We start from the raw sequence: 45,490 nt of genomic DNA on the forward strand, positions 1-45,490 counted from the left end.
GCCAGGAAGATCGGCAGCGGCATCAGGGTCGGCGTCTCGTCGGAGGCGTAGCCGAACATCAGGCCCTGGTCACCGGCGCCCTGACGGTCCAGCTCGTCCTCGTCGCCCTCGACCCGGGACTCGTACGCCGTGTCGACGCCCTGGGCGATGTCCGCGGACTGCGCCCCGATGGACACCGAGACGCCGCAGGAGGCGCCGTCGAAGCCCTTCTTGGAGGAGTCGTAGCCGATCTCGAGGATCTTGTCGCGCACCAGCTGGGGGATCGGCGCGTAGGCCTTGGTGGTGACCTCGCCGGCCACGTGGACCAGACCGGTCGTGATCAGGGTCTCGACGGCGACCCGGGAGGCCGGGTCCTCACGCAGCAGGGCATCGAGGATGGTGTCGCTGATCTGGTCAGCGATCTTGTCGGGGTGACCCTCGGTCACAGACTCCGAGGTGAACAGGCGACGGGACACAACGCTCCCTGGGGTTGCAGCGGCTGCTGGCTGATCATTGGCGGACGCGACAGGAGCTGCGCCCGGCGTCGTCCGAGAACAGTTTATCGGTCGTGCCCCGCCACCGGCCCACCCGTCTCGCCTCTCGGGAGCGCTGTGACCTGCGGCACGGGCATTCTGCCGAATGCCCGCCGCCCTTGGCCAGGGGACGCGGACCCCAATCCGGCCGGGCCCGGCGTGATCGCGGGCGTGCCGGGCGGTCAGCTCAGGCGCTGTGCCACCAGGTCCCACACGATGTCGGCCAGTGCCTCCTTCGGGCCATGGGCCACAGGCGTTTCACTGCCGTCGGCCCCCAGCACGACGGCCTCGTTCTCCTCGGAGCCGAACGTCCTGCGCTCCCCCACCTCGTTCACCACGAGCAGGTCGCAGCCTTTGCGCCGCAGCTTCGACCGGCCGTTCGCCAGGACGTCGTCGGTCTCGGCGGCAAAGCCGACAACCACCTGGTTGGGGCGCGCCCGGTCGGCGGACATCTCCGCGAGGATGTCCGGATTTCGCACCAGGACGACGGGGGCGGGCTCCTCGCCGTCCTTCTTCTTGATCTTGCCGGCCGCGTAGGTCTGCGGCCGGAAGTCGGCGACCGCGGCGGCCATGACGACCGCGTCGGCGTCGGCCGCGGCCTTGAGGACCGCCTCGCGCAGCTGTACGGCGGTGCCGACCGGAACCACGTCGACCCCCGCGGGGTCGGGCAGACCGGTGTTGGCCGCGATCAGGGTGACGCGGGCGCCGCGGGCGGCGGCGGTGCGGGCCAGGGCGTACCCCTGCTTGCCGGAGGAGCGGTTGCCGAGGAAGCGGACCGGGTCGAGGGGCTCTCGGGTGCCGCCGGCGCTGATCACTACGTGCCGCCCGGCCAGATCGGGCTCCCGCACGCCTCTGGCCAGAACCCGGCGGCAGACCTCGAAGATCTCGGCCGGGTCGGGAAGCCGGCCCTTGCCGGTGTCGACGCCGGTGAGCCGCCCGACGGCCGGCTCGATCACGAGGGCGCCCCGGCGGCGCAGTGTCGCCACGTTCTCCTGGGTGGCCGGGTGTTCCCACATCTCGGTGTGCATCGCGGGGGCGAAGACGACCGGACAGCGGGCGGTGAGAAGCGTGTTGGTGAGGAGGTCGTCGGCGAGGCCGTGGGCGGCCTTGGCGAGCATGTCCGCCGTGGCGGGGGCGACGACCACCAGGTCGGCGTGCTGGCCGATGCGGACGTGCGGGACCTCGTGGACGTCGTCCCAGACCTCCGTCGAGACGGGGTGGCCGGAGAGGGCGGACCAGGTGGCGGCGCCGACGAAGTGCAGGGCGGACGCGGTGGGCACGACACGCACGTCATGACCCGACTCCGTCAGTCTGCGCAGCAGCTCGCACGCCTTGTAGGCGGCGATGCCCCCGCTGACCCCCAGAACGACCTTCGGCTTGTCCACCGTTTCTCCCCGGACCTCGACGCGCGTACGCCGCGGCTCCCGGCGTACGGGTCCATCACACACCACAGGCCCGGCAGTCGTGCTGCCGGGCCTGTGGAAAAACCCACGGTGAGCCGAAAATACTACTGCGCAGGGCCCTCGACGGCCTCGGACGTCAGCAGACCGGCGTTGATCTCGCGCAGGGCGATCGACAGCGGCTTCTCGTGGACGTGGGTGTCGACGAGCGGACCGACGTACTCGAGGAGGCCCTCGCCGAGCTGCGAGTAGTACGCGTTGATCTGGCGCGCCCGCTTGGCCGCGTAGATCACGAGGCTGTACTTCGAGTCGGTGGCCTCGAGGAGCTCGTCGATCGGCGGGTTGATGATGCCCTCGGGCGCGGAGATGGAAGAGGACACGCTCTACCTTCCGATGGATGGGAAAAAATAGGTCATGATCACAGATTCGTGATCACACAACATCCATCAAGGCTAGCAGCTCGCGCGCCACGTCCTCGACGGAGGTGTTGACCAGGGTCACGTCGAACTCCGGCTCGGCCGCGAGTTCGATCTTCGCCGCCTCCAGGCGGCGCTCGATCACCTCGGGCGGTTCGGTGCCCCGCCCGGTGAGCCTGCGCACCAGCTCGTCCCACGAGGGAGGGGCCAGGAACACCAGCCGGGCGTCCGACATGGACTCGCGGACCTGCCGCGCGCCCTGGAGGTCGATCTCCAGGAGCACCGGCTCACCCGACTCCAGGCGCTCCAGAACGGCGGCGCGCGGAGTTCCGTAGCGGTTGCCGGCGAACTCGGCCCATTCCAGCAGCTCGCCGTTGGCGATCAGCTTGTCCATCTCGTCGTCGGTGACGAAGAAATAGTGGACGCCGTGCCGTTCGCCGGGCCGGGGCTTACGGGTCGTCGCCGACACCGAGAGCCAGACCTCGAGGTGTTCCTTGCGCATATGCGCGACGACCGTGCTCTTGCCGACCCCTGAGGGGCCGGAGAGCACGGTCAGCCGCGGACGTGCGTCCGGGGGTTCGGGGGTCGTCCCCCGGAGGTTTACTGCCATGCAGCGATTATTCCAGCAATCCCGGAGTGCCCGGGACTCCCTTCCGGCAGGACCCGGGCATCAGGAGCCGGTGCTGCCGAACTCACGCTCCAGGGAAGCGATCTGGTTGGAGCCGAGGCCGCGCACGCGGCGACTCTCGGAGATGCCGAGCCGCTCCATGATCTGCTTGGCGCGGACTTTGCCCACGCCCGGGAGCGACTCCAGGAGGGCGGAGACCTTCATCTTGCCGATGACGTCGTTTTCCTGACCCTGCTTGATGACCTCGTGAAGGGAGGCGCCGGAGTGCTTCAGTCGATTCTTGACCTCGGCCCGCTCCCGGCGAGCCGCGGCGGCCTTTTCGAGCGCGGCTGCGCGCTGTTCGGGGGTAAGGGGCGGAAGAGCCACGCCTACGTCACCTCGGATGTCGAACTGTCGGATACGGACCGGTGAGGAACCTAGTGGCCCCACACCTGGTGAGATACGAGCAACACGCGCTGCCCGTTCACTCTCCGTCGGAGACTAGCGGCCAACTCCGCCAGAGTCAGCGAGAACAGAGGAAAAGTCCTGGTCAGCCTCCGTAGGGCCGGACATTTAAGACATACTGCCCAGGATTTGAGGATGTATCCAGCCTCAAGTCGCCCCCGAGCCGCCCCACCGAACCCCCGGTCGGGCGGCCGACGCCGCTCGGACGACGGTCAGGCGGCGGTCACGGCGGTCCGGACCGCATACGCGAACCGCTCCACCGCGTCACGCAGAGCGACGACGTCGGGACCGTGCCGCAGGACGCCCCGGCTCACGTTCGGGACGACGTTGCGCACCGCGGGCCCGAAGACCCGGGGAAGATCGGCCGGCGTGGCCCCCTGGGCGCCGACGCCGGGCGCGAGAAGCGGACCGTTGATGTCCAGGTCGTACGTCGAGAGGTCGCCCAGCGTGGCACCGACGACCGCGCCGAAGGAGCCCAGGGGCTCCTCCCCCGCGTTCTCGGCGGCCAGGTGCGCCAGCATCGTGGCGCCCACGTCGCGCCCGTCGGCCCGCACCGCGTGCTGGACCTCGCCGCCCTCCGGGTTGGAGGTCAGCGCCAGCACGAACAGTCCGGCGCCGCTCTCCCGGGCCAGCGCCACCGCGGGCGACAGCGATCCGTAGCCGAGGTAGGGCGAGACGGTGAGCGCGTCGGAGAACAGCGGAGCGTCCTTGTGCAGGAACGACTCGGCGTAGGCGGCCATGGTCGAGCCGATGTCGCCGCGCTTGGCGTCCATGACGACCAGGGCGCCCGCCGCCCGCGCCTCCTGCACCGTCCTCTCGAGGACTGCCACCCCGCGCGAGCCGAACCGCTCGAAGAAGGCGCTCTGCGGCTTCAGCAGCGCGACCCGGTCGGCCGTCGCCTCGACGACCGTGCGGCTGAACCGCTCCAGTCCGGTGACGTCGTCGTTCAGACCCCACTCGGCGAGCAGGGACGCGTGCGGGTCGATGCCGACGCACAGCGGGCCGCGTTCGTCCATGGCCCGCCGCAGACGCGCGCCGAAGGGTTCCATCGTCATGCCGTCTTCCTCACGTCGGCGCCGACCGCGTCGGCGAGAGTGGCGTAGGGGCTCGTCCGCAGCCGGGCGGCGAGGCCCTTGTGGACGGCGCGCCCCCAGAAGGGCCCTTCGTAGACGAAGGCGCTGTACCCCTGCACCAGGGTCGCGCCGGCCAGGATGCGCTGCCAGGCGTCCTCGGCGTTCTCCACGCCGCCCACGCCGACCAGCGTCACGCGGTCGCCCACGCGCGCGTAGAGGCGACGCAGCACCTCCAGGGAGCGCGCCTTGAGGGGCGCTCCGGACAGGCCGCCGGTCTCCTTCACCAGGGAGGGCTCCGACGTCAGGCCGAGGCCCTCCCGGGCGATGGTGGTGTTCGTGGCGATGATCCCGTCCAGACCGAGCTCCACGGCAAGGTCGGCGACCGCGTCCACGTCCTCGTCGGCGAGGTCCGGGGCGATCTTCACGAGCAGCGGGACACGGCGCGCGGTGACCGCGCGGTCGGCGGCCTCGCGCACGGCGCTCAGCAGCGGCCGCAGCGCCTCGGTGGCCTGCAGGTTCCGCAGCCCCGGCGTGTTGGGCGAGGACACGTTGACGACGAGGTAGTCGGCGTACGGCGCGAGCCGCTCGGCCGACTTCACGTAGTCGCCGACGGCCTCCTCCTCCGGTACGACCTTGGTCTTGCCGATGTTGACGCCGACGACGGGCTTGAAGACGGGCGTACGGGAGGCCAGGCGCGCGGCCACGGCGAGCGAGCCGTCGTTGTTGAAGCCCATCCGGTTGACGAGCCCCCGGTCCTGCACGAGCCGGAACAGCCGTTTCCCGGGGTTGCCGGTCTGCGCCTCGCCGGTGACCGTGCCGATCTCCACGTGGTCGAAGCCCAGCATCGACATCCCGTCGATCGCGACGGCGTTCTTGTCGAAGCCGGCCGCCAGCCCGAACGGGCCGTGCATGCGCAGCCCGAAGGCCTCCGTGCGCAGCTCCCGGTAGCGGGGCGCCAGCGCCGCGGCGAGGAACGTGCGCAGCACCGGCACCCGGGCGGCGAGACGGATCCAGCGGAAGGCCAGGTGATGGGCGTTCTCGGGGTCCATCCGGGTGAAGACCAGACGGAAGAAGAGCTTGTACATGTCTCAGGTGTCCTTCGGAGAGCCTCGTGAGCCCCGTGGAGCGCGGGCCTCGTGCAGAGGGGTCCTCATGGAGAGGGGGGCCTCATGGAGAGGGGGACACCGTTTCCGGTGTCCCCCTCTCCAGCTGCTAGTCGCGAGCCGCGGTCAGGTGTTCGGCGTGTTCCTGGAGCGAGCGGACGCCCACGTCCCCACGGTTGAGGGCGTCGATGCCCTGGACGGCGGCGGCGAGCGCCTGCACCGTCGTCAGGCACGGCACGGACCGCGCCACGGCCGCCGTGCGGATCTCGTAGCCGTCCAGCCGGCCGCCGGTGCCGTACGGGGTGTTCACGATGAGGTCGACGTCGCCGTCGTGGATGTGCTGGACGATCGTCTTCTCGCCGTTCGGACCGGTCCCCTCGGACTGCTTGCGCACCACCGTGGCGTTGATGCCGTTGCGCCTGAGGACCTCGGCCGTGCCGGAGGTGGCGAGCAGTTCGAAGCCGTGGGCGACCAGCTCCCGCGCGGGGAAGATCATCGAGCGCTTGTCCCGGTTGGCGACCGAGATGAACGCGCGGCCCTTGGTGGGCAGCGGGCCGTACGCGGCCGCCTGCGACTTGGCGTACGCCGTGCCGAAGACCGAGTCGATGCCCATGACCTCGCCGGTGGAACGCATCTCCGGGCCGAGGACGGTGTCGACGCCGCGGCCGGAGGTGTCCCGGAAGCGGGTCCACGGCATCACGGCCTCCTTGACGGAGATCGGCGCGTCCAGCGGCAGCTCGCCGCCGTCACCGGTCGCCGGGAGCAGCCCCTCGGCGCGCAGTTCGGCGATGGTCGCGCCGAGCGAGATGCGGGCGGCGGCCTTCGCCAGCGGCACCGCGGTCGCCTTCGAGGTGAAGGGGACGGTACGGGACGCGCGCGGGTTGGCCTCGAGGACGTAGAGGATGTCGCCGGCCATCGCGAACTGGATGTTGATCAGGCCGCGCACGCCGACGCCCTTGGCGATCGCCTCGGTGGAGGCCCGCAGGCGCTTGATGTCGAAGCCGCCCAGGGTGATGGGGGGCAGGGCGCACGCCGAGTCGCCGGAGTGGATGCCGGCCTCCTCGATGTGCTCCATCACGCCGCCGAGGTAGAGCTCGACGCCGTCGTAGAGCGCGTCGACGTCGATCTCGATGGCGTCGTCGAGGAAGCGGTCGACGAGGACCGGCCGGGTGGGGCTGATCTCGGTCGACTCGGCAATGTAGGAGGACAGCCGGATCTCGTCGTAGACGATCTCCATGCCGCGGCCGCCGAGGACGTACGAGGGCCGGACGAGCACCGGGTAGCCGATCTCGTCGGCGATGGCCTTGGCCTGGGTGAAGGTGGTGGCCGTGCCGTGCTTGGGAGCCGGGAGTCCGGCCTCGGCGAGCACGCGCCCGAAGGCGCCCCGGTCCTCGGCCGCGTGGATGGCCTCCGGAGGGGTGCCGACGATCGGCACGCCGTTGTCCTTGAGGGCCTGCGCCAGACCCAGCGGGGTCTGCCCGCCGAGCTGCACGACGACGCCGGCGATCGGACCGGCCTGCGCCTCCGCGTGGACGATCTCCAGCACGTCCTCGAGCGTCAGCGGCTCGAAGTACAGGCGGTCGGAGGTGTCGTAGTCGGTGGAGACCGTCTCCGGGTTGCAGTTGACCATCACCGTCTCGTACCCGGCGTCGGACAGCGCGAAGGAGGCGTGGACGCAGGAGTAGTCGAACTCGATGCCCTGGCCGATGCGGTTCGGGCCGGAGCCCAGGATGATCACCGCGGGCTTCTCGCGGGGCGCGACCTCGTTCTCCTCGTCGTAGGAGGAGTAGAAGTACGGCGTCTTCGCGGCGAACTCGGCGGCGCAGGTGTCCACCGTCTTGTAGACGGGGCGGACGCCCAGAGCGTGCCGGACCTCGCGCACGACGTCCTCGCGCAGTCCGCGGATCTCGGCGATCTGCTGGTCGGAGAAGCCGTGCCGCTTGGCCTCGGCGAGGAGGTCGGCGTCCAGCCGGTCGGCCGCGGCCAGCTCGTCGGCGATCTCCCTGATGAGGAAGAGCTGGTCGACGAACCAGGGGTCGATCTTCGTGAACTCGAAGACCTCCTCGGGCGTCGCACCCGCGCGGATGGCCTGCATGACGGTGTTGATCCGGCCGTCGGTGGGCCGGACGGACTCCCTCAGCAGCTCGTCCTTGTCGCCGGGCTCGCCGACGAACGTGAACTGGCTGCCCTTCTTCTCCAGCGAGCGCAGCGCCTTCTGGAAGGCCTCGGTGAAGTTGCGGCCGATGGCCATGGCCTCGCCGACCGACTTCATGGTGGTCGTGAGGGTGGAGTCGGCGGACGGGAACTTCTCGAAGGCGAAACGCGGGGCCTTGACGACCACGTAGTCGAGCGTCGGCTCGAAGGAGGCCGGGGTCTCCTGCGTGATGTCATTGGGGATCTCGTCGAGGGTGTAGCCGACGGCGAGCTTGGCCGCGATCTTGGCGATCGGGAACCCGGTGGCCTTCGAGGCCAGGGCCGACGATCGCGACACGCGCGGGTTCATCTCGATGACGATGACCCGGCCGTCCTCGGGGTTCACCGCGAACTGGATGTTGCAGCCGCCGGTGTCCACGCCGACCTCGCGGATGATCGCGATGCCGACGTCGCGGAGGACCTGGTACTCGCGGTCGGTCAGCGTCATCGCGGGAGCCACGGTGATCGAGTCGCCGGTGTGCACGCCCATGGGGTCGAAGTTCTCGATGGAGCAGACGACCACGACGTTGTCGTGCTTGTCGCGCATCAGCTCCAGCTCGTACTCCTTCCAGCCGAGGATGGACTCCTCCAGGAGCACCTCGGTGGTCGGCGAGAGGGTGAGGCCCTGGCCGGCGATGCGGCGCAACTCCTCCTCGTCGTGGGCGAAGCCGGAGCCCGCGCCGCCCATGGTGAAGGAGGGGCGGACGACGACGGGGTAGCCGCCGAGCGTCTCGACGCCGGCGATGACGTCGTCCATGGAGTGACAGATCACGGACCGCGCGGACTCGCCGTGTCCGATCTTCGCGCGGACGGCTTCGACGACGCCCTTGAAGAGGTCGCGGTCCTCGCCCTTGTTGATCGCCTCGACGTTGGCGCCGATCAGCTCGACGCCGTACTTCTCCAGCACACCCTGCTCGTGCATGGAGATCGCGGTGTTCAGGGCGGTCTGGCCGCCGAGCGTGGGCAGCAGGGCGTCGGGCCGCTCCTTGGCGATGATCTTCTCGACGAACTCCGGGGTGATCGGCTCGACGTAGGTGGCGTCGGCGATCTCCGGGTCGGTCATGATCGTCGCCGGGTTGGAGTTGACCAGGATCACCCTGAGGCCCTCGGCGCGCAGGATGCGGCACGCCTGGGTGCCGGAGTAGTCGAACTCGGCGGCCTGGCCGATGACGATCGGGCCGGAGCCGATGACCAGGACGGACTGGATATCGGTGCGCTTAGGCACGCTGGCCCTCCATCAGGGATACGAAGCGGTCGAACAGGTAGGCGGCGTCGTGCGGGCCCGCTGCCGCTTCGGGGTGGTACTGGACGGAGAAGGCCGGCTGGTCGAGCAGCTGCAGCCCCTCCACGACGTCGTCGTTGAGGCAGACGTGCGAGACCTCGGCGCGCCCGAACTTCGTCTCGCTGACCTTGTCGAGCGGCGCGTCGACGGCGAAGCCGTGGTTGTGCGCGGTGACCTCGACCTTGCCGGTCGTCCGGTCCTGGACCGGCTGGTTGATGCCGCGGTGCCCGTACTTCAGCTTGTAGGTGCCGAAGCCGAGGGCGCGGCCGAGGATCTGGTTGCCGAAGCAGATGCCGAACAGCGGCGTCCTGCGCTCGAGCACCTCGGTCATCAGCGCGACGGGCCCGTCGGCGGTGGCCGGGTCGCCGGGGCCGTTGGAGAAGAACACGCCGTCGGGGTTCACGGCGTACACCTCGTCCGCCGAGGCCGTCGCGGGCAGCACGTGCACCTCGATGCCGCGTTCGGCCATGCGGTGCGGGGTCATGCCCTTGATGCCGAGGTCGATGGCGGCCACGGTGAACCGCTTCTCGCCGACCGCGGGCACCACGTAGGCCTCCTTGGTGGCGACCTCCTCGTACAGGCTGGCGCCCTTCATGTGCGGCTGGGCCTGCACGCGTGCGAGGAGTTCGGCGTCCGGGGCGATCGACTCGCCGGAGAAGACGCCGGCCCGCATCGAGCCGCCCTCGCGCAGGTGCCGGGTGAGGGCGCGGGTGTCGATGCCGGAGATCCCGACGATCCCCTGGGCGACGAGCTCGTCGTCCAGCGAGCGGCGGGCGCGCCAGTTGGAGGGGACGCGCGCGGGGTCGCGTACGACGTAGCCGGAGACCCAGATGCGGCCGGACTCGTCGTCCTCGTCGTTCCAGCCGGTGTTGCCGATCTGCGGGGCGGTCGCGACGACGATCTGGCGGTCGTACGACGGGTCGGTCAGGGTCTCCTGGTAGCCGGTCATGCCGGTGGAGAACACCGCTTCGCCGAAGGTCTCCCCCACGGCCCCGTAGGCCCGGCCGCGGAAGACGCGGCCGTCCTCCAGGACGAGTACGGCGGGAGCCTTGGCGGCTCCCCTGGTGGAGGTCGTCATCGTGCGCCTTCCGTCGTGTCGTTCTTGATCATGGAGTTGATGGCGTCGACCCAGGCGCCGTGCTCGGCCGCGTGGTCCGAGCGGAAGCCGGAGTCGATCAGCCTGTCGCCGTGCGCCCACGTCACCACGAGCAGTCCGCCCTCGGTGAGGACCTTGCCGGCGATGCCCTTGCCGAGCAGGGCCTCGCGCAGCGCGTCGGCCGGGATGAAGAAGTCGCTCGCGCCCGGGCGTACGACGTCGAGTCCCGCGTCCGTCAGGGTGAGCTCGACCCGGCTGCGGGCGCCGAGGCCGTGCGCCACGATGCGGTCGAGCCACTGCCCGGCGGTGGTGGAGCCGTGGTAGCGGCCGCTCATGCCCAGTCTCACCGGACCGGGCTCGTCCGGCGCGGTGGGCAGCTCGGGCAGGTCGCTCTGGAGCGTGCCGCGCCACTTCCAGCCCTCGCGCATCAGCCAGTACACGAGCGCGACGAACAGTCCGAGGCCGACCACCCAGCCGGCCCGGGCGGCCCAGTCGGTCACTTGGGCCGATTCCTTCTCGGCCGCGAGCAGTAGTGCAGATGTCACGTGAGCTTCCCGTCGACGAGCGTGGCCCTGCCCCGCAGCCACGTGTGCGTGACACGGCCCGGCAGCTCACGCCCCTCGTACGGGGTGTTCCGGCTGCGCGAGGCGAAGCCCGCGGGGTCCACGGACCCACGGTATTCCGTGTCGACGAGCGTGAGGTTGGCGGGCTCACCAGCCGAGACGGGACGCCCGTGGCCCGTGGCCTGCCCGATGAGGGCGGGCTTGAAGGACATCCGGCTCGCGACCCCGGCCCAGTCCAGCAGGCCCGTCTCGACCATCGTCTCCTGGACCACCGACAACGCGGTCTCCAGGCCGACCATGCCCATGGCGGCCGCGGCCCACTCGCAGTCCTTGTCCTCGTGCGGGTGCGGGGCGTGGTCGGTGGCGACGATGTCGATCGTGCCGTCGGCGAGCGCCTCCCGCAGGGCCAGCACGTCCCTCTCGGTGCGCAGCGGCGGGTTCACCTTGTAGACGGGGTTGTACGAGCGGACCAGTTCGTCCGTGAGGAGCAGGTGGTGCGGGGTGACCTCGGCGGTGACGTCGATGCCGCGGGACTTGGCCCAGCGGACGATCTCGACCGAGCCTGCGGTGGAGAGATGGCAGATGTGGACGCGGGAGCCCACGTGCTCGGCGAGCAGGACGTCCCGGGCGATGATCGACTCCTCGGCCACCGCGGGCCAGCCGCCCAGCCCCAGCTCGGCGGAGACGACGCCCTCGTTCATCTGGGCGCCCTCGGTCAGCCGCGGCTCCTGCGCATGCTGGGCGACCACCCCGCCGAAGGCCTTCACGTACTCCAGCGCCCGGCGCATGATCACGGCGTCGTCGACGCACTTGCCGTCGTCGGAGAAGACGGTGACGCCGGCGGCCGACTCGTGCATGGCGCCGAGTTCGGCGAGCTTCCTGCCTTCCAGGCCGACGGTGACGGCGCCGATGGGCTGCACGTCGCAGTAGCCGTGCTCCTGCCCGAGCCGGTAGACCTGCTCGACCACGCCGGCGGTGTCGGCGACGGGAAAGGTGTTGGCCATGGCGAAGACGGCCGTGTAGCCGCCGGAAGCGGCGGCGCGGGTGCCGGTCAGCACCGTCTCGGAGTCCTCGCGGCCCGGCTCGCGCAGATGGGTGTGCAGGTCGACCAGGCCCGGCAGCAGCACCTTGCCCGCGGCCTCGACGACCTCGGCGCCCTCGGCGGACAGCCCCCGGCCCACCTCGGCGACGACCTCGCCGTCGATCAGGACGTCCTGCGGCTCGCCGCCGAGCACCTTCGCACCACGGATCAGGATCTTGCTCATGGCTCTTACTTCTCCTCGGTGGTGGTGCGGGCGTGGCTGACGGCGGGTTCGTTGCCGCCCAGGAGCAGGTAGAGGACGGCCATCCGGATGGACACGCCGTTGGCGACCTGTTCGACGACGGTGCAGCGCTCGGAGTCGGCGACCTCGGCGGTGATCTCCATGCCGCGGACCATCGGGCCGGGGTGCATCACGATCGCGTGCTCGGGCATCCGCGCCATCCGGTCGCCGTCGAGGCCGTAGCGCCGCGAGTACTCGCGCTCGGTCGGGAAAAAGGCGGCGTTCATCCGCTCGCGCTGCACGCGCAGCATCATCACCGCGTCGGACTTGGGCAGCGTGCTGTCGAGGTCGTACGACACCTCGCAGGGCCAGGTCTCGATGCCGACCGGCACCAGGGTGGGCGGGGCGACCAGGGTGACCTCGGCGCCGAGCGTGTGCAGCAGGTCGACGTTGGAGCGGGCGACCCTGCTGTGCAGCACGTCGCCGACGAGTGTGATGCGCTTGCCCGAGAGGTCCTGGCCGAGCCCGGCGTCCCGGCCGACCAGCCGGCGTCGCATGGTGAAGGCGTCCAGGAGGGCCTGGGTGGGGTGCTGGTGGGTGCCGTCCCCCGCGTTGACGACGACCGCGTCGATCCAGCCGGACGTGGCCAGGCGGTAGGGCGCACCGGAGGCGCCGTGCCGGATGACGACCGCGTCGACGCCCATCGCCTCCAGGGTCTGCGCGGTGTCCTTCAGGGACTCGCCCTTGGAGACGCTCGACCCCTTGGCGGAGAAGTTGATGACGTCCGCGGAGAGGCGCTTCTCGGCGGCCTCGAAGGAGATACGCGTGCGCGTGGAGTCCTCGAAGAAGAGGTTGACGATGGTGCGGCCCCGCAGGGTCGGCAGTTTCTTGATGGGCCGGTCGGCGACCCGGGCCATCTCCTCGGCGGTGTCGAGGATCAGGACGGCGTCGTCGCGGGTGAGGTCGGCGGCCGAGATGAGATGACGCTGCATCTGTCAGGCTCCGTAAGGCAGTTCAGGCATGGGGAGATCACGGGCGTACAGGGGCACGGCTGCGCGACGCGCGGCGACGGGGCCGCACGCGCGCGTGCTACTGCTGGGCGGTCTGCTTCACACCGAGGAGCACGGTGTCGCGACCGTCCTCCTCGGCGAGCTGGACCTTGACCGTCTCCCGCAACGACGTGGGGAGGTTCTTGCCGACGTAGTCGGCGCGGATGGGCAGTTCCCGGTGGCCGCGGTCGACGAGGACCGCGAGCTGGACCGCGCGCGGGCGTCCGAGGTCGTTCAGGGCGTCGAGGGCGGCGCGGATGGTGCGACCGGAGAAGAGCACGTCGTCGACGAGGACGACCAGCCTGCCGTCCAGGCCGTCACCGGGGATCTCGGTGCGGGCCAGCGCACGCGGCGGGTGCATGCGCAGGTCGTCGCGGTACATGGTGATGTCGAGGGAGCCGACCGGAACCTTGCGGGCGGTGATCTGCTCGAGCTTGTCGGCGAGCCGCCGGGCGAGGAAGACGCCGCGGGTCGGGATGCCGAGCAGCACCACGTCGTCGGCGCCCTTGGCGCGTTCGACGATCTCGTGGGCGATGCGGGTCAGCACGCGCGCGATGTCGGGGCCCTCGAGTACGGGCCGGGCATCGTCGTGCCGGGGATCCTGCTGGGTGTCCTGCTTGTCCATAAGAAACGGACCTCCTTCTCCGCCTCACGGGACGGACCTTAAAGGACGTCGGATTTGCGCCATCCACGCTACCAGGCCCGAGGGGCGTCCCTGATCACCCCCTTGGCCTAATCGGCCATCGATACCACGGAAGAGTCGGTGTGGACCATTCGGCTTGACGCAGAAGAATCACGCTGCGTAACCTCACAGTGAGTTACCAGCACGCGGCTCGTGCCGCGTCGACCCATTGCCGGGAGCTATATGTCCAGCGAATACGCCAAGCAGCTCGGGGCCAAGCTCCGGGCCATCCGCACCCAGCAGGGCCTTTCCCTCCACGGTGTCGAGGAGAAGTCCCAGGGACGCTGGAAGGCGGTCGTGGTCGGTTCGTACGAGCGCGGCGACCGTGCCGTGACCGTGCAGCGTCTTGCCGAGCTGGCGGACTTCTACGGCGTTCCCGTGCAGGAACTGCTGCCGGGCACCACCCCGGGCGGGGCGGCCGAGCCCCCGCCGAAGCTGGTCCTGGACCTGGAGCGACTGGCGCACGTGCCGGTCGAGAAGGCCGGCCCGCTGCAGCGGTACGCGGCCACGATCCAGTCCCAGCGCGGTGACTACAACGGCAAGGTGCTGTCGATCCGCCAGGACGACCTGCGCACCCTCGCCGTCATCTACGACCAGTCGCCGTCGGTCCTGACCGAGCAGCTGATCAACTGGGGCGTACTGGACGCGGACGCGCGGCGTGCGGTCGCCCACGAGGAGGGCTGAGGCCCGAGCGGGCTCGCAGGGCTCTGCAGAAACGTGCCGCCGGGGTGGCCGGAACCTGATGGTTCCGGCCACCCCGGCTTCGTCCGTACCACGCCGGAGGGCCCACAGCCTGCGCTGTGGGCCCTCCGGCGTGTTCGCGCCCCCGAGGGGGCGCGGGAGCTGCGCGACGAGCCACAGGCGGCCCGCAGGCCCCGTGGGACCCGCGGTTCGCCGGCTTTCCCGTCGACCCGATGCCTAATCGCCGGTGCGGCGCAGCGACGGCTTGAGCTCCTTCAGCCTGCCCAGCAGACCGTTGACGAACGAGGGCGACTCGTCCGTGGAGAACTCCTTCGCCAGCTGCACCATCTCGTCGAGGACGACCGCGTCCGGCGTCTCGTCGGCCCAGATGAGCTCGTAGGCGCCGAGACGCAGGAGGTTGCGGTCGACGACCGGCATCCGGTCGAGCGTCCAGCCGACCGCGTACTGGGCGATCAGCTCGTCGATGCGCCGCGCGTGCTCCGCGTAGCCCTCGACCAGCTGCATGGTGAACTCGCTGACCGGCGGCTGCCGGGTGTCGGCCCGGGAGAGCCGGATCCAGTCCGCGAGAACCGTCAGGACGTCGACTCCGCGCTGGTCGCCCTCGAAGAGGATCTGGAAGGCGCGCTTGCGGGCCGTGTTGCGGGCAGCCACGGTTAGCTGTTCACCCGGCCGAGGTAGTCGCTGGTGCGGGTGTCGACCTTGATCTTCTCACCGGTGGTGATGAAGAGCGGGACCTGGATCTGGTGACCGGTCTCCAGGGTGGCGGGCTTGGTGCCGCCGGTGGAGCGGTCGCCCTGCAGACCCGGCTCGGTCTCCTGGACCACGAGCTCGACGGCGGCCGGCAGCTCCACGAAGAGCACCTCGCCCTCGTGCTGCGCGACGGTGGCCGTGAAGCCCTCGATCAGGAAGTTGGCCGCGTCTCCGACGGCCTTGCGGTCGACCATCAGCTGGTCATAGGTCTCCATGTCCATGAAGACGAAGTACTCGCCGTCCATGTACGAGAACTGCATGTCGCGCTTGTCGACAGTGGCGGTCTCGACCTTGACGCCGGCGTTGAACGTCTTGTCGACGACCTTGCCGGAAAGCACGTTCTTGAGCTTGGTGCGCACGAATGCGGGGCCCTTGCCGGGCTTGACGTGCTGGAACTCGACGACGGACCAGAGCTGCCCGCCTTCCAGCTTGAGCACCAGGCCGTTCTTGAGGTCGTTCGTGGAAGCCACGGTTGCGGAATCTCCTGGACTGACGACGACCCCGGGGCACGCACTCCTACAGCGCGAGCAGCTCCTTGGTCGTGATGGTGAGTAGCTCGGGTCCGCCGTCCGCCTCGGGGCGCACGACGAGCGTGTCATCGATCCGGACGCCGCCCCGGCCCGGGAGGTGTACCCCGGGTTCGACGGTGACCGGCACGCAAGCGTCCAGTTTACCCATGGCCGCGGGGGTCAACTGCGGGTCCTCTTCGATTTCCAGTCCGACACCGTGCCCGGTGAGCACCGGAAGGCCTTCGGCGTACCCCGCGGAGTCCAGGATCTGACGTGCCGCCCGGTCCACGTCCCGGCAGGCGACGCCCGGTGCCAGGGACTCCCGTCCGGCCCGCTGAGCGGCGAAGACGAGGTCGTACAGCTCGATCTGCCAGTCCGCGGGGGACGTGCCGATCACGAAGGTGCGGCCGATCTCGCAGCGGTATCCGCGGTAGGCCGCGCCCAGACAGACGGAGAGGAAGTCGCCTTCCTCGACGCGCCGGTCGGTGGGCCGGTGACCACGGCGCCCTGCGTTCGGGCCGGTGGCGACGGAGGTGGTGAAGGCCGGGCCGTCGGCGCCGTGGTCGACGAGGCGCCGTTCCAGTTCCAGGGCGAGGTGCCGCTCGGTGCGCCCGACCAGGATCGACTCCAGCAGCTCCCCCAGCGCCTGGTCGGCGATCTCGGCGCCGATCCGCAGACAGGAGATCTCCTCCTCGTCCTTCACCACTCTGAGCTGTTCGACCGCGCAGCCCAGGTCGGCGAGGCGCAGTCGGGGCGCCACGGAGCGCAGTTCGCGGTGGCGGACCATCGTCAGGTGATGCTCCTCGAGCGCCAGGGAGTCGCCGCCCTGCGCCGTGAGCAGGTCGGCGGCGGCGACCGCCGGATCCCCTCCGGCACGGGGCAGGCTGTGGACCCGCAGGGACTCGTCCGGCCGGCCCTCGCCCGGGCGGTCGTCGGGCGGCCCTGAGCAGACGAGGAGATCCTCGCTCCGGCCGAGCAGCAGGACGGCGCCCTGCGGGGCGGCGCCCGCGAGATACCTCACGTTGGCCGGGCGGGAGACGAGCGCAGCCGCACTTCCGGCCGCGTTGCAGCGCTCGCGCAGGCGGGTTCGGCGGGACGCGTAGACCTCTGACATGAGTCGAGCCTAGGAGCGTCGGCCGGATCACGCCGGTTGGAGAGGCGTTCGGGGGACGGGACGGCTCCTCAGCGGCCCTCGACCCGGTCCGCTACCGCCTCGGGGGCGCCGACGATCGCCCGCGCCAGGACGTCTACCACTTCGGGGGGCTGGCGATCGCCCGCGCCAGGACGTCGTCCAGGACTCTCGCCGTGGTGGGGACGTCCAGCTGGGAGTTGTCGATGATCGGGAGGCCGGAGCCGTACCAGCCGGCCATGCGGCCGTGGATCCGGGCCACCTCCTCGTCGCTGAGGCGGCGGTTGCCGGAGCGCTCGGCGTTGCGCTCCAGGACGGCCTCCAGCCCCGGCAGCAGGACGACGGGCAGCAGTCCGGGGCCCACATGCCGTTTCCAGCCTCCGAGGCCGACGGCAGGGCGGTCGGGGAAGATCGCGTCGTCCAGGATGCATGAGATGCCGTTGGCCAGGAAGTTGCGCGCGGCGAAGCCGCAGGTGCGACGGGCCAGGCGGTACTGGGCCTCGGAGTGGTCGTTCCACCCGGACTGCGGGTCGGCGAAGCCCGAGCGGACCCATTCGCGCACGTCGTCGAGGCTGACGTGCGCGGTCGGCACGCGGCGGTGATCGGCCCAGTACTTGGCGACGCTGGTCTTGCCGGCCCCGGCCGGACCGATCAGCAGCACCGCGAGGGTGGTCGCCGCCGGGTCGGGGACGATCGGGGCGGGCGGCGCGCTGGGCATGGGGACCGGGCCGCCCGGGGGCAGCGGCACATGCCCGGTGACGTCGGGGCCCGGCGGGGCCGGGGCGTGCTGCGGGGCGGGCGGGTGCGGCACGGGCGGCACCGGCGGGTGGGGGGCCGGCGGGACCGGGCCCGAGGGGGCCCCGAGGTGACCCGGCTGCGGTGGGGGTACGCTGCCCGGCTGATGCGGGCCCGGGTGATGTGCGGCCGGCGGCCAGCCGGCGGCCGGACCGTGCCCCGGCTGGTGGGGCGGCGGCAGCGGAGAACCCACTGCGTGCTGCATCCGGTGCCACTCCGTCTCGTACAGGCGATGGGCGCTGGTCGTGGGGGGCGCGGCCCCCTTCGGAACTGAACGGTACCGCCCCCGGTCGTCGTTCGGTGAACGGCCGGGGGCGGTCGGAAGTGCCCGGTGCGGCAGGCGGATTCCGGCGGCGGAGGACCGGGCGCACGGGGCCGCGCTTCCCCGTCGGGTTACTCGCCCACCTCGCCGTACGCGGCGAGCAGCACGGCCGGGTCGGGACCCTCGAGGACGGTGGGCCTGGCCAGTCCGTCCAGGACGATGAACCGGAGCAGGTCGCCGCGGGACTTCTTGTCGACCTTCATGGTCTCCAGCAGCTTGGGCCACTGGTCGTGGCGGTAGTGCAGCGGCAGACCCACCGACTCCAGCACGGTGCGGTGGCGGTCGGCCGTCGCGTCGTCCAGCCGGCCGGCGAGGCGGCCCAGTTCCGCGGCGAAGTGCATGCCGACGGAGACCGCCGCGCCGTGGCGCCACTTGTAGCGCTCGTTCTTCTCGATGGCGTGCGCGAGGGTGTGGCCGTAGTTGAGGATCTCCCTCAGGCCCGACTCCTTCAGGTCCGAAGACACCACGTCCGCCTTGACCCTGATGGAGCGTTCGATGAGCTCCGCGGTGTGCGGGCCCGCCGGGGTGCGCGCCGCCTCGGGGTCGGACTCGATCAGCTCGAGGATCACCGGGTCGGCGATGAATCCGGCCTTGATGATCTCGGCGAGCCCCGAGACGTAGTCGTTGACCGGGAGGGAGTCGAGCGCCGCCAGGTCGCACAGCACACCGGCCGGCGGGTGGAACGACCCGACGAGGTTCTTGCCCTCCGCGGTGTTGATGCCGGTCTTGCCGCCGACGGCCGCGTCGACCATGGCGAGCACGGTCGTCGGGACGGCGATCCAGCGCACCCCGCGCAGCCAGGTCGCGGCGACGAACCCGGCGAGGTCGGTGGTGGAGCCGCCGCCGACGCCCACCACGACGTCCGAGCGGGTGAAGCCGGACTGGCCGAGCGCCTTCCAGCAGTAGGCGGCGACCTCGGCGGTCTTGGCCTCCTCCGCGTTCGGCACCTGGATGGCGACGGCCTCGTACCCCTGCCCGGCGAGATCGGCGCGCAGCGCGTCGCCGGTCTCGGCCAGCGCCTCGGGGTGGATGACCGCGACCCGCTTGACCCGGTCGCCGATCAGTCCGGCGAGCTCACCCAGCAGGGCACGGCCGATCAGGACCTCGTACGGGTCGGTGCCCGCGCTGCCGCCGACCTGGATCCGGGTCACTGACTCGCTGCTCATGCTTCCTTCAACTCCAAAGCGTCCAGGGCGATCTGTCCGACCTCTTCGGGCGTACGGCCGTCCGTCGCGACCACCACCGTGGCCACGCTCTCGTAGAGGGGACGGCGGGCGTCCATCAGCTCGCGCCACTGCTTGCGCGGGTTCACCGCAAGCAGCGGACGGGCCACGCCCAGTCCGGTGCGCCTGACGGCTTCCTCGACGTCCATGGCCAGGTAGACCACGCGTCGGCCGGCCAGCAGGTCGCGGGTGTCGGCGTCCAGGATCGCGCCGCCGCCGAGCGCCAGGACGCCGTCGTGCTCGCCGAGCGCGCGCCGCACGGCGAGCTTCTCGATCGCGCGGAACGCGTCCTCACCCTCGTCGACGAAGATCTCCGCGATGCTGCGGTCCTGCTCGGCGACGATGTCGTCGTCGGTGTCCCGGTAGCCGACGCCGAGCCGTTCGGCGAGCAGCTGCCCGACGGTGGACTTGCCGACGCCCATCGGGCCGACCAGCACGACCAGCGGCCCGCTCATCGGATGTGCAGGTTGTCGAGGTACGACCGCACGTTGCGGCGGGTCTCGGTGACGCTGTCCCCGCCGAACTTCTCCGCCACCGCGTCCGCCAGCACCAGTGCGGCCATCGCCTCGGCGACGATCCCGGCGGCCGGGACCGCGCACACGTCGGAGCGCTGGTGGTGCGCCTGCGTCGCCTCGCCCGTGGCGACGTCCACCGTCTGCAGGGCCCGCGGCACGGTCGCGATCGGCTTCATCGCGGCGCGCACGCGCAGCAGCTCGCCGGTGGTCAGGCCGCCCTCGGTGCCGCCGGAGCGGCCGGTGGCGCGCCTGATCCCGTCGCCGGTGGCGAGGATCTCGTCGTGCGCCTTCGAACCGGGCACGCGCGCGAGGTCGAAGCCGTCGCCGACCTCGACGCCCTTGATCGCCTGAATGCCCATCAGCGCGGCGGCCAGCCGGGCGTCCAGCCGGCGGTCCCAGTGCACGTGCGAACCGAGGCCGACGGGGACGCCGTACGCCAGCACCTCGACGACGCCGCCGAGGGTGTCGCCGTCCTTGTGGGCCTGGTCGATCTCCGCGACCATCGCCTTCGAGGCGTCCGCGTCCAGGCAGCGCACCGGGTCCGCGTCCAGCTTCTCGACGTCGGCGGGGGTCGGATACACGCCGTAGGGCGCCTTCGCGGCGGCCAGCTCGACGACGTGGGAGACGATCTCGATGCCGGCCGTCTCCTTGAGGTACGACCGGGCCACCGCGCCGAGCGCGACGCGGGCCGCAGTCTCCCGCGCGGAGGCGCGCTCGAGGATCGGCCGGGCCTCGTCGAAGCCGTACTTCTGCATCCCGGCGAGGTCCGCGTGGCCGGGGCGCGGCCGGGTGAGCGGGGCGTTGCGGGCCAGGCCGGCGAGGATCTCGGGGTCGACCGGGCCGGCGGCCATCACCTGCTCCCACTTCGGCCACTCCGTGTTGCCCACCATGACCGCCACCGGGGAGCCCATGGTCAGGCCGTGCCGGACACCGCCGAGGAAGGTGACCTCGTCGCGCTCGAACTTCATACGCGCACCACGCCCATAGCCGAGCCGCCGCCGCGCAAGGTGGTCGGCGACCATCTCCGTGGTGATCGGCACGCCGGCGGGAAGGCCCTCCAGCGTCGCGACAAGTGCGGGACCGTGGGACTCCCCCGCGGTCAGCCAACGCAGCCTGCTCAACGATGCTCCTCAGTGCTCGCGCCCTGGTACTGCTCTGCGCACGCGCGTCCGTCGCGTACGTCGTCGGCGTGACCGGGTGCGCGGCCCTGGCCCGCCGTCTTCGATCCTCCCACGTCCCGGGGCCGGATCCGGCCGTCGGTCCACCAACCGGACGGGACGGCGTCACGGGGGCCGAAGGCGCTCCGGACAGGACACGGGACGGCGTGGGCGCGCGGCTCGCCGCGGGAGCGTCACCGGCCGGACCGCGTGGGCCGGCCGAGCGCCGCTCAGGGCGACGGCCGCCGGGCGCTCAGCGCGTGTTCACCGGCCGTGCGCATGGCCTCCACGGGCGCCGGGGCCCGGCCGGTCATCTGCTCCACCTGGAGCACCGCCTGGTGCACGAGCAGGTCGAGACCGCTGACGACGGCGCCGCCGAACATGGACCAGCGGGCGGCCAGCTCGGTCGGCCACGGGTCGTAGAGCACGTCGAAGAGGGTGGCCGGGCGTTCGGGCACCGAGGCCGCCAGGGCGTCGGTGGCCCCGGCCGGGGTGGTCGCGACGACCAGCGGGAAGCGCAGGGCGTCGGCGGCGTCCGCCCAGTCGGCGATCCGGACGTCGACGTCGAGACGTGCGCCCCACTGCCGCATCTCGGCGGCGCGGGCCTCGCTGCGGACGTAGGCGACGATCTCGCCGGCGCAGACCCTGGACAGTGCGGCCAGCGCCGAGGAGGCGGTGGCCCCCGCGCCGAGGATCGCGGCCGACTCGGCCTGTTCGACGCCGCGCTCGCGCAGCGCCGCGACCATGCCGGGGATGTCGGTGTTGTCGCCGACCCGGCGGCCGTCCTCGGTGAGGACGAGGGTGTTGACCGCCTCGACGGAGGCCGCCGTCTCACTGATCTCGTCGAGCAGCGGGATGACCGCCCGCTTCAGCGGCATGGTCAGCGAGAGTCCGGCCCACTCGGCGCCGAGTGCCTCGACGAAGGCGGGCAGCGCCTCCTCGTCCACCTCGAAGCGGTCGTACGTCCAGCCGGTCAGCTCCAGTGCCTCGTACGCGGCGCGGTGCAGCGCCGGGGAGAGGGAATGGGCGATGGGGCTGCCGAGCACGGCGGCCCTGCGGGCGTCGGTTGCTTCTGCTGCTGCCATGGAAACCAGTCCTTGAGCCTTCACGGCGCACCGCCCCGGGCGGGCGGTGCGGAGCAGCCGACCACCCGCCCGACGCCCGCCGTTGTCATGTCGTCGAACTCTGCGCACACCCGGACGGACGTCAGTTCTTTCCCTTGCTCGCATTCCACGCGTTGACCAGCTTCTCGTGCTCGGCGAGCGTTTTGGTGAACTTGCTGCTCTTGCCGTCCGTCGAGAGGAAGTAGTACCAGCCGTCGTGCGTCGGGTTGAGCGCGCCCTTCAGCGCGTCGTCGCCGGGATTGTCGATGGGCCCCGGAGGCAGGCCCTTCTCGTGATAGGTGTTGTACGGGTTGTCATAATTCCGCAATTCGGCGATCGACAGGTCGATCTTGCTCTGGTTCTTCACGTAGTTGTACGTGGAGTCGAACTCCAACGAGCCGTAGGTCTGGGGGTTTCCGGGCTTGAGGCGGTTGTAGACCACCTCGGCCATCTTGCGGAAGTCGTCGTGGCTCGTGCCCTCCGCCTGCACCAGGCTCGCCACCGTCAGCAGCTGCCACGGACCGTCGAGGCCGAGAGCGGAGGCCTTCTTGGCCAAGTCGAACGCCTGGTACTTCTCCGCGGCCCGCGCGACCATGTTCTTCAGGACGGCATCGGGCTTCTGGCCCTTGGAGACCGCGTAGCTGGAGGGGTAGAGGAATCCTTCCAGCGGGTCCTTCACATCGGGCCGGTTGAGCGCCCAGGCGGGCAGGCCGAGCGTCTTGTACGACTTCTTGGCGACCGCCGCTGTGGTTCCCTCCGCCACTTGGAGACGCTTGTCGATCATGGTGTAGACCTTGGAGTTGCGCAGCCCCTCGGCGATGACGAGGTTGCTGCGGCTCTTCGGGCTGAGCAGCAACTCGACCGCACTCGCCGCAGACATACGTTTCTGCAGCGTGTAGACGCCGTCCTGAATCGTTTTGCCCTTGGGGTTTCCCTGTTGCGCCGAGACGAATGCGTCGACGCTCTCGACGACGCCGGCCGCCTTCAGAATGCGGCCGATGTCATATCCGCCCGCGCCTTTGGGAATCTCGACGGTCACCGCCGTGCCGGAGCCGTCGCCCGCGAAGTCCGGTGCCGCGCCGTAACGATTCTGGTAGAACTGGTAGCCGAAGTAGCCCACTCCTGCGAGACCGCCGGTGAACACCAGGACGACGACCAGGCAGGCGACGCCGTTACGGCTCTTCTTGCCCTTGGCCGCTTTGGAACCCTTGCCGCCCTTGGCGCCTTTTCCGCGTCCCCGCCGCTCGCCGCGCCCCTCCGGCTCGTCGGCGTCGTCCTCGTCGTCCTGGCCCGCGCCACCCGCGAAGAACGCGTGCTCGCCCTGGTCGGGACCGGGATCCCAGTCGGTCTTCGGCCCGGGCTCCGGTTCCGGCGCGGTCGCCGCCTCCGGTTCGGGCTCCGGCGCCGCCTGCCGCCGGTTGGGCGGCTCCGGCGGCGGATACGCGTCCGGGGTGCCGTAGAAGTCGGGCTGCTGGGCGCCGTAGGCCGCGGCCTGCTGACCATAGGGATCGCCGGGATCGGCCGCGTACGGGACGTGGGCATGGGTGCCCGTGCCGTCCCAACCGCCTTCCTGGTACCCCTCGTGGTAGGGCTGCTGGTTCTGCTGCGTGTACGGCTGCTGGTTCTGCGGCGTGTACTGCTGCTGCTCCTGGCCCATGTACTGCTGCTGGTCGTACCCCTGGTACTGCGGGTCGTACTGCTGCGGCTGGCCCTGACCCCAGTCGCCGTACTCCTGCTGCTGCGGCTGCTGACCCTGCGGGTACTGGTGCTGCTGCTGGCCGCCGTAGGCAGGCTGATGACCCGGGTGGGCCTGCTGCCCTTCCCATCCGCCGTCCCCGTACAACGGGTCCTCCGGATGCCACGGTTCGGAGCCGGGGCCCCGGCCATACTCAGTCATCGATCCCCTAGAGCCGCGAGGCGGTGGACACGAAGCCTTCGCGAGCCCGTCACCGTTCCGCCTCTCTCTGTGCGGCGACTGTTCGAACAGCCCCGCATCGCGCGGAACGTTACCGTATCGCGATCAGATGACCACTTCGACGCCCTCGCCCGGTGCTTTACCTGACACCCGTTCGGATTCCAGCGCCTGCTGAAGGATGATCACAGCGGCTGCCTGGTCGATGACCGATCTGCCCTTCTTCGCCTTCACCCCCGATGCCCGCAGTCCCTGACTCGCCGTCACGGTCGTCATCCGCTCGTCCACCAGACGTACGGATACGGGAGCGATTTTGTTCGCCAGTTCCTGTGCGAAGCCGCGCACCTTCGCCGCGGCCGGGCCCTCGCCCCCCTTGAGGGAGCGAGGAAGACCCACCACGACCTCGATCGGCTCGTACTCCTCGACCAGCTGTCCGAGCCGCCGGTAGGCCGCCGGCACGTCCCGGCCGGGGACCGTCTCCACCGGGGTGGCGAGGATCCCGTCGGGGTCGCACGAGGCGACCCCGATCCGGGCGTCCCCGACGTCGATCGCGAGTCGACGGCCCTTGCGCATGAGACTGCTCACTTGGCCGTTTCCGCCACGAGCCGCTCGACGGCGTCGACGGCGTCGCCGACCGCGGCCGGGTTCTGGCCGCCGCCCTGGGCCACGTCGGGCTTGCCGCCACCGCCGCCGCCGAGGGTCTTGGCGGCCGCGCGGACCAGCTCGCCGGCCTTGAGCCCGCGCTCGCGAGCGGCCTCGTTGGTGGCGATGACCGTCAGCGGCTTGCCGTTGTTGACCGTGAACAGGGCGACCACGGCGGCCCGTCCGCCCTGGATACGGCCGCGCACGTCGAGGACCAGCCTGCGCAGGTCGTCCGGCGTGGTGCCGTCCGGGACCTGGCCGGTGACCACGGCGACCCCGCGGACGTCCTTGGCGGACTCCACGAGACCGGCGGCGGCCTGGAGGACCTTCTCGGCGCGGAACTTCTCGATCTCCTTCTCGGCGTCCTTCAGCTTGCCGAGCATGGCGGAGACCTTCTCCGGGAGCTCCTCCGGACGGCCCTTGATCAACTCCTGGAGCTGGGCGACGACCGTGTGCTCACGGGCCAGGAAGTTGTAGGCGTCGACGCCGACGAGGGCCTCGATGCGGCGCACGCCCGAGCCGATCGACGACTCGCCGAGCAGCTTCACCAGACCGAGCTGGGCGGTGTTGTGCACGTGCGTGCCGCCGCACAGCTCCTTGGAGAAGTCGCCGATGGTGACCACCCGGACGCGCTCGCCGTACTTCTCGCCGAACTCGGCGATGGCGCCCTGCTTCTTGGCCTCGTCGATGCCCATGACCTCGGCCTGGACGTCCAGGTCGCGGGCGAGCACCTCGTTGATCTTCTGCTCGACGTCGGTCATCACGGCCGTCGGAACGGCGGACGGGGAGCCGAAGTCGAAGCGGAAGCGGCCGGGCTGGTTCTCGGAGCCGGCCTGGGCGGCCGTCGGGCCGAGGGCGTCGCGCAGCGCCTGGTGGGTGAGGTGGGTGGCCGAGTGCGCGCGGGCGATGGCCGTACGGCGGCGGCCGTCGATCGAGGCGTGGACCTTGGCTCCGACCGTCACCTCGCCGAACTGGACGACGCCCTTGTGGACGTACACGCCGGGGACCGGCTTCTGGGTGTCGCGGATCTCGACGACGGCGCCGGTGTCGACCTTGATCCGGCCGGTGTCGCCGATCTGGCCGCCGCCCTCGGCGTAGAACGGGGTCCGGTCGAGGACGATCTCGACCTCGTCGCCCTCGGTGGCGGCCGGGGAGGAGGCGCCGTCGACGAGGATGCCGACGATCGTGGACTCGCCCTCGGTGTCGGAGTACCCGATGAAGTCGGTCTCGCCGGCCTTGTCGGCGATCTCGCGGTAGGCGCCCGTGCCGGCGTGGCCGGTCTTCTTGGCCTGGGCGTCGGCCTTGGCCTTGTCCCGCTGTTCCTTCATCAGACGGCGGAAGCCGTCCTCGTCCACGGACAGCCCCTGCTCGGCGGCCATCTCCAGGGTGAGGTCGATCGGGAAGCCCCAGGTGTCGTGGAGCAGGAAGGCCTTGTCGCCGGCGAGGACCCGGCCGCCGGCGGCCTTGGCCTCGGTGATGGCCGTGTCGAGGATGTTGGTGCCGGCCTTGAGCGTCTTGACGAAGGCGTTCTCCTCGGCGAGGGCGACCTTCTCGATGCGCTCGCGGTCGGTGACCAGCTCCGGGTACTGCTGACCCATCATCTCGACGACCGTGTCGATGAGGTCCTTGACGACGAGGCCGGTGGCGCCGAGGAGGCGCATGTTGCGGATGGCGCGGCGCATGATGCGGCGCAGCACATAGCCGCGGCCCTCGTTGCCCGGGGTGACGCCGTCGCCGATGAGCATCACGGAGGTGCGCATGTGGTCGGTGACCACGCGCAGCGAGACGTCCGAGTCATGGGCCTCGCCGTACGCGACGCCGGTCAGCTCGGTGGCCTTCTTGATGACCGCCATGGAGGTGTCGATCTCGTACATGTTCTGCACGCCCTGCAGAATCATGGCGAGGCGCTCCAGGCCGAGGCCCGTGTCGATGTTCTTGCTGGGCAGCTCGCCGAGGATCTCGAAGTTGTCCTTGCCGATGCCCTCCCCGCGCTCGTACTGCATGAAGACGAGGTTCCAGATCTCCACGTACCGCTCGTCGTTGACGGCGGGGCCGCCCTCGACGCCGAACTCGGGGCCGCGGTCGTAGTTGATCTCGGAACACGGTCCGCACGGGCCGGGGACGCCCATGGACCAGTAGTTGTCCTTCATGCCGAGGCGCTGGATGCGCTCCTTGGGCACGCCGACGACCTCGTGCCAGATGCGCTCGGCCTCGTCGTCCTCCAGATAGACGGTGATCCAGAGCTTCTCCGGCTCCAGGCCGTAACCACCCTTGTCCTGGGGGCTGGTGAGCAGCTCCCAGGCGTACTTGATGGCGCCTTCCTTGAAGTAGTCGCCGAAGGAGAAGTTGCCGCACATCTGGAAGAAGGTGCCGTGCCGCGTGGTCTTGCCGACCTCTTCGATGTCGGGCGTGCGCACGCACTTCTGCACGCTGGTGGCGCGCGACCACGGCGGCTTGACCTCGCCGAGGAAGTACGGCTTGAACGGGACCATGCCGGCGGGGACCAGGAGCAGAGTCGGGTCGTCCGCGATGAGCGACGCCGAAGGGACGACGGTGTGCCCGCGCTCCTCGTAGAAGCTCAGCCAGCGGCGGCGGATCTCGGCCGACTCCATCAGTGGTCCTCATTCCGGTCGTTCGAGTACGTCGTGTTCTCGATGTACTTCGGGTTGTCGCGGTCGTGCGGTCGGGTGCGGTGCTGCGGGTGGGGGCGGTTCTCGATGGCGGGGTACCGCCTGGGGGCGGGCAGTGCGGGGTCCTCGCGGATCCCCAGCGCCTCCCCCAGCTCGGCCTCCCGCCGTGCCATGTTGTCGCGGACGTCGAGCGCGAAGCCCACCGCGCGGTCCTTGAGGCGTGCTCCCGTCTCGAGGGCCTTGTCGGCCGCTGTCGCGGCGAGGCTCTCGGGGGTCAGCTTCCTCAGCTTGCGGTTGACCTTGGTGGTGGCCCAGACACCGGCGGCGACGCCCGTGCTGAACCAGAAGGTACGGCGGAACATCGCTGGTCTCAGTCCCTCTTTCCACGGGGCTTGCGCTTCTCCCGCCGGGAGACCGTGCGGCCCACGATGACGGTCCGCCGGGGCTCCCTCGCGGGCGCGTCTTCCTTACGGCCGCCGAGGGCCCGGCGGACGCCGTAGCCGAACGCGGCGACCTTCACCAGGGGCCCGCCGAAGGTGGAGGCGACCGTGGTGGAGAGCGCCGAAGCGTTCGACGTGACCTCCTGGACATCGCTGGCGATGGCGTCGACCCGGTCGATCTGGGTCTGCGCGGAGCGCACGGCGGCGGAGGCGTCGGCCAGCAGCGGGACGGCCTGTTCGGTCACGTCCGCGACCAGCCGGGTGGTCGCCTTGAGCGTCTGGGCCAGCCTCGCCAGCGCGACGGCGAGGAAGGAGACCAGGATCGCCCAGAACACGGCCACCAGAATGCCGGCCACCTCTCCACCGGACACTGCGCACCCGCTCCCTCGGCCGACGAACACCTATCTCTGGAGGCGAGCCTATCGCGCCGCCACCGGCGTTCCGTACCGGATTAGGGGCGTGCAAAAGCCCGTCGCCCCGCCCGCCCCGAAGGGCAGGGGGACGACGGGCCGGGGTGCGGAGGTGCTACGACCGCCGCGGGCCGATCCGGGCGGGGATCAGCGGGCGTAGTACTCGACGACGAGCTGCTCGTCGCAGATCACCGGGATCTCCTTGCGGTTCGGCTCACGGTCCAGGCGGAACGCCAGGGCCTTGAGGTTCACCTGGAGGTAGCGCGGGGTCTCGCCGTCGGGGGCGAAGCCGCCCTCGCGGGCGATGGAGAAGAGGGTCTTCTCGCGGCTGCGCTCGCGAACCATCACGACGTCGTCGGGACGGACACGGAAGGAGGGCTTGTCGGTCTTCTGACCGTTGACCTCGATGTGGCCGTGCACGACCATCTGACGGGCCTGGTAGATCGTGCGGGCGATGCCCGAACGCAGGACCAGCGCGTCGAGACGGCGCTCGAGCTCGATGATCAGGGCCTCACCGGTCTTGCCCTGGACCTTGGAGGCACGCTCGTAGGCGCGGACGAGCTGGCGCTCGGACACGTCGTACTGCGCGCGCAGACGCTGCTTCTCGAGCAGACGGACCTTGTAGTCCGAGTTCTGCTTGCGGCCACGGCCGTGCTCACCCGGCGGGTAGGGGCGGGCCTCGAAGTACTTGACGGCCTTCGGGGTCAGCGCGATGCCGAGGGCACGCGACTTCTTCACCTTGGGGCGGGGCTGGTTCGCCACTGTCTCTCGTTTCCTGGATTTCGGCTTGTCAGGGTTGAGGGAGGTCGCAATCCGCAGCCGGGGAAACCCGCCGGGTCCGCTCGGGACCTGTCGGGCAGCCGCTCCCCTGGTCTGGGCACATACGTGCAGCACGCGAGTTGCCCACCGACCGATCCCGGATTCCGGGCGGTGATGGGCTGCCCGCGACACCTTCGACGGTGCGCGACGCTCCTGGAGCCGGTCCGAGGGACCGGTGCTCCGGCTGACTGTCCCGTTCTGACGGCACGGGACGCAGCACTCCGAGGGATTCTACAGGGTGCTCAGGACCCGTTCCGACCGAGGTGCGTTCTGGTCCACTCGACCGCGTCCGCGTAGCGGGCCTCGGCGCCGTGCCGGGTGGGGGTGTAGTACTCCCGGCCGTGGATCGCGTCCGGCGCGTACTGCTGGGCGGCGATGCCCTCGGGCAGGTCGTGCGGGTACACGTACCCCTGGGCGTGCCCGAGCTTGGCGGCTCCCTTGTAGTGGCCGTCCCGCAGATGCGGGGGGACGGGGCCGGCCGACCCCTTGCGGACGTCGTCCAGGGCGGCGCCGATCGCCGTGGTCGCGGCGTTGGACTTGGGCGCCAGAGCGAGGGCGATGGTGGCATGGCTGAGGGTGAGGGCGGCCTCGGGGAAGCCGATCATGGCGACGGCCTGGGCGGCGGCGACCGCGATCGGCAGTGCGTTCGGGTCGGCGAGACCGATGTCCTCGCTGGCGGAGATCATCAGGCGGCGGGCGATGAAGCGGGGGTCCTCGCCGGCCTCGATCATGCGGGCCAGGTAGTGCAGGGCCGCGTCGACGTCCGAGCCGCGGATCGACTTGATGAGGGCGCTGGCGACGTCGTAGTGCTGGTCGCCGTCGCGGTCGTACTTCACGGCCGCGCGGTCGACCGTCTGCTCCAGTGTCCGAAGGCCGATCTCGGTCTCGTCCTGGTCGAGGGCGGCGCCGGCGGCGGCCTCCAGGGCCGTCAGGGCGCGCCGGGCGTCGCCGCCGGCGATGCGCAGGAGATGGGCCTCGGCATCCTCGGCGAGGGTGACGGCGCCCTTGAGGCCCCGGTCGTCGGACAGGGCGCGCCCGACCAGGTCGCGGAGATCGTCGTCGGTGAGGGGCTCGAGGGTCAGCAGGAGGGAGCGGGAGAGCAGGGGCGAGATGACCGAGAAGTAGGGGTTCTCGGTGGTCGCCGCGATCAGCGTCACCCAGCGGTTCTCGACGGCCGGCAGGAGGGAGTCCTGCTGGGCCTTGCTGAAACGGTGGATCTCGTCGAGGAAGAGGACGGTCTCCTTGCCGAAGCCGCCGATGGCGCGGCGGGCGCCGTCGATGACGGCACGGACCTCCTTGACGCCGGCGGTGATGGCGGACAGCTCCACGAACCGCTTGTCGGTGGCCTTGGAGACCACGTAGGCGAGGGTCGTCTTCCCCGTGCCCGGCGGCCCCCAGAGGATCACCGAGGAGGGGCCGGCCGGGCCTTTCGCACCCTCGCCGACCAGGCGGCGCAGGGGCGAGCCCGGCTTCAGCAGGTGCTGCTGGCCCACCACCTCGTCGAGGGTGCGCGGACGCATCCGGACCGCCAGGGGGCTCCCTGCGGGGTCCTTCTCCTGGCGGTCTTCCGCTGCAGCGGTGAACAGGTCGGGCTCCACACCTCGGAGCCTACGTCAGGGGTACGACAGTCCCCTTCGGCCGCCTGTCCGGGGCCGTGGTCAGGCCCAGAGGTCGGCGCCCCAGCGGGTCAGGATCAGCATCGCGATGATGCCGGCGTGGGTGACCGGCAGGACCCAGGTGAACTCGCCGAAGAACCGCTTCAGCCCGGCGGGGGCGGGGAGGAAGCCGTTGCGGACGTTGAACGAGGTGACGTACCAGAACATGGTGATCGTCGCGACCCAGGCCAGCGAGCACCACAGGCACAGAGCGTTGATCTTGTACAGCGACTGGTACTGCAGCCAGGTACAGAAGGCCACGCCGAAGAGCGTGCCGAAGTTGAAGGTCAGCCAGTACCAGCGCGGGAAGCGGGCCCGGGCCAGCAGGCTCATGCCGACGCAGATCACCATGCCGTAGGCGACGAGGCCGAGCATCGGGTTCGGGAACCCGAAGACGGACGCCTGCTTGCTCTCCATGATGCTGCCGCAGGAGATGACCGGGTTGATGCTGCAGCCGGGCGTGAAGGTCGTGCCCGCGACCTTGGCCTCGAGGATCTTGAACTTGTCGATCGTGATGACCCACGCGGCGAGCAGCCCGGCCGCGCCGGTGATCAGCAGCAGGATCGCGAACCCACGGCCGGCGCCCACCGTCCGTGGCTCGGCCGCGGCCGCGTGCTCGTGCTCGGACTCCGTGGAGGCGTCTTTCACTGTCGTCTTGCTCATCACGCCGATCCGTCACTTGAGAGTTGGACCATCTTCGGGCAGGGGCCATTGTGCCGCACAAGGCCGACCGTCCACCGTTCGGTGGACATAAGGAAGTACGCGCGGCCGCCCCCGGGCGTTCGGTTCCGGCCGACGCTCGAAGCATGACAACACACCCCGAACCCCTCGAGGCAGATGCACCCGACCGGCGTGCGGCGGGCCGCGGAGCGCCGAGGGCGGACCCGGAGGTGAGCACACGCGCGGGACGCTCACGCGTCGCCCTCACCCGAAAGAGGAACCGGGGCTCCGTGGAGTTGACGGCGGGCGGGGGCGCCGGGCACCCGCCCCGGCGCCCCCGTGAACCGCTATCCGAGCTTCGACTCCAGTTCGGCCACGATCTCGTTGACGCCGACCGCCTTCTGCTCGCCGGACTCCATGTCCTTGAGCTGGACGACGCCCTCGGCGAGGTCGCGTTCGCCGGCGACGACGGTGTAGCGCGCTCCGCTGCGGTTGGCGCTCTTCATGGCGCCCTTGAGACCCTTGCCGCCATAGGCGAAGTCGGCCGCGACGCCGAGCTTGCGCAGTTCGGTGACCTTGGCGAAGAGCACCCGGCGTGCCTCCTCGCCGAGCGGCACCGCGTACACGGAGGTGGAGGCGGGCAGCCTGAGCTGCACACCCTCCGCCTCCAGCGCCAGGACCGTGCGGTCGACGCCCAGCGCCCAGCCCACCGAGGGCAGCGCGGGGCCGCCGATCATCTCGGAGAGGCCGTCGTAACGGCCGCCGCCGCCCACCGCGGACTGTGAACCCAGCCCGTCGTGGACGAACTCGAAGGTCGTGCGCGTGTAGTAGTCCAGACCGCGGACCAGCTTGGGGTCGTCCTCGAAGGCGACGCCCGCCGCGGTGATCAGCTCGCGCACCTCCTCGTGGTACGCCTTGCACGCGTCGCAGAGGTAGTCGCGCAGCAGCGGCGCCTCTCCGAGCTGCTTCTGGACCGACTCGCGCTTGTCGTCGAGCACCCGCAGCGGGTTGATCTCCGCGCGACGCAGCGTGTCCTCGTCCAGGTCGAGGCCGCGCAGGAAGTTCTGGAGCGCCTCCCGGTACACCGGGCGGCACTCCTTGTCGCCGAGGCTGTTGAGGAGGATGCGGAAGTTCCGCAGCCCCAGGGAGCGGTACGCCTGGTCCGCCAGGATGATCAGCTCGGCGTCCAGCGCCGGGTCCTCCGCGCCGATCGCCTCGGCGCCCACCTGGGAGAAGTGGCGGTAGCGGCCCTTCTGAGGACGCTCGTAGCGGTAGTACGAGCCGGAGTACCAGAGCTTGACCGGCAGGTTGCCCACCTTGTGCAGGTTGGCCTCCAGCGCGGCGCGCAGCACGGACGCGGTGCCCTCGGGACGCAGGGCCAGCCTGTCGCCGCCCTTGGTCTCGAAGGCGTACATCTCCTTGGTGACGATGTCGGTCGACTCACCGACACCGCGCGCGAACAGTTCGACGTTCTCGAAGCCGGGCGTCTCGACGTAGCCGTAGCCGGAGTTGCGCAGCGGGGCGGCGATGGCCTCGCGGACGGCGAGGTACTGGGCGCTGTCCGGCGGGATCAGGTCGTACGTGCCCTTGGGGGCCTGAAAGGTGCTCACGGAAGTCTCTCGTCACATTCCTCGTCGGGGAGGGGTGGGCGAACCCGCTCCCTGGCCGCCGGCCGCCACCTGCCGCAGATACGGGTTGGCGGCGCGCTCCTGGCCGATGGTCGTCTGGGGGCCGTGGCCGGACAGCACCACGGTCGAGTCGTCGAGCGGCAGGCACACACGGGCCAGCGAGTCGAGCATCTCGGCCATGTCGCCGCCGGGCAGGTCGGTGCGTCCGATGGAGCCGGCGAACAGCAGGTCCCCGGAGAAGAACACCGACGGGACGTCGGCCGTCTCCGGCATCCGGAAGGTCACCGACCCCCTGGTATGGCCCGGCGCGTGCGCGACGGAGAACTGCAGCCCGGCCAGGTCCAGCCCGGCGCCGTCGGTGAGCTCGCGGACGTCGTCCGGCTCCCCCACGGTGAGCTCGCCCATCAGCGGCATCCCGATGGACCGGCCCAGCGCCTTCTCGGGGTCGCTCATCATGTAGCGGTCCTCGGGGTGGATCCAGGCCGGCACGTCGTGCGCGCCGCACACCGGGACCACCGAGGCCACATGGTCGATGTGACCGTGGGTGAGGACGACGGCCACGGGCTTCAGCCGATGCTTTCTGATCGCTTCCTCGACGCCGGGGGCCGCCTGGTGGCCCGGGTCGATGATCACGCACTCCTCGCCTGCAGCCGGGGCGACGAGATAACAGTTCGTCCCCCAGGCTCCGGCGGGGAACCCGGCAATGAGCACGATCGTCCTTCGTTTGTGTCGATACGCGTGGGCATCTGGGCCGCTGCGCCAGTGGTCAGAGCCTACCGGCGCTGCCGTTTCCTCAGCGAACCCATATACGGTACGGGACACACGCAGGCGGTCGGCTCACAAGACGCACGCGTCCCAGTCGACGTACGAGACGCATGAGGAGAGAACCCGGTGGTCACCCAGGAACAGCGGAAGCGTCAGCTCGCCCGGGAGAAGTTCTTGCGGCAGCAGCAGCGGCGCACGAGCGCCCGACGCAAGGCCCGTATGCGCAACTCGGTGATCGCGTCGGTGCTCGGCGTGATCGTCATCGGCAGCCTGGCGCTGTACACGACCGGTGTCCTGAAGGACGACGGCAAGGACAAGGCGAACGCGAGTTCGGACACGACGCCGTCCGCGGCGCCCAGCGCCAGTGCCGCCAAGGACCCGTGCGAGAAGCCCGCCGCCGGTGCGGTCAAGACGCAGACCTGGAAGAAGGAGCCGGCGGTCACGATCGACTCGTCGGCCAAGTACACGATGACGCTCGCGACGACCTGCGGCGACATCGGCATAGCGCTCAAGGCGAAGGCCGCGCCGCACACGGTGAACTCGTTCGGCTTCCTCGCCGACAAGGGCTACTTCGACCACACCAAGTGCCACCGCCTCACCACCAACGGGATCTACGTGCTGCAGTGCGGCGACCCGACGGGCAGCGGCAGCGGCGGTCCCGGCTACACGATTCCCGACGAGAACCTGAAGGACGCCTCCCTCAAGGCGAACGTCTACCCGGCGGGCACGGTCGCGATGGCCAACACCGGGCAGGCGCACACCGGCGGCAGCCAGTTCTTCCTCGTCTACCAGGACAGTCAGCTGCCGCCCAGCTACACACCGTTCGGCACGGTGTCGCCCGAAGGCATGAAGGTTCTGCAGAAGATCGCCGCCGCGGGCGAGAACACCGGCGCGGGCGACGGCGCCCCGAACGCGACGGTTGTGATCAACAAGGCGACGGTCACGAAGTCCTGACGACGAAGCGGTGACCAGGGCGGTCAACTGCCCAATTTCGGTCGTGCGGGATGCGGACAGGCGGCCTGCCGGTCGCCTATGTTGGCCGTGACGAAACTGTGGACGATGCCCAGGGGCCCTGAGGCCCCTCGGAGGCATCATGTGGAGGAGGCGCTGTGAGCAGCGACCCGTGGGGCCGCGTCGACGAGACGGGGACCGTGTACGTGCGTACCGCCGACGGCGAGCAGGTGGTCGGTTCGTGGCAGGCAGGCTCCCCAGAGGAGGCGCTGGCCTACTTCGAGCGCAAGTACGAGGGCCTGGTTGTCGAGATCGGCCTCCTCGAGAAGCGAGTGCAGACCACCGACCTCTCGGCGAAGGACGCTCAGGTCGCGATCGACCACATCCGCGAGCAGGTGGACGCGCACCACGCCGTCGGTGATCTGCAGGCGCTGCGGGAGCGGCTGGACAAGCTGGTGGCGACCGTCGAGTCGCGGCGCGAGGAGCGCAGGCAGCAGCGGGCGAAGCAGTCGGACCAGGCCCGTCACGCCAAGGAGGACCTGGTCACCGAGGCGGAGCAGCTCGCGCAGTCCGACCAGTGGCGGGCCGCCGGTGAGCGGCTGCGCGCGCTGGTGGACACGTGGAAGGGGCTGCCCCGGCTCGACCGCAAGTCGGACGACGAACTGTGGCACCGGTTCTCGCACGCGCGCTCGGCGTTCTCCAAGCGCCGCAAGGCGCACTTCGCGCAGCTCGACGCACAGCGTGAGGAGGCCCGCCGGATCAAGGAGCGGCTGGTCTCCGAGGCCGAGGGCCTGTCCGGTTCGACGGACTGGGGTCCGACCGCCGCGCGCTACCGCGAGCTGATGGCGGACTGGAAGGCCGCCGGCCGTGCCCAGCGCGAGCACGAGGACGACCTGTGGAACCGCTTCCGCGGCGCCCAGGACGTCTTCTTCGCCGCCCGCAGCTCGGTCTTCGCCGAGCGGGACGCGGAGCAGACGGAGAACCTGAAGCTCAAGGAGGAGCTGGCCGAGGAGGCCGAGAAGCTGCTCCCGATCGGCGACCTGAAGGCGGCGCGGGCCGCGTTCCGTTCGATCAACGAGCGCTGGGAGGCCATCGGCCACGTTCCGCGGGACGCCCGGCCGAAGGTCGAGGGCCGGATGCACGCCGTGGAGCGGGCGATCCAGGAGTCCGAGGAGGCGGAGTGGCGCCGGACGAACCCGGAGGCACGCGCGCGTGCCGCGGGTCTCACCGGTCAGCTCCAGGGCGCCGTGGACAAGCTGAAGGCGCAGATCGAGCAGGCCCGCGCCCAGGGCAACTCGGCGAAGGCCGACAAGCTGGAGCGGGAGCTGGAGGGCCGTCAGGCGCTGCTGGACCAGGCTCTGAAGGGTCTGCACGAGTTCGGCGGCTGAGGCGGCGGGGCCCGACGTTCTCCGAGGGCCGGCCGCAGACAGCGAAGCGGGCCCCGTACCTGGTGTACGGGGCCCGCTTCCGCGTTCTCGCCGCCGTTCTACGGCCGGCGCGCCGACGTCACCCGGTACACGTCGTAGACGCCCTCGACGCCGCGTACGGCCTTCAGGACGTGCCCGAGATGCTTGGGGTCGCCCATCTCGAAGGTGAAGCGGGAGGTGGCCACCCGGTCGCGGGAGGTCTGGACGGCCGCGGACAGGATGTTGACGTGCTGGTCGGACAGGACGCGCGTGACGTCCGAGAGGAGCCGGGAGCGGTCGAGCGCCTCGACCTGGATGGCGACCAGGAAGACCGAGGACTGCGTGGGCGCCCACTCGACCTCGAGGATCCGTTCGGGCTCCCGTGACAGTGACTCCACGTTGACGCAGTCGCTGCGGTGAACCGATACGCCGCTGCCCCGCGTGACGAAGCCGATGATGGGGTCGCCGGGCACGGGCGTGCAGCAGCGGGCCAGTTTGACCCACACGTCGTCGACGCCCTTGACGACGACACCGGGGTCCTGGTTGCTGCGCCGCTTGCGGCTGCGGCTCCGGGACGGCGGAACCGTCTCGTCGATCTCCTCGGAGGCGGCCTCCTCGCCGCCGAGCGCCTGGACCAGCTTCTGCACGATGTTCTGCGCGGAGACATGGCCCTCGCCGATCGCCGCGTACAGCGCGGAGATGTCCGAGTACCGCATCTCGTGCGCGAGCGTCACCAGCGAGTCACCGGTCAGGATGCGCTGGATCGGCAGGTTCTGCTTGCGCATGGCGCGGACGATGGCGTCCTTGCCCTGCTCGATCGCCTCGTCGCGGCGCTCCTTGGAGAACCAGGCGCGGATCTTGTTGCGGGCGCGCGGCGACTTGACGAAGTTCAGCCAGTCCCGGGACGGCCCCGCCCCGGCGGCCTTGGAGGTGAAGACCTCCACCAGGTCGCCGTTGTCCAGGGTCGACTCCAGCGGCACGAGACGCCCGTTGACCCGGGCTCCTATCGTGCGGTGGCCCACCTCGGTGTGCACCGCGTACGAGAAGTCCACGGGCGTCGCACCGGCCGGCAGCGCTATCACGTCGCCCTTCGGCGTGAAGACGAAGACCTCGTTGCGCGACAGGTCGAAGCGCAGGGACTCCAGGAACTCGCCGGGGTCCTCGGTCTCCTTCTGCCAGTCGAGGAGCTGGCGCAGCCAGGCCATGTCGTTGAGGTGGTCGTCCTTGCCGGTGGTCCTCGGCTGGTCCGAGCGCACCTTCGAGGCGCCGGCGACGGCCTCCTGCTTGTACTTCCAGTGCGCGGCGATGCCGTACTCGGCGCGGCGGTGCATGTCGAACGTACGGATCTGGAGTTCGACCGGCTTGCCGTTCGGGCCGATGACCGTCGTGTGCAGCGACTGGTACATGTTGAACTTGGGCATCGCGATGTAGTCCTTGAACCGGCCGGGGACCGGATTCCATCGCGCGTGCACGGTGCCGAGCGCCGCGTAGCAGTCGCGGACGGTGTCCACGAGGACGCGGATGCCCACCAGGTCGTAGATCTCCGCGAAGTCGCGGCCGCGGACGATCATCTTCTGGTAGACGCTGTAGTAGTGCTTCGGGCGGCCGGTGACGGTCGCCTTGATGCGGGCGGCCCGCAGATCGGCCTGCACCTCGTCGGTCACTATGGCCAGATACTCGTCGCGCTTGGGGGCACGCTCGGCGACCAGGCGGACGATCTCGTCGTACATCTTGGGGTAGAGGATCGCGAAGGCGAGGTCCTCCAGTTCCCACTTGATGGTGTTCATGCCCAGGCGGTGGGCGAGGGGCGCGTAGATCTCGAGGGTCTCGCGCGCCTTCTTCTCCTGCTTCTCCCGCTTCAGGTAGCGCATGGTCCGCATGTTGTGCAGGCGGTCCGCGAGCTTGATGACCAGCACCCGCGGGTCCTTGGCCATGGCGACGACCATCTTGCGCACGGTCTCGGCCTGCGCGGCCTCGCCGAACTTCACCTTGTCCAGCTTGGTGACGCCGTCGACGAGCAGGGCCACCTGGTCCCCGAAGTCGCGCCGCAGGTCCTCCAGGCCGTACTCGGTGTCCTCGACGGTGTCGTGCAGGAGACCCGCCATGAGGGTGGCCGGGTCCATGCCCAGCTCGGCCAGGATCGTGGTCACCGCGAGGGGGTGGGTGATGTACGGGTCGCCGCTCTTGCGCTTCTGGCCGCGGTGCCAGCGCTCGGCGACCTGGTAGGACTTCTCGATCTGGCGCAGGGTGGCCGTCTCGATCTTCGGGTCGTTGCTGCGCACTATCCGCAGCAGCGGTTCCAGGACCGGGTTGTACGGGTTCTGGCGCTGGACGCCGAGCCGGGCGAGACGGGCGCGGACGCGGTTGGAGGAGCCGGAGCGGGCGGCCTGCTGAGGGGCGGCGGTCTGACGGCCGGCGGGCGCCGCCGTCGCGCTTTCGGGCGGAGCCGGCTTGGGACGGGCCTGCTCGGCCGGCCCGCCGGCGGGCGCGGAACGGTCGTGCTCGGCCGGGCCGCGGCTGTCGTCCGGCGCCTGCGACGCGGGGGTGGCCGCGGGCTCCGAGGCGGACTCGGGCTTGGCGGCTGTCAGGTGCTGGGCCTCGTCTGGCAAGAGGGCTCCTCGTGCGCGATCCGGGTCCCCGGTCAGGCTCCGGAGCACCCATCGTAGCGATCCTGCGCTCCAGGATCGCCTCCAGGCCGATGTGAGGGCCGTGTACCGGTGAAACGCGAGGGGCGGGCACCGGATTCCTCCGGGCCCGCCCGTTCGCGTACGGCGGTGCGCAGACCGCGTTCAGATGGTGAGCAGCGCCTCCACGGGCGCCCCGCGCAGGGCCGCCTCCAGACGGGGACGCCCGTCGAGGAAGCCCAGCTCCATCAGGACCGCGACCCCGGCCACCTCGGCTCCGGCACGGTGGATCAGCTGGATCGACGCCTCGGCGGTACCGCCGGTGGCGAGGACGTCGTCGACGATCAGCACACGGTCGCCTGCGGTCAGGTCCTCCGCGTGCACCTCGATCTCGGCCGAGCCGTACTCCAGGTCGTAGGCCTGGCTGAGGGTCGCTCCGGGGAGCTTGCCCGCCTTGCGCACGGGGATGAAACCGAGGCCGGCGCGGACGGCGACCGGGGCGCCCAGGATGAATCCCCGGGCTTCCAGGCCGACGACCTTGGTGGCGCCGGTGCGCTCGGCGATCTGCGCGAACGCGTCGGTGAGCGCGGTGAACGCCGCCGGATCCGCCAGGAGCGGGGTGATGTCCTTGAACATCACGCCCGGCTCCGGGTAGTCGGCCACGTCCCGGATGCGGCTGAGGAGCAGCTCCTCGATGCCGGTCACCGTCGCTTCCCCGACGGGCGGCCACGGCCCCGGCCGCGGGACGCGGGCTGGTTGCGCGGGCCGACGACCGCCGGCGTCGCGTCCTCCTCGTCGTAACCGTCCGCGGTGCCCGGCACGTCGCGCTCGTCCTCGGCCGGGGACTGGGCCCGCTTGGCGAGGACGCGCTTCTTCAGCGCCTTGTACTGCGGCTCGAGTTCCTTGAGGTCGGCGACGAGCGGCGTGGCGATGAAGATCGAGGAGTAGGCGCCCGCCGCGAGACCCACGAACAGCGACAGCGAGATGTCGTTGAGCGTGCCCGCGCCGAGGAAACCGCCGCCGATGAACAGCAGGCCCGCCACCGGCAGCAGTGCGACGACCGTGGTGTTGATGGAGCGGACCAGGGTGCCGTTGATCGAGCGGTTGGCGACCTCGCTGTAGGTGAAGCGGGTCTGCTTGGTGAGGTCCTTGGTCTGCTCCTTGAGGGAGTCGAAGACGACGACCGTGTCGTACAGCGAGTAACCGAGAATGGTCAGCAGACCGATCACCGTGCCGGGCGTGACCTCGAAGCCGACGAGGGCGTAGATGCCGACGGTGATGGTGATGTCGTGGATCAGGGCGACGAGGGCGGCGATGGCCATCCGCCACTCGAAGGCGATCGCCAGATAGATCACCACCAGCACCATGAAGATCGCCAGACCCTGCCAGGCCTTCGCGGCGATCTGGTCGCCCCAGCTGGGGCCGACGAGGTCGGCGTTGATGGTCTCGGGGTTGACCTTGAAGTCCTGGGCGAGGTCAGCCTTGATCTTGTCGGACTGCGCGATGTCCATGCCGGCGATCTGAATGCGCACCGAACCGTCGCCGAGTTTCTGCACGACGGCGTCGTGACCCGAGGCCGCCTTCGCGGCGTCCTCGGCCTGGGAGACGGAGATGCTGCCGTTCTTCTCCGTGGTGAAGACGGCTCCGCCCTGGAAGTCGATGCCCATGTTCAGGCCGCGCACCGCCAGGCCGAGGATGGCCGTGATGGTGATCAGGATCGAGACGCCGTACCAGAGCTTGCGGTGCCCGATGAAGTCGTAGCTGATCTCGCCACGGTGCAGCCGGGCGCCGAGGTTACCGAGTTTGGACATCGCTCAGGCCTCCTTCGTCTCGACGGGACCGGCGACAGGACCGCCGGGACGGCGGGTGCGGCGCAGCGGCGGCTGGGCACCCAGGCTCTTCGGGTCGAGGCCGGACCACTTGTGGCCGTCCGCGAAGAACTTCCGCCGAGCGATGAGCGTCATCAGCGGCTTGGTGAAGAAGAAGACCACGACCACGTCGAGGACGGTGGTCAGGCCCAGCGTGAACGCGAAGCCCTGGACCTTGCCGACCGTGACGACGAACAGCACGGCGGCGGCGAGGAACGACACGAAGTCGGAGACCAGGATGGTGCGCCGGGCCCGAGGCCAGGCCCGTTCCACGGCGGGTCGCAGGGTGCGGCCCTCGCGGATCTCGTCCCGGACCCGTTCGAAGTACACGATGAACGAGTCCGCTGTGATGCCGATGGCGACGATGGCTCCGCAGACGGCCGGCAGGTTCAGCGCGAAGCCGATGGCCGGGCCGAGCAGGGCCATGAGCACGTAGGTGAGGGCCGCCGAGACCAGCAGCGAGGCGAGCGCGACGAGCGCCAGCCCGCGGTAGTAAGCCACCAGGTAGAGGACGACCAGGGCGAGGCCGATGGCGCCCGCGAGCAGACCGGCGTGCAGCTGGTCGCCGCCGAGGGCCGCCGTCACGGTGGTCGAGCTCTGCTCCCCGAAGGTGAGCGGGAGCGCGCCGTAGGACAGCATGTTGGCGAGGCCCTGGGCCTCCTCCTGCTTGAAGCTGCCGGAGATCTGCGCCTGGCCGCCGGTGATCGCGCTCTGCACGAACGGGCTGGAGACGACCTCGCCGTCGAGCACGATGCCGAACTCGTTCTGCGGCTGCTGGTTCTGCGCGAGCTTGCCCGTGATGTCGGCGAACTTCTTGCCGCCCGACTTGGTGAAGGTCATGTTGACCTGCCAGCCGGCGGCGCCCTGCGTGTCGAAGACGGCCGCGGCCTTCTTGACGTCGGTGCCGTCGACCGCGGCCGGGCCGAGCAGGTACTTGTACCAGACCTTGTCGATCTCACCGCAGGCGACCGTCGTGTCCCCGGGCTTGACGCCCGTGCTGACCGCGGCGCGGGCCTCCTTGTCCGTGCAGTCCAGGGCCGCGTACTTGGCCTGGAGTGCGGTGACCTCGGGGGAGGCGGTGCCGCCACCGGATGCCGACGGGCTGGGGGACGCCTTCGCCTTGGCGCCGGCCGCGGCCGACGGGGTGGCGTCGGCCTTGAGCGCGTCGGTGACGGCGCGGCCCTGCGAGGTGGCGGAGGCCGAGGGGGACGAGGAGGAGGTCGCCTTCTCACCCTTGGCGGAAGCGCTCGCCGAGGGGCTGGGAGACGCGCTCGACGAGCCGCTCGGGGACGCGCTCGGCGACGGAGCGGCGGAGCCGGTGGCCTCCTGGGCCAGGACCGGACGGAAGTACAGCTTGGCGGTGGTGCCGACCTGCTTGCGCGCTTCCGCGGAGTTGGTGCCCTTGGGGATGTTCACGATGATGTTGCGGTCGCCCTGGGTCTGCACCTCCGCCTCGGAGACGCCCAGCCCGTTGACACGGCGGTTCATGATGTCGACCGCGGTGTCCATGTTGGCCTTGTTGATCGCGGATCCCTGCTCGGCCTTCGCCTCCAGCGTGATGCTGGTACCGCCGGCGAGGTCGATGCCGAGACGCGGAGTGGTGTGACCGGAGGCGAACATGCCTCCGGTGAGCCCCACGATGGCGATCAGGATCAGGGCCAGCGTGCGCCCTGGCTTGCTCTGGGCACTCGCACTCCGGCCCTTCTTGGGTGCTGCCACCTTCTCGTACTCCCTCTCGGGCCGCCTTGCGCCGGGTCAGCGCGGCGGCGGCCATGACATGGTGTGGGATCCCCTGGCGAGATGCGCGCGCCCCGGCGCCGAAGGGTGTGCACCCTGAGCGCCGGGGTCGTGGCTACTTCTTCTCGTCGGAGTCGCCCTCGGTCTTCTTCGGCTCCTCGCCGGCGTCGGCCTGCTCGGCCTCGGCGGCCTTCTCCCGGACCTCGTCGGTCTCGTCCTTCTTGCCGAGGTCGACAACCTTGTCGTCGGAGGCGGCAGCTTCGTCGACGGAGTCGTCGGTCTCGGCGAGGGAGGAGGCGTCGTCCGGGACGACGTCGGAGTCGGACTTCAGGTCGTGCTCGATGCCGTGCACGATGCGGTTGTACTCGTCGTCGGTCAGGACGGCGCCGATCGCGTTCTTCGCGAAGAGGAGTTCCACGCCCGGTCCCGCATCGAGGAGAAGCGTGTCGTCGTTGACCTCCTTGACCGTCGCGTACATGCCCCCGATGGTGCGGACACCACTTCCGGGCTGCAGTTCGTTACGCATGGCGGCCGCTTGCTGCTGCTTCTTCTTGGCCGACCGGGTCATCAGGAACATGGCCCCGATGAGCACGATGAACGGGAGGAGGGTCAAAGGACTCACGGGTCGGAAACTTCCTTCAAACGACCGCGGCGGTTGAGCGGCCTCATGGATGGGGGTTGTGTGCTGCCGACTGGGGCGGCATCGGCGGAGTCTAAGCGAGTCCGCGCGCATGGAACAACGCTCAGCATGGCACCTGGGTTCCTGACCCGGCCAATGTCCTCGCCGAAGCCCCCGGCGTCACGTCCCGAACAGGTCCTGTTGCCCGCTTCCCTGACCGGGGGCCCGGGGCGGGGTGAGGCCGAGGTGCGTCCAGGCGGCCGGGGTCGCCACCCGGCCGCGCGGTGTGCGGGCGAGCAGTCCCTCCCGGACGAGGAAGGGTTCGGCCACCTCCTCCACGGTCTCACGCTCCTCCCCCACGGCGACCGCGAGCGTGGACAGACCGACCGGGCCGCCGCCGAACAGTTTCAGCAGGGCTTCCAGGACCCCCCGGTCCAGGCGGTCCAGCCCGCGCTCGTCCACCTCGTAGACCTTCAGCGCCGCCGCGGCGATCTCACGGGTGACGCTCCCGTCGGCCTTGACCTGCGCGTAGTCGCGGACGCGGCGCAGCAGACGGTTGGCGATACGGGGCGTGCCGCGGGAGCGGCCGGCGATCTCGGCCGCCCCCTCCGCGTCGATCTCGACGTCGAGGAGGTCGGCCGAGCGGTGGATGACGCGTCGCAGCTCGGCGGGCTCGTAGAACTCCATGTGCGCGGTGAATCCGAACCGGTCGCGCAGCGGGGGCGGCAGCAGCCCCGCGCGCGTGGTGGCGCCGACGAGGGTGAAGGGGGGCAGTTCGAGGGGGATGGCGGTGGCGCCGGGGCCCTTGCCGACGATGACGTCGACGCGGAAGTCCTCCATCGCCATGTACAGCATCTCCTCGGCGGGCCGGGACATGCGGTGGATCTCGTCGAGGAAGAGGACCTCGCCCTCCTGGAGCGAGGAGAGGATCGCGGCGAGGTCGCCGGCGTGCTGGATGGCGGGGCCGGAGGTGATGCGGATCGGGGCGCCCATCTCCGCAGCGATGATCATCGAGAGGGTGGTCTTGCCGAGGCCGGGGGCTCCGGAGAGCAGCACGTGGTCGGCGGTCGCGCCGCGTGCGCGGGCGGCGCGCAGGACGAGGTCGAGCTGCTCGCGCACCTTCTCCTGGCCGATGAACTCACCGAGGTCCTTGGGACGCAGGGCGGCCTCGACGGCCTGGTCCTCCCGGTCGGCGACCGAGCCCACCAGCCGCTCCTCGGCAGTGGTCTCCTCGGTCGTGTCGTCCCAGTTCACTGACGTTCTCCTAGCGGGCGCGGTTCAGGGTCTGCAGGGCGGCCTTCAGCAGCCGGCCCACCTGGGGCGCGCCGTCGGCGGCCTCGGCCTGCGGGGTCACGGCGGCGACGGCCTCGTCGGCCTCGCGGGTGGCGTAGCCGAGGCCGATCAGGGCGGCGTGCAGCTGGTCGCGCCAGCCGCTGGTGACCGGTGCGCCGACCGCGGGGGCGCCGATCGGCTCGCCGAGCCGGTCCTTGAGCTCCAGCAGCAGTTTCTGCGCGCCCCTCTTGCCGATGCCGGGGACGGCGATCAGCGCCTTCTCGTCCCCGGTGGCCACCGCGCGGCGCAGGGCGTCCGGGGCGTGGACCGCCAGCATGGCCTGGGCGAGCCGGGGGCCGACGCCGCTCGCGGTCTGCAGCAGCTCGAAGACCTGGCGCTCGTCGTCGTCCACGAAGCCGTAGAGGGTCAGTGAGTCCTCCCGCACGACGAGGGAGGTGGCGAGCTTGGCCGGCTTTCCGAGCCGGAGCGTGGACAGCGTGTTCGGCGAGCACTGGACGGCCATGCCCACGCCGCCCACCTCGACGACGGCTGCGTCCGGGGCGAGTGCGGCGACGGTGCCGCTGACGAAGGCGATCATGCCGTACGGCCTTTCGATGTGATCGTTGCGGTCGTGGGGTGCGTGGACGGCTTGGCGGTGTGCCGGGCGACCGCCTGCTGGAGCCGGTTCTGCGCGGGGGCGCGCCAGATGTGGCAGATGGCGAGGGCGAGGGCGTCGGCGGCGTCGGCCGGCTTCGGGGGTGCGTCGAGTCGCAGCAGACGGGTGACCATCGCACCGACCTGGGCCTTGTCCGCGCGGCCGCTGCCGGTGACGGCGGCCTTGACCTCGCTGGGGGTGTGCAGGGCGACGGGGATGCCGCGGCGGGCGGCGCACAGCATGGCGACGGCGCTGGCCTGGGCGGTGCCCATGACCGTGCGCACGTTGTGCTGGCTGAACACCCGTTCCACGGCGACGCATTCGGGCCGGTGTTCGTCCAGCCACGCTTCGATGCCCTGCTCGACGGCGACGAGGCGCTGCCCCAACTCGGCGTCGGCGGGCGTCCGTACGACTCCGACGCCGAGCATGGTGAGGGGCCGGCCCGCGACCCCCTCGACGACGCCGACACCGCACCGTGTCAGTCCGGGGTCCACCCCGAGTACACGCACGTCCGCCCTCCCTTCGCTCTCCCGGCCCGGCCGGGTCGCCCCCGGTTCGTGCAGGCTATCGGGTGCCACCGACAACGGCCGCCGGCACACGCCCCGGCATACGCCCCCGCAACGCGACGGGCCGACGGGGGTGTCCCGTCGGCCCGTTCGAAGACGCAGTCGAGCGCCGGCTCAGGCGTCGACCTTCTCCATGACCTCGTCGCTGACGTCGAAGTTGGCGAAGACGTTCTGCACGTCGTCGCTGTCCTCGAGCGCGTCGATCAGCTTGAAGATCTTCCGTGCGCCGTCCTCGTCGAGCTCGACCTGCATGGTCGGGACGAAGTTGGCCTCGGCGGAGTCGTAGTCGATGCCGGCCTCCTGGAGCGGGGGGGGGGGGGGAG

At 70.6% G+C, this 45,490-nt stretch carries 43 protein-coding genes; 3 read left to right on the forward strand and 40 right to left on the reverse strand.

Translation table 11 applies throughout. From position 1 onward, the window contains the following. From ACN6LD_RS23100 to pyrR, 13 genes are all read right to left on the reverse strand, one after another. Positions 1-455 (reverse strand): S-adenosylmethionine synthetase N-terminal domain-containing protein (locus ACN6LD_RS23100; protein WP_319186820.1); only part of this gene is annotated, 455 nt, incomplete at its 3' end. Between the two features lie 239 nt (positions 456-694). Beyond that, a complete protein-coding gene (coaBC, locus tag ACN6LD_RS23105; protein WP_319186819.1) occupies positions 695-1,897 on the reverse strand; it encodes a bifunctional phosphopantothenoylcysteine decarboxylase/phosphopantothenate--cysteine ligase CoaBC in 1,203 nt (400 codons plus the stop codon). Positions 1,898-2,019: 122 nt separating this feature from the next. Next, complete coding sequence (rpoZ, locus tag ACN6LD_RS23110) at positions 2,020-2,292, reverse strand: DNA-directed RNA polymerase subunit omega (RefSeq protein WP_003988945.1); 273 nt, start codon at positions 2,290-2,292, stop codon at positions 2,020-2,022. Positions 2,293-2,344: 52 nt separating this feature from the next. Then, positions 2,345-2,938 carry a guanylate kinase gene (gene gmk, locus ACN6LD_RS23115; RefSeq protein WP_319186818.1) on the reverse strand — a complete coding sequence of 198 codons (594 nt, stop codon included), beginning with the start codon at positions 2,936-2,938 and terminating at the stop codon, positions 2,345-2,347. A gap of 60 nt (positions 2,939-2,998) precedes the next feature. Beyond that, complete coding sequence (locus ACN6LD_RS23120; RefSeq protein WP_003977346.1) at positions 2,999-3,322, reverse strand: integration host factor; 324 nt, start codon at positions 3,320-3,322, stop codon at positions 2,999-3,001. Between the two features lie 290 nt (positions 3,323-3,612). Continuing rightward, entirely contained in the window at positions 3,613-4,455 is an 843-nt protein-coding gene (gene pyrF, locus ACN6LD_RS23125; RefSeq protein WP_319186817.1) for an orotidine-5'-phosphate decarboxylase, read from the reverse strand. Further along, positions 4,452-5,558: a quinone-dependent dihydroorotate dehydrogenase gene (locus tag ACN6LD_RS23130; protein ID WP_319186816.1), complete on the reverse strand. Its 1,107-nt coding sequence runs from the start codon at positions 5,556-5,558 to the stop codon at positions 4,452-4,454. The genes pyrF and ACN6LD_RS23130 overlap by 4 nt, the downstream gene beginning before the upstream one ends. A gap of 127 nt (positions 5,559-5,685) precedes the next feature. Continuing rightward, on the reverse strand, positions 5,686-8,994 hold the full coding sequence (gene carB / locus ACN6LD_RS23135; protein WP_319186815.1) for a carbamoyl-phosphate synthase large subunit: 3,309 nt from the start codon (positions 8,992-8,994) through the stop codon (positions 5,686-5,688). Beyond that, a complete protein-coding gene (gene carA, locus ACN6LD_RS23140; protein ID WP_319186814.1) occupies positions 8,987-10,129 on the reverse strand; it encodes a glutamine-hydrolyzing carbamoyl-phosphate synthase small subunit in 1,143 nt (380 codons plus the stop codon). The genes carB and carA overlap by 8 nt, the downstream gene beginning before the upstream one ends. Continuing rightward, positions 10,126-10,692, reverse strand: a complete 567-nt coding sequence (locus ACN6LD_RS23145) for a PH-like domain-containing protein (RefSeq protein ID WP_319186813.1) — start codon at positions 10,690-10,692, stop codon at positions 10,126-10,128. Before ACN6LD_RS23145 ends, carA begins: the two co-directional genes overlap by 4 nt. Beyond that, positions 10,689-11,975, reverse strand: coding sequence for a dihydroorotase (locus ACN6LD_RS23150; protein WP_445044156.1), 1,287 nt, complete (start codon positions 11,973-11,975; stop codon positions 10,689-10,691). Before ACN6LD_RS23150 ends, ACN6LD_RS23145 begins: the two co-directional genes overlap by 4 nt. A gap of 5 nt (positions 11,976-11,980) precedes the next feature. Beyond that, a complete protein-coding gene (locus tag ACN6LD_RS23155) occupies positions 11,981-12,964 on the reverse strand; it encodes an aspartate carbamoyltransferase catalytic subunit (RefSeq protein WP_057580337.1) in 984 nt (327 codons plus the stop codon). A gap of 97 nt (positions 12,965-13,061) precedes the next feature. Further along, positions 13,062-13,646: a bifunctional pyr operon transcriptional regulator/uracil phosphoribosyltransferase PyrR gene (gene pyrR / locus ACN6LD_RS23160; protein WP_319186811.1), complete on the reverse strand. Its 585-nt coding sequence runs from the start codon at positions 13,644-13,646 to the stop codon at positions 13,062-13,064. Between the two features lie 240 nt (positions 13,647-13,886). Between pyrR and bldD the strand changes: the two genes are divergently transcribed. Then, complete coding sequence (gene bldD / locus ACN6LD_RS23165; RefSeq protein WP_107444999.1) at positions 13,887-14,387, forward strand: transcriptional regulator BldD; 501 nt, start codon at positions 13,887-13,889, stop codon at positions 14,385-14,387. Between the two features lie 234 nt (positions 14,388-14,621). On the opposite strand, the gene nusB is transcribed toward bldD, so the two are convergent. The 18 genes from nusB to ACN6LD_RS23255 all read right to left on the reverse strand — a co-directional run bounded on the left by nusB (position 14,622) and on the right by ACN6LD_RS23255 (position 33,415). After that, on the reverse strand, positions 14,622-15,056 hold the full coding sequence (nusB, locus tag ACN6LD_RS23170) for a transcription antitermination factor NusB (protein WP_319186810.1): 435 nt from the start codon (positions 15,054-15,056) through the stop codon (positions 14,622-14,624). A gap of 2 nt (positions 15,057-15,058) precedes the next feature. Continuing rightward, the gene (efp, locus tag ACN6LD_RS23175; protein ID WP_020117452.1) at positions 15,059-15,625 is read right to left on the reverse strand and encodes an elongation factor P; all 567 of its coding nucleotides are present in this window, start codon (positions 15,623-15,625) and stop codon (positions 15,059-15,061) included. Positions 15,626-15,671: 46 nt separating this feature from the next. After that, the gene (locus tag ACN6LD_RS23180) at positions 15,672-16,778 is read right to left on the reverse strand and encodes an aminopeptidase P family protein (RefSeq protein ID WP_319186809.1); all 1,107 of its coding nucleotides are present in this window, start codon (positions 16,776-16,778) and stop codon (positions 15,672-15,674) included. Positions 16,779-16,911: 133 nt separating this feature from the next. Beyond that, positions 16,912-17,793, reverse strand: a complete 882-nt coding sequence (locus ACN6LD_RS23185; protein ID WP_445044157.1) for a Pro-rich N-terminal domain-containing protein — start codon at positions 17,791-17,793, stop codon at positions 16,912-16,914. A gap of 188 nt (positions 17,794-17,981) precedes the next feature. Then, positions 17,982-19,076 carry a 3-dehydroquinate synthase gene (gene aroB / locus ACN6LD_RS23190; RefSeq protein ID WP_307041146.1) on the reverse strand — a complete coding sequence of 365 codons (1,095 nt, stop codon included), beginning with the start codon at positions 19,074-19,076 and terminating at the stop codon, positions 17,982-17,984. Then, positions 19,073-19,588, reverse strand: coding sequence for a shikimate kinase (locus tag ACN6LD_RS23195; protein ID WP_319186808.1), 516 nt, complete (start codon positions 19,586-19,588; stop codon positions 19,073-19,075). Before ACN6LD_RS23195 ends, aroB begins: the two co-directional genes overlap by 4 nt. Then, on the reverse strand, positions 19,585-20,769 hold the full coding sequence (gene aroC, locus ACN6LD_RS23200) for a chorismate synthase (RefSeq protein WP_445044158.1): 1,185 nt from the start codon (positions 20,767-20,769) through the stop codon (positions 19,585-19,587). The genes ACN6LD_RS23195 and aroC overlap by 4 nt, the downstream gene beginning before the upstream one ends. Positions 20,770-21,035: 266 nt before the next feature. Then, positions 21,036-21,890 carry a shikimate dehydrogenase gene (locus ACN6LD_RS23205; RefSeq protein WP_319186806.1) on the reverse strand — a complete coding sequence of 285 codons (855 nt, stop codon included), beginning with the start codon at positions 21,888-21,890 and terminating at the stop codon, positions 21,036-21,038. A gap of 121 nt (positions 21,891-22,011) precedes the next feature. Next, positions 22,012-23,805 (reverse strand): endolytic transglycosylase MltG, encoded by a 1,794-nt coding sequence (gene mltG, locus ACN6LD_RS23210; RefSeq protein ID WP_445044159.1) that lies wholly within the window; start codon positions 23,803-23,805, stop codon positions 22,012-22,014. A 123-nt stretch (positions 23,806-23,928) separates the two neighbouring features. Continuing rightward, positions 23,929-24,393 carry a Holliday junction resolvase RuvX gene (gene ruvX / locus ACN6LD_RS23215; RefSeq protein ID WP_319186822.1) on the reverse strand — a complete coding sequence of 155 codons (465 nt, stop codon included), beginning with the start codon at positions 24,391-24,393 and terminating at the stop codon, positions 23,929-23,931. A gap of 8 nt (positions 24,394-24,401) precedes the next feature. Beyond that, complete coding sequence (gene alaS / locus ACN6LD_RS23220) at positions 24,402-27,074, reverse strand: alanine--tRNA ligase (protein WP_319186804.1); 2,673 nt, start codon at positions 27,072-27,074, stop codon at positions 24,402-24,404. Further along, positions 27,074-27,454 carry a hypothetical protein gene (locus tag ACN6LD_RS23225; protein ID WP_319186803.1) on the reverse strand — a complete coding sequence of 127 codons (381 nt, stop codon included), beginning with the start codon at positions 27,452-27,454 and terminating at the stop codon, positions 27,074-27,076. The genes alaS and ACN6LD_RS23225 overlap by 1 nt, the downstream gene beginning before the upstream one ends. 8 nt (positions 27,455-27,462) lie before the next feature. Next, complete coding sequence (locus ACN6LD_RS23230) at positions 27,463-27,903, reverse strand: DUF948 domain-containing protein (RefSeq protein ID WP_319186802.1); 441 nt, start codon at positions 27,901-27,903, stop codon at positions 27,463-27,465. A gap of 186 nt (positions 27,904-28,089) precedes the next feature. Continuing rightward, positions 28,090-28,704 (reverse strand): 30S ribosomal protein S4, encoded by a 615-nt coding sequence (rpsD, locus tag ACN6LD_RS23235; protein WP_266723803.1) that lies wholly within the window; start codon positions 28,702-28,704, stop codon positions 28,090-28,092. A gap of 299 nt (positions 28,705-29,003) precedes the next feature. After that, positions 29,004-30,359: a replication-associated recombination protein A gene (locus ACN6LD_RS23240; RefSeq protein ID WP_445044160.1), complete on the reverse strand. Its 1,356-nt coding sequence runs from the start codon at positions 30,357-30,359 to the stop codon at positions 29,004-29,006. Positions 30,360-30,419: 60 nt separating this feature from the next. Further along, the gene (locus ACN6LD_RS23245) at positions 30,420-31,079 is read right to left on the reverse strand and encodes a vitamin K epoxide reductase family protein (protein ID WP_445044161.1); all 660 of its coding nucleotides are present in this window, start codon (positions 31,077-31,079) and stop codon (positions 30,420-30,422) included. A 344-nt stretch (positions 31,080-31,423) separates the two neighbouring features. Next, positions 31,424-32,686, reverse strand: a complete 1,263-nt coding sequence (hisS, locus tag ACN6LD_RS23250; protein ID WP_319186799.1) for a histidine--tRNA ligase — start codon at positions 32,684-32,686, stop codon at positions 31,424-31,426. A 12-nt stretch (positions 32,687-32,698) separates the two neighbouring features. Further along, positions 32,699-33,415 carry an MBL fold metallo-hydrolase gene (locus tag ACN6LD_RS23255; protein WP_319186798.1) on the reverse strand — a complete coding sequence of 239 codons (717 nt, stop codon included), beginning with the start codon at positions 33,413-33,415 and terminating at the stop codon, positions 32,699-32,701. A gap of 180 nt (positions 33,416-33,595) precedes the next feature. On the opposite strand from ACN6LD_RS23255, the gene ACN6LD_RS23260 reads away from it, so the two are divergent. Together ACN6LD_RS23260 and ACN6LD_RS23265 are read left to right on the forward strand one after the other, a co-directional pair. After that, positions 33,596-34,423 carry a peptidylprolyl isomerase gene (locus ACN6LD_RS23260; RefSeq protein ID WP_319186797.1) on the forward strand — a complete coding sequence of 276 codons (828 nt, stop codon included), beginning with the start codon at positions 33,596-33,598 and terminating at the stop codon, positions 34,421-34,423. Positions 34,424-34,578: 155 nt separating this feature from the next. After that, positions 34,579-35,808 (forward strand): DUF349 domain-containing protein, encoded by a 1,230-nt coding sequence (locus tag ACN6LD_RS23265; RefSeq protein WP_319186796.1) that lies wholly within the window; start codon positions 34,579-34,581, stop codon positions 35,806-35,808. A 98-nt stretch (positions 35,809-35,906) separates the two neighbouring features. Here ACN6LD_RS23265 and ACN6LD_RS23270 read toward each other — a convergent pair whose 3' ends face one another. The 9 genes from ACN6LD_RS23270 to ACN6LD_RS23310 all read right to left on the reverse strand — a co-directional run. Then, positions 35,907-38,435, reverse strand: a complete 2,529-nt coding sequence (locus ACN6LD_RS23270; protein WP_445044162.1) for a RelA/SpoT family protein — start codon at positions 38,433-38,435, stop codon at positions 35,907-35,909. A gap of 180 nt (positions 38,436-38,615) precedes the next feature. Continuing rightward, entirely contained in the window at positions 38,616-39,155 is a 540-nt protein-coding gene (locus ACN6LD_RS23275; RefSeq protein WP_445044163.1) for an adenine phosphoribosyltransferase, read from the reverse strand. Then, on the reverse strand, positions 39,152-40,261 hold the full coding sequence (secF, locus tag ACN6LD_RS23280) for a protein translocase subunit SecF (RefSeq protein WP_319186793.1): 1,110 nt from the start codon (positions 40,259-40,261) through the stop codon (positions 39,152-39,154). Before secF ends, ACN6LD_RS23275 begins: the two co-directional genes overlap by 4 nt. 3 nt (positions 40,262-40,264) lie before the next feature. Continuing rightward, positions 40,265-42,037 carry a protein translocase subunit SecD gene (secD, locus tag ACN6LD_RS23285; protein WP_319186792.1) on the reverse strand — a complete coding sequence of 591 codons (1,773 nt, stop codon included), beginning with the start codon at positions 42,035-42,037 and terminating at the stop codon, positions 40,265-40,267. A gap of 133 nt (positions 42,038-42,170) precedes the next feature. After that, a complete protein-coding gene (gene yajC / locus ACN6LD_RS23290; protein ID WP_319186791.1) occupies positions 42,171-42,677 on the reverse strand; it encodes a preprotein translocase subunit YajC in 507 nt (168 codons plus the stop codon). A gap of 177 nt (positions 42,678-42,854) precedes the next feature. After that, positions 42,855-43,928 carry a Holliday junction branch migration DNA helicase RuvB gene (gene ruvB / locus ACN6LD_RS23295; protein ID WP_057580361.1) on the reverse strand — a complete coding sequence of 358 codons (1,074 nt, stop codon included), beginning with the start codon at positions 43,926-43,928 and terminating at the stop codon, positions 42,855-42,857. Between the two features lie 10 nt (positions 43,929-43,938). Further along, a complete protein-coding gene (gene ruvA / locus ACN6LD_RS23300; RefSeq protein ID WP_319186790.1) occupies positions 43,939-44,544 on the reverse strand; it encodes a Holliday junction branch migration protein RuvA in 606 nt (201 codons plus the stop codon). After that, entirely contained in the window at positions 44,541-45,110 is a 570-nt protein-coding gene (gene ruvC / locus ACN6LD_RS23305) for a crossover junction endodeoxyribonuclease RuvC (protein WP_445044164.1), read from the reverse strand. The genes ruvA and ruvC overlap by 4 nt, the downstream gene beginning before the upstream one ends. Before the next feature lie 171 nt (positions 45,111-45,281). Next, on the reverse strand, positions 45,282-45,490 hold a 209-nt coding region (locus ACN6LD_RS23310), incomplete at its 5' end, for a YebC/PmpR family DNA-binding transcriptional regulator (RefSeq protein WP_445044165.1).

Source organism: Streptomyces sp. SAS_272, assembly GCF_052543235.1.

What these genes read in the sequence shown, in the direction of transcription:
- gmk (WP_319186818.1), bottom strand. Translation starts at nt 2,938, where the DNA reads ATGGCAGTAAACCTCCGGGGGACGACCCCCGAACCCCCGGACGCACGT.
- pyrF (WP_319186817.1), bottom strand. Translation starts at nt 4,455, where the DNA reads ATGACGATGGAACCCTTCGGCGCGCGTCTGCGGCGGGCCATGGACGAA.
- ACN6LD_RS23130 (WP_319186816.1), bottom strand. Translation starts at nt 5,558, where the DNA reads ATGTACAAGCTCTTCTTCCGTCTGGTCTTCACCCGGATGGACCCCGAG.
- carA (WP_319186814.1), bottom strand. Translation starts at nt 10,129, where the DNA reads ATGACGACCTCCACCAGGGGAGCCGCCAAGGCTCCCGCCGTACTCGTC.
- ACN6LD_RS23150 (WP_445044156.1), bottom strand. Translation starts at nt 11,975, where the DNA reads ATGAGCAAGATCCTGATCCGTGGTGCGAAGGTGCTCGGCGGCGAGCCG.
- ACN6LD_RS23155 (WP_057580337.1), bottom strand. Translation starts at nt 12,964, where the DNA reads ATGCAGCGTCATCTCATCTCGGCCGCCGACCTCACCCGCGACGACGCC.
- pyrR (WP_319186811.1), bottom strand. Translation starts at nt 13,646, where the DNA reads ATGGACAAGCAGGACACCCAGCAGGATCCCCGGCACGACGATGCCCGG.
- bldD (WP_107444999.1), top strand. Translation starts at nt 13,887, where the DNA reads ATGTCCAGCGAATACGCCAAGCAGCTCGGGGCCAAGCTCCGGGCCATC.
- ACN6LD_RS23180 (WP_319186809.1), bottom strand. Translation starts at nt 16,778, where the DNA reads ATGTCAGAGGTCTACGCGTCCCGCCGAACCCGCCTGCGCGAGCGCTGC.
- ACN6LD_RS23185 (WP_445044157.1), bottom strand. Translation starts at nt 17,793, where the DNA reads ATGCAGCACGCAGTGGGTTCTCCGCTGCCGCCGCCCCACCAGCCGGGG.
- aroB (WP_307041146.1), bottom strand. Translation starts at nt 19,076, where the DNA reads ATGAGCAGCGAGTCAGTGACCCGGATCCAGGTCGGCGGCAGCGCGGGC.
- ACN6LD_RS23195 (WP_319186808.1), bottom strand. Translation starts at nt 19,588, where the DNA reads ATGAGCGGGCCGCTGGTCGTGCTGGTCGGCCCGATGGGCGTCGGCAAG.
- ACN6LD_RS23205 (WP_319186806.1), bottom strand. Translation starts at nt 21,890, where the DNA reads ATGGCAGCAGCAGAAGCAACCGACGCCCGCAGGGCCGCCGTGCTCGGC.
- mltG (WP_445044159.1), bottom strand. Translation starts at nt 23,805, where the DNA reads ATGACTGAGTATGGCCGGGGCCCCGGCTCCGAACCGTGGCATCCGGAG.
- ruvX (WP_319186822.1), bottom strand. Translation starts at nt 24,393, where the DNA reads ATGCGCAAGGGCCGTCGACTCGCGATCGACGTCGGGGACGCCCGGATC.
- alaS (WP_319186804.1), bottom strand. Translation starts at nt 27,074, where the DNA reads ATGGAGTCGGCCGAGATCCGCCGCCGCTGGCTGAGCTTCTACGAGGAG.
- ACN6LD_RS23225 (WP_319186803.1), bottom strand. Translation starts at nt 27,454, where the DNA reads ATGTTCCGCCGTACCTTCTGGTTCAGCACGGGCGTCGCCGCCGGTGTC.
- ACN6LD_RS23245 (WP_445044161.1), bottom strand. Translation starts at nt 31,079, where the DNA reads ATGAGCAAGACGACAGTGAAAGACGCCTCCACGGAGTCCGAGCACGAG.
- secF (WP_319186793.1), bottom strand. Translation starts at nt 40,261, where the DNA reads ATGTCCAAACTCGGTAACCTCGGCGCCCGGCTGCACCGTGGCGAGATC.
- ruvA (WP_319186790.1), bottom strand. Translation starts at nt 44,544, where the DNA reads ATGATCGCCTTCGTCAGCGGCACCGTCGCCGCACTCGCCCCGGACGCA.